Source organism: Mesorhizobium sp. Z1-4 (assembly GCF_004000235.1).
GTDB lineage: Bacteria > Pseudomonadota > Alphaproteobacteria > Rhizobiales > Rhizobiaceae > RCIO01.
On the sequence record NZ_RCIO01000004.1, the window covers coordinates 168,200 to 224,710 of the forward strand.

General features: G+C 62.1%; 58 protein-coding genes, 2 tRNA genes and 1 pseudogene (2 of these 61 only partly in view). 30 read left to right on the plus strand and 31 right to left on the minus strand.

Annotated elements, in window-relative coordinates; translation table 11 throughout:
• The 12 genes from EP165_RS15325 to EP165_RS15380 all read left to right on the plus strand — a co-directional run.
• Positions 1–1,007 carry the 3' portion of an ABC transporter substrate-binding protein gene (locus EP165_RS15325; protein ID WP_206075925.1) on the plus strand. 586 nt of this gene lie to the left of the window's left edge, so only the last 1,007 of its 1,593 coding nucleotides appear in the window; its start codon lies beyond the left edge, outside the window; its stop codon occupies positions 1,005–1,007.
• 61 nt (positions 1,008–1,068) lie between these two features.
• The gene (locus EP165_RS15330; protein WP_245440174.1) at positions 1,069–2,097 is read left to right on the plus strand and encodes an ABC transporter permease; all 1,029 of its coding nucleotides are present in this window, start codon (positions 1,069–1,071) and stop codon (positions 2,095–2,097) included.
• Positions 2,094–2,927 (plus strand): ABC transporter permease, encoded by an 834-nt coding sequence (locus EP165_RS15335; protein WP_127523707.1) that lies wholly within the window; start codon positions 2,094–2,096, stop codon positions 2,925–2,927. The genes EP165_RS15330 and EP165_RS15335 overlap by 4 nt, the downstream gene beginning before the upstream one ends.
• On the plus strand, positions 2,924–3,805 hold the full coding sequence (locus EP165_RS15340; RefSeq protein ID WP_127523708.1) for an ABC transporter ATP-binding protein: 882 nt from the start codon (positions 2,924–2,926) through the stop codon (positions 3,803–3,805). Before EP165_RS15335 ends, EP165_RS15340 begins: the two co-directional genes overlap by 4 nt.
• Positions 3,802–4,611: an ABC transporter ATP-binding protein gene (locus tag EP165_RS15345; protein WP_127523709.1), complete on the plus strand. Its 810-nt coding sequence runs from the start codon at positions 3,802–3,804 to the stop codon at positions 4,609–4,611. Before EP165_RS15340 ends, EP165_RS15345 begins: the two co-directional genes overlap by 4 nt.
• Positions 4,608–5,105, plus strand: a complete 498-nt coding sequence (locus tag EP165_RS15350) for a GAF domain-containing protein (protein ID WP_127523710.1) — start codon at positions 4,608–4,610, stop codon at positions 5,103–5,105. Before EP165_RS15345 ends, EP165_RS15350 begins: the two co-directional genes overlap by 4 nt.
• Positions 5,106–5,108: 3 nt before the next feature.
• A complete protein-coding gene (locus tag EP165_RS15355; RefSeq protein ID WP_127523711.1) occupies positions 5,109–7,184 on the plus strand; it encodes a hydantoinase/oxoprolinase family protein in 2,076 nt (691 codons plus the stop codon).
• An 11-nt stretch (positions 7,185–7,195) separates the two neighbouring features.
• Positions 7,196–8,857, plus strand: coding sequence for a hydantoinase B/oxoprolinase family protein (locus EP165_RS15360; RefSeq protein ID WP_127523712.1), 1,662 nt, complete (start codon positions 7,196–7,198; stop codon positions 8,855–8,857).
• Positions 8,858–8,885: 28 nt separating this feature from the next.
• Positions 8,886–9,713: an aspartate/glutamate racemase family protein gene (locus tag EP165_RS15365; RefSeq protein ID WP_127523713.1), complete on the plus strand. Its 828-nt coding sequence runs from the start codon at positions 8,886–8,888 to the stop codon at positions 9,711–9,713.
• 22 nt (positions 9,714–9,735) lie between these two features.
• The gene (locus EP165_RS15370; protein WP_206075926.1) at positions 9,736–10,836 is read left to right on the plus strand and encodes a M24 family metallopeptidase; all 1,101 of its coding nucleotides are present in this window, start codon (positions 9,736–9,738) and stop codon (positions 10,834–10,836) included.
• Positions 10,837–10,888: 52 nt separating this feature from the next.
• Positions 10,889–11,887, plus strand: coding sequence for a zinc-binding dehydrogenase (locus EP165_RS15375; protein ID WP_164743061.1), 999 nt, complete (start codon positions 10,889–10,891; stop codon positions 11,885–11,887).
• A 43-nt stretch (positions 11,888–11,930) separates the two neighbouring features.
• Positions 11,931–13,496 (plus strand): hydantoinase B/oxoprolinase family protein, encoded by a 1,566-nt coding sequence (locus tag EP165_RS15380; protein ID WP_127523715.1) that lies wholly within the window; start codon positions 11,931–11,933, stop codon positions 13,494–13,496.
• A 3-nt stretch (positions 13,497–13,499) separates the two neighbouring features.
• Here the strand turns inward: EP165_RS15380 and EP165_RS15385 are convergent, their stop codons facing one another.
• The 4 genes from EP165_RS15385 to EP165_RS15400 form a co-directional block, all read right to left on the minus strand.
• Entirely contained in the window at positions 13,500–14,663 is a 1,164-nt protein-coding gene (locus tag EP165_RS15385) for an MFS transporter (RefSeq protein WP_127523716.1), read from the minus strand.
• Positions 14,664–15,518 carry a metallophosphoesterase gene (locus tag EP165_RS15390; protein ID WP_127523717.1) on the minus strand — a complete coding sequence of 285 codons (855 nt, stop codon included), beginning with the start codon at positions 15,516–15,518 and terminating at the stop codon, positions 14,664–14,666.
• Positions 15,515–16,147 carry a C40 family peptidase gene (locus EP165_RS15395; protein WP_127523718.1) on the minus strand — a complete coding sequence of 211 codons (633 nt, stop codon included), beginning with the start codon at positions 16,145–16,147 and terminating at the stop codon, positions 15,515–15,517. The genes EP165_RS15390 and EP165_RS15395 overlap by 4 nt, the downstream gene beginning before the upstream one ends.
• A 311-nt stretch (positions 16,148–16,458) precedes the next feature.
• A complete protein-coding gene (locus EP165_RS15400) occupies positions 16,459–17,076 on the minus strand; it encodes a LuxR C-terminal-related transcriptional regulator (protein ID WP_164743062.1) in 618 nt (205 codons plus the stop codon).
• 21 nt (positions 17,077–17,097) lie between these two features.
• Between EP165_RS15400 and EP165_RS15405 the strand changes: the two genes are divergently transcribed.
• Positions 17,098–19,092: a sensor histidine kinase gene (locus EP165_RS15405; protein WP_164743063.1), complete on the plus strand. Its 1,995-nt coding sequence runs from the start codon at positions 17,098–17,100 to the stop codon at positions 19,090–19,092.
• A gap of 51 nt (positions 19,093–19,143) precedes the next feature.
• Here EP165_RS15405 and EP165_RS15410 read toward each other — a convergent pair.
• Positions 19,144–19,233: transfer RNA gene (locus EP165_RS15410), tRNA-Ser, on the minus strand.
• Positions 19,234–19,360: 127 nt separating this feature from the next.
• Here EP165_RS15410 and EP165_RS15415 point away from each other — a divergent pair.
• The 11 genes from EP165_RS15415 to EP165_RS15465 all read left to right on the plus strand — a co-directional run bounded on the left by EP165_RS15415 (position 19,361) and on the right by EP165_RS15465 (position 29,780).
• On the plus strand, positions 19,361–20,518 hold the full coding sequence (locus EP165_RS15415; RefSeq protein ID WP_127523721.1) for a CaiB/BaiF CoA transferase family protein: 1,158 nt from the start codon (positions 19,361–19,363) through the stop codon (positions 20,516–20,518).
• 205 nt (positions 20,519–20,723) lie between these two features.
• Positions 20,724–22,058 carry a septal ring lytic transglycosylase RlpA family protein gene (locus EP165_RS15420; RefSeq protein WP_127523722.1) on the plus strand — a complete coding sequence of 445 codons (1,335 nt, stop codon included), beginning with the start codon at positions 20,724–20,726 and terminating at the stop codon, positions 22,056–22,058.
• 97 nt (positions 22,059–22,155) lie between these two features.
• Entirely contained in the window at positions 22,156–23,307 is a 1,152-nt protein-coding gene (locus EP165_RS15425) for a D-alanyl-D-alanine carboxypeptidase family protein (protein WP_127523723.1), read from the plus strand.
• A gap of 101 nt (positions 23,308–23,408) precedes the next feature.
• Entirely contained in the window at positions 23,409–24,083 is a 675-nt protein-coding gene (gene tmk / locus EP165_RS15430) for a dTMP kinase (RefSeq protein WP_127523724.1), read from the plus strand.
• Positions 24,080–25,132, plus strand: a complete 1,053-nt coding sequence (locus EP165_RS15435) for a DNA polymerase III subunit delta' (protein ID WP_127523725.1) — start codon at positions 24,080–24,082, stop codon at positions 25,130–25,132. Before tmk ends, EP165_RS15435 begins: the two co-directional genes overlap by 4 nt.
• Positions 25,133–25,226: 94 nt before the next feature.
• Entirely contained in the window at positions 25,227–25,583 is a 357-nt protein-coding gene (locus EP165_RS15440) for a nuclear transport factor 2 family protein (RefSeq protein ID WP_164743064.1), read from the plus strand.
• A gap of 9 nt (positions 25,584–25,592) precedes the next feature.
• Positions 25,593–26,033 (plus strand): hypothetical protein, encoded by a 441-nt coding sequence (locus tag EP165_RS15445; protein ID WP_127523727.1) that lies wholly within the window; start codon positions 25,593–25,595, stop codon positions 26,031–26,033.
• Positions 26,034–26,144: 111 nt separating this feature from the next.
• The gene (metG, locus tag EP165_RS15450; RefSeq protein WP_127523808.1) at positions 26,145–27,692 is read left to right on the plus strand and encodes a methionine--tRNA ligase; all 1,548 of its coding nucleotides are present in this window, start codon (positions 26,145–26,147) and stop codon (positions 27,690–27,692) included.
• A complete protein-coding gene (locus EP165_RS15455; RefSeq protein ID WP_127523728.1) occupies positions 27,689–28,486 on the plus strand; it encodes a TatD family hydrolase in 798 nt (265 codons plus the stop codon). The genes metG and EP165_RS15455 overlap by 4 nt, the downstream gene beginning before the upstream one ends.
• Before the next feature lie 5 nt (positions 28,487–28,491).
• Positions 28,492–29,310: an MBL fold metallo-hydrolase gene (locus EP165_RS15460; protein ID WP_127523729.1), complete on the plus strand. Its 819-nt coding sequence runs from the start codon at positions 28,492–28,494 to the stop codon at positions 29,308–29,310.
• Positions 29,310–29,780 (plus strand): YbaK/EbsC family protein, encoded by a 471-nt coding sequence (locus EP165_RS15465; RefSeq protein ID WP_127523730.1) that lies wholly within the window; start codon positions 29,310–29,312, stop codon positions 29,778–29,780. Before EP165_RS15460 ends, EP165_RS15465 begins: the two co-directional genes overlap by 1 nt.
• 276 nt (positions 29,781–30,056) lie before the next feature.
• Here EP165_RS15465 and EP165_RS15470 read toward each other — a convergent pair whose 3' ends face one another.
• From EP165_RS15470 to EP165_RS15500, 7 genes and pseudogenes are all read right to left on the minus strand, one after another.
• On the minus strand, positions 30,057–30,464 hold the full coding sequence (locus EP165_RS15470; RefSeq protein ID WP_127523731.1) for a GFA family protein: 408 nt from the start codon (positions 30,462–30,464) through the stop codon (positions 30,057–30,059).
• 68 nt (positions 30,465–30,532) lie between these two features.
• Positions 30,533–30,652 (minus strand): annotated as a pseudogene (locus EP165_RS15475) (endonuclease/exonuclease/phosphatase family protein); the annotation flags it as partial.
• A gap of 15 nt (positions 30,653–30,667) precedes the next feature.
• Positions 30,668–31,018 carry a Spx/MgsR family RNA polymerase-binding regulatory protein gene (locus EP165_RS15480; RefSeq protein ID WP_127523732.1) on the minus strand — a complete coding sequence of 117 codons (351 nt, stop codon included), beginning with the start codon at positions 31,016–31,018 and terminating at the stop codon, positions 30,668–30,670.
• 78 nt (positions 31,019–31,096) lie between these two features.
• Positions 31,097–32,524, minus strand: coding sequence for a trigger factor (tig, locus tag EP165_RS15485; protein ID WP_127523809.1), 1,428 nt, complete (start codon positions 32,522–32,524; stop codon positions 31,097–31,099).
• Between the two features lie 73 nt (positions 32,525–32,597).
• Positions 32,598–32,682, minus strand: a tRNA-Leu gene (locus EP165_RS15490).
• Between the two features lie 135 nt (positions 32,683–32,817).
• Positions 32,818–33,402, minus strand: a complete 585-nt coding sequence (locus EP165_RS15495) for a GDYXXLXY domain-containing protein (RefSeq protein ID WP_127523733.1) — start codon at positions 33,400–33,402, stop codon at positions 32,818–32,820.
• Positions 33,399–34,514, minus strand: coding sequence for a DUF2157 domain-containing protein (locus tag EP165_RS15500; RefSeq protein ID WP_127523734.1), 1,116 nt, complete (start codon positions 34,512–34,514; stop codon positions 33,399–33,401). Before EP165_RS15500 ends, EP165_RS15495 begins: the two co-directional genes overlap by 4 nt.
• A 208-nt stretch (positions 34,515–34,722) precedes the next feature.
• On the opposite strand from EP165_RS15500, the gene EP165_RS15505 reads away from it, so the two are divergent.
• A complete protein-coding gene (locus tag EP165_RS15505) occupies positions 34,723–34,863 on the plus strand; it encodes a DUF1127 domain-containing protein (RefSeq protein WP_127523735.1) in 141 nt (46 codons plus the stop codon).
• A 161-nt stretch (positions 34,864–35,024) separates the two neighbouring features.
• Here EP165_RS15505 and EP165_RS15510 read toward each other — a convergent pair whose 3' ends face one another.
• A complete protein-coding gene (locus EP165_RS15510) occupies positions 35,025–35,624 on the minus strand; it encodes a hypothetical protein (protein ID WP_127523736.1) in 600 nt (199 codons plus the stop codon).
• A 122-nt stretch (positions 35,625–35,746) separates the two neighbouring features.
• Here EP165_RS15510 and trmFO point away from each other — a divergent pair, with 122 nt between their 5' ends.
• The 3 genes from trmFO (at position 35,747) to EP165_RS15525 (ending at position 38,710) form a co-directional block, all read left to right on the plus strand.
• Positions 35,747–37,168 carry a methylenetetrahydrofolate--tRNA-(uracil(54)-C(5))-methyltransferase (FADH(2)-oxidizing) TrmFO gene (trmFO, locus tag EP165_RS15515; protein ID WP_245440175.1) on the plus strand — a complete coding sequence of 474 codons (1,422 nt, stop codon included), beginning with the start codon at positions 35,747–35,749 and terminating at the stop codon, positions 37,166–37,168.
• Positions 37,169–37,250: 82 nt separating this feature from the next.
• Complete coding sequence (locus EP165_RS15520; RefSeq protein WP_127523738.1) at positions 37,251–37,862, plus strand: hypothetical protein; 612 nt, start codon at positions 37,251–37,253, stop codon at positions 37,860–37,862.
• A gap of 11 nt (positions 37,863–37,873) precedes the next feature.
• A complete protein-coding gene (locus EP165_RS15525) occupies positions 37,874–38,710 on the plus strand; it encodes a crotonase/enoyl-CoA hydratase family protein (RefSeq protein WP_127523739.1) in 837 nt (278 codons plus the stop codon).
• Here EP165_RS15525 and EP165_RS15530 read toward each other — a convergent pair whose 3' ends face one another.
• The 6 genes from EP165_RS15530 to yajC form a co-directional block, all read right to left on the minus strand.
• Positions 38,711–39,670, minus strand: a complete 960-nt coding sequence (locus EP165_RS15530) for a sterol desaturase family protein (RefSeq protein ID WP_127523740.1) — start codon at positions 39,668–39,670, stop codon at positions 38,711–38,713.
• Positions 39,663–40,103 (minus strand): hypothetical protein, encoded by a 441-nt coding sequence (locus EP165_RS15535; protein ID WP_206075927.1) that lies wholly within the window; start codon positions 40,101–40,103, stop codon positions 39,663–39,665. The genes EP165_RS15530 and EP165_RS15535 overlap by 8 nt, the downstream gene beginning before the upstream one ends.
• A gap of 71 nt (positions 40,104–40,174) precedes the next feature.
• Positions 40,175–41,008, minus strand: a complete 834-nt coding sequence (locus EP165_RS15540; RefSeq protein ID WP_127523741.1) for a phytoene/squalene synthase family protein — start codon at positions 41,006–41,008, stop codon at positions 40,175–40,177.
• A gap of 1 nt (position 41,009) precedes the next feature.
• A complete protein-coding gene (locus EP165_RS15545) occupies positions 41,010–41,399 on the minus strand; it encodes an Mth938-like domain-containing protein (protein WP_127523742.1) in 390 nt (129 codons plus the stop codon).
• A gap of 9 nt (positions 41,400–41,408) precedes the next feature.
• Positions 41,409–43,964 (minus strand): protein translocase subunit SecDF, encoded by a 2,556-nt coding sequence (secDF, locus tag EP165_RS15550; protein WP_127523743.1) that lies wholly within the window; start codon positions 43,962–43,964, stop codon positions 41,409–41,411.
• 45 nt (positions 43,965–44,009) lie between these two features.
• Positions 44,010–44,357: a preprotein translocase subunit YajC gene (gene yajC, locus EP165_RS15555; protein WP_127523744.1), complete on the minus strand. Its 348-nt coding sequence runs from the start codon at positions 44,355–44,357 to the stop codon at positions 44,010–44,012.
• A 174-nt stretch (positions 44,358–44,531) separates the two neighbouring features.
• On the opposite strand from yajC, the gene EP165_RS15560 reads away from it, so the two are divergent.
• Both EP165_RS15560 and EP165_RS15565 read left to right on the plus strand, forming a co-directional pair.
• Positions 44,532–45,416 carry an ATP-binding protein gene (locus EP165_RS15560; RefSeq protein ID WP_127523745.1) on the plus strand — a complete coding sequence of 295 codons (885 nt, stop codon included), beginning with the start codon at positions 44,532–44,534 and terminating at the stop codon, positions 45,414–45,416.
• 93 nt (positions 45,417–45,509) lie between these two features.
• A complete protein-coding gene (locus EP165_RS15565) occupies positions 45,510–45,980 on the plus strand; it encodes a DinB family protein (RefSeq protein ID WP_348629564.1) in 471 nt (156 codons plus the stop codon).
• A gap of 96 nt (positions 45,981–46,076) precedes the next feature.
• Here EP165_RS15565 and EP165_RS15570 read toward each other — a convergent pair whose 3' ends face one another.
• The 12 genes from EP165_RS15570 to EP165_RS15625 all read right to left on the minus strand — a co-directional run.
• Positions 46,077–47,456, minus strand: a complete 1,380-nt coding sequence (locus EP165_RS15570) for a peptidoglycan DD-metalloendopeptidase family protein (RefSeq protein ID WP_127523747.1) — start codon at positions 47,454–47,456, stop codon at positions 46,077–46,079.
• A 109-nt stretch (positions 47,457–47,565) separates the two neighbouring features.
• Positions 47,566–48,219, minus strand: coding sequence for a protein-L-isoaspartate(D-aspartate) O-methyltransferase (locus EP165_RS15575; RefSeq protein ID WP_127523748.1), 654 nt, complete (start codon positions 48,217–48,219; stop codon positions 47,566–47,568).
• Positions 48,216–48,974, minus strand: coding sequence for a 5'/3'-nucleotidase SurE (gene surE / locus EP165_RS15580; protein ID WP_127523749.1), 759 nt, complete (start codon positions 48,972–48,974; stop codon positions 48,216–48,218). Before surE ends, EP165_RS15575 begins: the two co-directional genes overlap by 4 nt.
• Before the next feature lie 4 nt (positions 48,975–48,978).
• The gene (gene serS / locus EP165_RS15585) at positions 48,979–50,268 is read right to left on the minus strand and encodes a serine--tRNA ligase (protein WP_127523750.1); all 1,290 of its coding nucleotides are present in this window, start codon (positions 50,266–50,268) and stop codon (positions 48,979–48,981) included.
• A gap of 74 nt (positions 50,269–50,342) precedes the next feature.
• Positions 50,343–51,185 carry a twin-arginine translocase subunit TatC gene (gene tatC, locus EP165_RS15590; RefSeq protein ID WP_127523751.1) on the minus strand — a complete coding sequence of 281 codons (843 nt, stop codon included), beginning with the start codon at positions 51,183–51,185 and terminating at the stop codon, positions 50,343–50,345.
• Positions 51,182–51,763, minus strand: a complete 582-nt coding sequence (gene tatB / locus EP165_RS15595; RefSeq protein ID WP_127523752.1) for a Sec-independent protein translocase protein TatB — start codon at positions 51,761–51,763, stop codon at positions 51,182–51,184. The genes tatC and tatB overlap by 4 nt, the downstream gene beginning before the upstream one ends.
• 47 nt (positions 51,764–51,810) lie before the next feature.
• On the minus strand, positions 51,811–52,041 hold the full coding sequence (locus EP165_RS15600) for a twin-arginine translocase TatA/TatE family subunit (RefSeq protein WP_127523753.1): 231 nt from the start codon (positions 52,039–52,041) through the stop codon (positions 51,811–51,813).
• A 38-nt stretch (positions 52,042–52,079) separates the two neighbouring features.
• Positions 52,080–53,180 carry an ABC transporter ATP-binding protein gene (locus EP165_RS15605; protein ID WP_127523754.1) on the minus strand — a complete coding sequence of 367 codons (1,101 nt, stop codon included), beginning with the start codon at positions 53,178–53,180 and terminating at the stop codon, positions 52,080–52,082.
• 42 nt (positions 53,181–53,222) lie between these two features.
• Entirely contained in the window at positions 53,223–53,963 is a 741-nt protein-coding gene (gene scpB, locus EP165_RS15610; protein WP_127523755.1) for an SMC-Scp complex subunit ScpB, read from the minus strand.
• A complete protein-coding gene (locus EP165_RS15615; RefSeq protein WP_127523810.1) occupies positions 53,960–54,757 on the minus strand; it encodes a segregation and condensation protein A in 798 nt (265 codons plus the stop codon). Before EP165_RS15615 ends, scpB begins: the two co-directional genes overlap by 4 nt.
• Positions 54,758–54,809: 52 nt before the next feature.
• The gene (nagZ, locus tag EP165_RS15620) at positions 54,810–55,838 is read right to left on the minus strand and encodes a beta-N-acetylhexosaminidase (protein ID WP_127523756.1); all 1,029 of its coding nucleotides are present in this window, start codon (positions 55,836–55,838) and stop codon (positions 54,810–54,812) included.
• A gap of 72 nt (positions 55,839–55,910) precedes the next feature.
• Positions 55,911–56,511, minus strand: the 3' portion of a protein-coding gene (locus EP165_RS15625) for an ATP12 family chaperone protein (RefSeq protein WP_127523757.1). It continues 191 nt past the right edge of the window; only the last 601 of its 792 coding nucleotides appear in the window; the start codon falls outside the window, past its right edge — the gene reads right to left on this strand; the stop codon is at positions 55,911–55,913.

The window sequence follows — 56,511 nt, forward strand, 5'->3', positions numbered from 1 at the left end:
TTGTCTCGCACAATCCTCAGGAAGAAACCGTCATGGAAAAGAATGGCGGCTACTTCATGAATGTCGCCGAGGCTGCCCCGGACCAGGTGCGACTGCGTTACGGCCTCGAGGCCGCGACGGTGCGCACGCTGATCAGCCAGGGCGAGCACGACATCGCTTCGCAGTGGCTGCCGCCGGAGGTCATCAAGGCGCTCGCCAATGATGGCGCGCAGCTTTTGACCGAAAGCGGGACCGGCGCCTTCTACGTGAAGATGAACACGACCAAGGCACCGCTCGACGATGCAGAGTGCCGCCTCGCTCTGGCCAATGCGTTCGACTACAACGCCGCGATCAAGATGATCGCCGTGACCGACGACGTTTCGCAGGGTTCGGCCGCCACCGGCGCTATTCCGGTCGGCATGTTCGGTGCAAACCCGGCCGGCGACGGCCTGTCACGCGACTTGGATGCGGCAAAAGCACATCTGGCCAACTGCAAATACAGCCCCGAGGACATCAATCTCGAATTGTCCTGGATCGCCGAGGTCCCCGTTGAGGAGCGTTTCGCGCTTCTGATGCAGGCCAACTTCGCCGAACTCGGCATCAAATCCGAGATCAGGAAGCTGCCCTGGGCTTTGTTTGCCGAGCAGGTGTCGAAGCCGGAAAACACCCCGCATATCTCGCAGCTCTTCGTCAATGCCGTAACCGGCGATCCCGATACGCTGCTTTACGGCATGTACTACTCGACGGCTGCGGGAACCTGGCAGTCACCGGAATATCTCAACGACGCCAATGTGGACGAACTGCTCGACGCCGGACGGACAGGTGCCGACGATGCCGCTCGCGAAGCCGCCTATTCGGAACTGAACGATCGCCTGATGGAGATTGCTCCGTCGATCTACGGCTACGACCGGCAATCGGTATTCGCAGCCAGCACGCGTGTGAAAGCGCCGGCGCTCAGCGATCCTGAAAAGGCCTTCGGGCTGGACGGAATGGGCTTCACCTTCCGTCTGATGGAAGTCGCCGACTAACAGGTGCCGGCTGGCAGCCGGGCGGACCAAGCAACGCCCGGCTGCGCCACTTGGAACCAGAATGATGATGCCGATTGCCCGCCTGCTTTCGAAGCGGCTGGGAACCTCGTTGCTCGTGCTTTTCGGGGTCTCCATGCTGATCTTCGCCATCGCCCGGATCATCCCCGGCGACCCCGCCCGCATCGCGCTGGGCCCCAACGCCACGACCGAACAGGTTGCGGCGCTGCGCGCAGCGCTCCACCTCGATGATCCGGTGTGGATCCAGTACGGATATTTTCTGGCCGATCTGGTGCGCGGCGATCTTGGTGTGTCGTTATACACAAACCGGCCCGTGACCACCGACATCGCGCAATTCCTGCCGGCGACGCTCGAGCTGGTTTTTGTCGCCGGCTTCATGATGGTGGCGATCGGCCTGCCGCTCGGAATTCTGTCGGCGCGATATCGCGGCGGCATCGCCGACAACATCGTGCGCATCGTATCGCTGCTCGGCGTCTCGGCACCCAGCTTCGTCTGGGCCGTGATCCTGATGCTGATCTTCGCCTTCTACCTGCCGCTGTTCCCCGTCGCGGGGCGCATATCGGACAGTTATTCCATTCAGGCCGTCACCGGCTTTCTGCTGCTCGACACATTGATTGCCGGCAACTTTCGCGCCTTCGGCAACGCGGCCTGGCATATCGTGCTGCCGGCCTTCGCGCTCGCTCTTTCGGGCATCGGACAGGCCACGCGGCTGACCCGCGCCAATATGGTCGAGACCTATGAGCGGCCATATATCGAGATGGCCCGCTCATACGGCTTTCCTGCCAGACGCATCGCAAATCGCTACGCATTCAAGCCCTCGCTCATTCCCTCGCTGACGATCATTGGCCTGGATTTCGCGGCGATGCTGGGCAACGCCTTTCTGGTCGAAGCGATCTTCGCCTGGCCGGGCCTCTCGCGCTACGGCGTTGCGGTAATCCTGCGCAAGGACCTGAACGCGATCGTCGGCACGGTGCTGATCATCTCGGCGACCTTCCTGATCGTGAACATCATCGTCGATCTGCTGATCGCTTTCATCAATCCGCGCATCCGGCTGTCGCAGAGGTCGTCATGAAACGCACGATCTCCATATTGATTGCCAATCCGCTGTCGCTCCTGGGCGTGGTGCTGGTCGCCACGGTCGTGCTGTCGGCCTTGTTCGCCGACTTCATCGCGCCATTCCCCGAGCATCGCGGCGCAGTGGTCGACTTCGCCAATTTCAACAAGGCGCCGGAATGGCCCTATATCATGGGCACCGATCTGGTCGGCCGCGATATTTTCTCGCGCATTCTCTACGCCTTTCGCATCTCGCTCATTCTCGGCGTGGTCGTGCTGGCGATTGCTGTGCCGATCGGGGTCACCGTCGGGCTGGTTGCCGGCTATTTCGGCGGCTGGACCGAATACATCCTCATGCGCATCACAGACATCTTCCTGTCGATCCCGCCGCTGGTGCTGGCAATGTCGATCATGGGCGTGCTGGAGCCAACGCTCGCCAACGGCATGCTGGCCGTCACGGTGATGTGGTGGCCCTGGTATACGCGGCTTGTCTACAACATCACCCGCTCCGAGCGCGAAGAGGGTTATGTGCTCGCAGCCGAGGTGATCGGCGCTTCGCCGCTGCATGTCATCTTCCGCGAAATCCTGCCCAACTGCGTGCCGGCCGTCGTCACCAAAATGACGCTCGACCTCGGTTTCGTGATCCTGATCGCATCCTCCCTGTCATTCCTTGGCCTTGGCGTACAGCCGCCGACGCCCGATCTCGGATCCATGGTCGCCGACGGCGCAAAATATCTGCCGGACAGCTGGTGGCTGACAGTGTTCCCCGGTCTCGCAATCCTGGTCGCGGTGTTCGGCTTCAACCTGATCGGCGACGCCTTGCGTGACATTCTGGGGGCGGATCAATGAGCCGGCCGCTGCTCGATATCCGCAACCTCACTCTGGGCTTCAAGGGCTGGACGGGTGTCACCGAAGTGCTGCACGGCATATCGCTGAACATCCAGCCGGGCGAGCGTGTGGCGCTGGTGGGCGAGTCGGGCTCCGGCAAGTCCGTCACCGCTCGCATCGTGCTCGGCATGCTGCAATCGCTGCGTTCGGCCCGTATCGGCGGCACCGTCGAATTCGACGGCCGCAATCTGGCGCAGATGTCGCGCACCGAGCGCCAGCAACTGCGCGGAACGCGCATCTCGATGATCTTCCAGGACCCGACATCGTCGCTGAACCCGGTCTACCGGATCGGCACGCAATTTCATGAGGTGCTGAAGCGTGAGGCGCCGGGCGTCTCCTATCGGGAGGCGATGAAGCGCGCCGCCGAGATTTTGCACGAGGTCTCGATCGGCGATGCCGAACGCGTACTCAATTCCTACCCGTTCCAGCTGTCGGGAGGCATGAACCAGCGCGTGATGATCGCGATGGCGCTGGCAAACGAGCCCGACCTGCTTCTGGCCGACGAACCGGGCACCGCGCTCGACGTCACGGTGCAGACGCAGACACTCGACCTGATGCGCGGGCTGGTGGAGCAGCACAACACGGCCGTGCTCTTCATTTCGCACAATCTCGGCGTGGTGCGCGAATTCGCCGACCGGGTGTATGTGATCTACAAGGGACGCATCGTCGAGCACGGCCCGACGACTGCGCTCTTTGATGACCCGCGCCACCCTTACACACGCGCATTGATGATGGCCGTGCCGCGCCTGACCGGCGGCGGCGTACCCGACATCGACGACGATGCCAGCGCGTTTTCCGCACCTCTGGTCGATCACCTTTCGGGGGAGGGACGGCCATGAGCGATGCCCTGATCTCCATTCGCAACGTGTCCAAGACATTCGATGCCGGCGGCCAAGCCGTGAAGGCGCTGGACGACGTTTCGCTCGACGTCGAGCGCGGTTCATGCATGGCGATTGTCGGGGAATCCGGGTCCGGCAAAAGTACGCTCGCCAATATTGTGCTCGGCATCTACCCGCCGACCTCAGGCGAGGTTCTCTTCGACGGCCAGCCCCTGCCGGCACGACGCACAAAGCTGAACCGCCGGCAGATCCAGCTTGTCCAGCAAAACCCGCTTTCCTCGCTCAATCCGAAACGCACCATCGGTGCCTCGCTCAGGCTGGCGCTCGACGTTCACGGAATCGGCGAGCGCGCGCAGCGCAAGGATATGGTGCGGGCGCTTCTGGAAGAGGTTCACCTGCCGCATGAATTCGCCGACCGCGCGCCCGCAGCGCTTTCGGGCGGTCAGCGCCAGCGTGTGGCGATCGCCCGCGCTCTCGCCTGCCAGTCGGAGCTGGTTGTGCTCGACGAACCGACCTCCGCACTCGACGTGCTGGTGCAGGCGCGTGTGCTGAAGCTTCTCGGCGAGCTGCAGCCGAAGCGCAAACTCACCTATATCTTCATCACCCACGATCTCGCGGTGGTGCGCAATATCGCCGACCGGGTCGCAGTTTTCGAGAAGGGCCGCATCGTCGAGACGGGCCCGACGCGCAATCTCTTCGAAAAACCCGAACACCCCTATACGCGCGCGCTCATTGGAGCCGTGCCGGTCATCACGCGCGACGAGCTGGCGCTCCGCGCAACCCTTTCCACGGAGACAGATACATGAATACGGAGGCCGCTTTCGGCGCTGCCCTTGGCGCAACCGGCAGCCAGCCGACAACCGTGTTCGACGCGCTCAACGCGTTGACCGAGGCACTTGTCGGCGTACGCCTGTTCACCCTGATGACGTTTGACGCCGCCACGGGCGAGGCGCGCCGCATCTATTCCAACATGCCCGATGCCTATCCGGTCCTGGGAACCAAACCCGTAAACGAGACACACTGGACCGGGGTCGTGCTCGACCGCCACGAGACGTTTGTCGCCAACGACATCGATGAAATCGCGCGGGTTTTCGACGATTTCGAGCTGATCCGTTCGCTTGGCTGCGAATCCGCCATCAACGTGCCCATCGTGGTCGACGGTTCCGTGATCGGCACCATCAACTGCCTGCACGAAGCCGGCTTTTACACAGCAGAGCGCGTCGAAGCATCCAACAGGCTGAAGCTGCCCGGAGCAGCCGCCTTTCTCCTCGATCGACTGATTTCCGCCAAGGGAGCCTGAACAATGGCGAACAAGACCATCCGCGTTGCGACCGATGTCGGAGGCACATTCACAGACCTTGTGTGCTTCGAAACAGACCGGGAAACCGGCCAGTCGCGCATCATCACCGCCAAATCCGACACCACACCGCCCAATTTCGAACAGGGCGTGCTGAACGTGCTTGCCAAGGGCGAGGTCGATCCGAAGTCGATCGACTTTCTGGCGCATGGCACCACGGTCGTCATCAACGCTCTGACAGAGCGCAAGGGCGTGAAGGTTGGCTTGATTACGACGGAAGGTTTTCGCGACACGCTGGAGATCGCGCGCGGCAACCGGCCGGACTTCTTCAACCTGCACTACAAGAAGCCCGAACCGTTCGTGCCGCGTTATCTGCGCCGCGAACTGCCCGGACGGATGACCTACCGCGGCGACGAGATTGCCGCGCTCGACCTGTCGCCACTGGCCGGCATTGTCGAGGACTTCAAGGCAGACGGCGTCGAGGCCGTTGCGATCTGCTTCCTGCATTCCTACGCCAATCCCGCCCATGAACAGGCGGCGATGGCCGAGGTCGAAAAACTGTGGCCCGGCGCCTCGGTCGTATCCTCTCATCAGATAACCCGTGAATGGCGCGAATATGAGCGCTCGAACACCGCCGTGCTCTCGGCCTATGTGCAGCCGGTCGCGCAGCGATATCTGAAGCGGCTCGAAGACGGCGTGAAGGGCGATGGCTTCGGCGGATCGCTCTATGTCATGCAGTCGAACTGCGGCGTCGACTCGCTGGAGGCCGTCTCGCGCATTCCGATTACGATGGTTGAATCCGGGCCCGCATCGGGTTTCTGGGGCGCGGCGGAACTCGGAAAGCTGATCGGCGAACCGAACGTGCTTGCGCTCGATATCGGCGGCACGACCGCCAAGTGCTCTTTGATCGAGAACGGTCAGGTCAAGATCATGACCGACTACTGGATCGAGCGCGACCGCACATCGGCCGGATACCCGATCATGGTGCCGGTGGTCGATCTGGTCGAGATCGGCAATGGTGGCGGCTCGATCGCCTGGGTCGACGATTTCGGCAAGCTGCATGTCGGCCCGCAATCGGCCGGAGCGCTGCCTGGTCCGGCAGCCTACGGGAAGGGCGGCACCAACGCCACGACAACCGACGCCAACCTCTGGCTCGGCCGCATCAACAGGGACTATTTCTGCGGCGGCGAGATCGACGCCGACATGGACGCAGCCGGCAAGGCGATCGCGGCCGTGGGCAAGAAGCTCGGTGTTGACGCCAGCGAGGCCGCGCGCGGCATCGTGCGCATCGCCAACAACAACATGGTCAATGCACTCAAACTGGTTTCGCTGAACCGCGGCCACGACCCGCGCGATTTCACGCTGGTCGCCTTTGGCGGCGGCGGTGCGATGCATGCGGTGGCGCTGGCGCAGGAACTCGGAGTGAAGAAGGTCGTCATCCCGGCGGGCGCCTCGGTGTTCTCCGCCTGGGGCATGATGATGTCCGACCTCAGGCGCGATTATTTCGTCACCAACCTGGCCGATCTTTCCGGCGATTCCGCCACCGCGATCGAAGCACTTTTCGCAGAGACCGAGGATCGTGCCCGCGAGCAATATGCGGCCGAGGGCATTGACCGCGCCAAGGTGAAATTCCTCCGCTTCGCCAAGTTCCGCTACCAGAACCAGGAGCACACCACCGAGGTGCTGCTGGAAGAAGGGCCGGTCACGGCAGAGCGTATCGACGCCATCGAGGTGAGTTTCCACGAAACCTACGAGCGCGAATACACCTATCGCCTCGACGCGCCAGTGGAGCTTGTCGGCATTCACCTCGTCGCCTCCGCCGAGGTCGGCAAGCTGACGATGACGAGCGAAGAGCCCACCGGCAATCCGGCTGCGAACGCGCTCAAGGGCAAGCGCGATGTCGATTACGCGCTGGAAGGCGTGCACGAAGCCGAAATCTACGACGGCACCAAGCTGGAACCCGGCATGATTTTCACCGGCCCGGCCGTGGTCGAAGACCCCGGCACGACCATCGTCATTCACCCCGGCAACCAGGTCGCGGTGGACGGCTTCCGCAATATCCGCATCACGATCGAGAAATGAGGAGCAGTGACATGACAACGCCTGCCAACGATCCGATCACGCTGGAAATCATTCAGAATTCGCTTCAGTCGACCGCCGACGAAATGTTCGCGGCGATGAAGAAAACCGCCATGAGCTCCATCATCTACGAGGTGCTCGACATGGGCACCGGCATCATGGACGCACGCGGCGAACTGGCCTCGTCCGGTGCCGGCATTCCTGCCTTCATCGGCGTACTCGACAAGGCGGTGAAGGTTCTCATCGCCAAGTTCGACAAACCCGGCGACATCGAGCCCGGCGACGTGTTTGCGACCAACGACCCCTATTATGGCGGCGTCACGCATCTCAACGACATTATCGTCGCGATGCCGGTTTTCGCCGACGGCCGCATCATCGCCTGGACGGCCAACATCGCCCACAATTCCGATGTGGGCGGCATGGCGCCGGGGTCGCTGACCGGCGAAGCGACCGAAATTTTCCAGGAAGGCCTGCGGCTGCCGGCAATCAAGATCATCTCCAAGGGCAAGCCGATTGGGCCTGTCATGGATGTGATCAAAGTGAATTCGCGCATGCCCGACGTGCTGGAAGGCGACGTCTGGGCGGCAATCGCCTCGGTGCGCGTCGGCGACCGGCGGCTCAAGGAACTGGCCGCGAAATACGGCGTCTCGACATTCGAGAACGCGATGGACTCCTTCATGGACTATGGCGAGAAAACCTCGCTCAAGGCGCTGAAAGACTTGCCGCACGGTACGTTCGAACTCTCCGAAGAGCAGGACGACGGGCGAACCTTCAACGTCAAGATCACGATCTCGGACGACGAGTTCACTGTCGACTTGCGCGATAATCCCGACCAGGTTGCCAACCCGGTCAATACCAGCCGCGACGGCGTGATGGTGGCGGCCCAGATGATCTTCAAGTCGCTGACCGACGCCTATTCGCCGGCCAATGGCGGCTCGTTCCGTCCGATCAGGCTTTTGACGCGCGAAGGCTCCGTGTTCCACGCCAAGGCGCCGGCGCCGATCGGTTTCTATTACGAGATCGAGTTGCGGGTGTACGACATCATGTGGCGCTGCCTCGCGCCCCATATGCCGGACCGCCTTGCAGCGGGCCACTTCGCCTCGGTTTGCGGCACCTTCATCGGCGGCACGCATCCCGATACCGGCCGTCAATACACGATCATCGAACCGCAACTCGGCGGCTGGGGCGCAAGCCGGAAAGGCGACGGCAATTCGGCCATGTTCTGCGGCTTCCACGGCGAGACGTTCAACTGCCCCGCGGAGATCAACGAGGCCCGCAACGGTCTCTATGTCGACCGCATGGAACTCAACACCGCACCGGGCGGCGAGGGCAAATACACAGGCGGCCGCGGCATCGTGATGGACTATCGCGTGCGCAACGACAACGGCTTCCTCACCGCGGGCTACACACGCTCGAAATTCCCGGCCTGGGGCGTGGATGGCGGCCACGATGGTTCGCCCAACTATGTCGAGTTCCGGCCCAAGGGCGGGGAGCCGCAGCAGTTTGCTTTCGTTTCCGGACAGGTGACCAACACCGACGATGTGATCCGAGTCGTGACCGGCAATGGCGGCGGGCTCGGCGATCCGAAGGAACGCGACCGTGACCTGGTGCGCCGCGACATCAAAAACGGCCTCATCAGCAAGGAACAGGCAGAGGAAATCTACGGGCCGGTGTGAAGCAGGTCACGAAGGGAGGTATGCGATTATGAATACGCCTTTGAAAGTCATGTATCACAATCCTGTCGGCAGCTCCGGCTACGATCAGGTGTTCGCCGACATGGTGGCCGCGCACAAGCTGCCCAACACCGAGGTGCACATCACCTCGCAGCCGGCAGACCAGGGTGCGTTCAACCACATCGAGTTTCGTGCCTATGAGGGCATTGTCACCCGCGGCATCATTCGCGCTGCGAGGGCGGCGGCTCGGGAAGGCTTCGACGCCTTCGCAATCGGCTGCTTCTACGACACCGGCCTGCATGATGCGCGCGAAGTCTCCGGCGAGATGGTCGTCACCGCGCCTTGCATGGCCTCGGTCGAGATCGCAACCAGCCTTGCCAACCGCTTCGGCGTCATTGTGGGGCGGCGCAAATGGGTCGACCAGATGAGCCGCACCGTGGCCGATCTCGGCCAGGAGAGCCGGCTGAGCGGCTTCTACCATGTCGAGCTGGGCGTGAACGACTTCCAGACCGACCACGACCGTACCAACGATCTCCTGACGGCTGCCGGGCGCCGAGCGGTCGAGCAGGAATATGCCGAGGCGATCATTCTGGGCTGCACGCTCGAGATCGGCTTCTACAAGGAGCTGGAAAAGGACCTCGGGGTGCCGGTGATCGATCCGTCTATCGCTGCGTTCAAGCGGGCCGAATACAGCGCGCTTCTGAAGCGGCAATGCGGCTGGGTGCCAAGCCGCAAATGGTCATGCGAAGCGCCGCCGGAAGAAGAAATCGCCCGCTTCGGCGGGTTCGATGACGGCGAAATTTTCGGCAACCGAATCGTTGTCGAGGCCGACCCGCGCGCAACGCCGCTGGCGGCCTGAACTCGATGAAATGGAGGAGAACATGAACATGGAAGTCGCTGGCCGCCTGACGGCGCTCCGGAGGAAGATGGCAGAAACCGGCGCCGATCTCGTGGCCATCGGCCCGGGTGCGCATATGCAATGGCTGCTGGGTTTTCACCCGCACGCCGACGAGCGACCCTGCATGCTTTTTGTCGGCGCCGAGCGCGAGGCCTTTCTGATGCCGGCCCTCAACGTCGAGGGCACGCGCGAAAACACCGATATCGCATTCCACGCCTGGTCCGACGATGAGGGGCCTGCTGCCGCGCTCGCGGACGCGCTCGCCGACGTTGACGCGGCCAAGGCACGCCGCATCGCGCTCGACGAAACCATGCGCGCGGATTTCGCCCTGCTGATGGTCGATGCACTGCCCGCGGCCGCGCGCTCCTTCACCGCCGATACGATCGGCGCCCTGCGCATGCGCAAGGACGCGGGCGAATACCGGCTGATCAAGGAAAACGCACAGATCAACGACCGCGCCATGCTGGCGGCCTTCGCGGCCGTCCGGCCGGGCGTGACCGAACTCGAGATCGCGGAAGTGGTGCGCAACCATTATCCGACCGAAGGCGCAAAGGCGGTTTTCACGATCATCGGCTCCGGCCCGAACGGCGCCTATCCGCACCACGCCACCGGCTCGCGCAAGCTCAGGGATGGCGACGCCATCGTCATCGACATCGGCGGCACGAAGGACGGCTTTTTCTCGGATATGACCCGCATGGCCGCCGTCGGCCGGCCGCCGGACGGATATGAGGAAGTTCATGCCATCGTCGATGCGGCAGTTGAGGCAGCACTCAAGGCGGCGCGCCCCGGCGTACAGGCCAAGGCTGTCGATGCGGCGGCCCGAGGTGTCATCACCGATGCGGGATATGGCGACTATTTCGTACACCGCACAGGTCACGGCCTCGGCATCGAGGTGCACGAACCGCCATATCTGACGTCGGTTTCGGACACCGTGCTGGAAACAGGCATGGTGTTTTCCATCGAACCCGGCATCTACATCCCCGGCCGTTTCGGCATCCGGCTGGAAGAGATCGTCATCCTGCGCGAGGACGGGCCGGAGATCTTCTCCGAACTGCCGCGCAGCGTTCACCTGGCAGGCCGATAGTGGAGCGGTGCTCCGCTTCGAACCAAGACAACAAATCAACGAGGATATGTCCGTGCCAAGAGAATGGGTAATCGACGCCTATGACGGGTTCGAAGGGCTGCGTCTCGCGGAATGCGAAAAATGCGAGCCTGGCCCGACCGAAATCCGGATGCATATCGAGGCATTCGCCCTCAACTGGGGCGACATGAACCTGATGAAGGATCAATATTCTTTCAGCTTCGATCGCTTTCCGGCACGGGTCGGAATGGAAGCCGCCGGAATGGTCGAGGCGGTCGGCGCGGATGTAACCGGCATCGCCGTCGGCGAGCGCTACTGCACACTGCCGCACTTCTACTACAACCGCGGCGCCAGCGCCGACACGCTGGTGATCGACCGCAAATACGTTACCCCGGCGCCCGAGGGCCTGAGTGCTGTCGAGGCCGCCTCGGTCTGGATGCAGTTCATGACCGCCTATTACCCGGTGGTCGAACTCGCTTGCGCCGGTTCAGGCGTCAACATTCTCGTTCCCGCCGGCACGAGTACCGCGGGTACAGCCGCGCTGCAGATAGGCCGCCTGCGCGGCGCGACGATGATCGCGACAACACGTTCGGAGAAAAACCGCGGCTATCTTCTGGATTCGGGGGCCGACCATGTCTTTGTCGACAACGGCGGCGATCTTGCCGGATTCCTGCTGGATGCGACCGGGGGTGTCGGCATTCATGGCTCGTTCGATCCGATCGGCGCCGACTTCGTGCTACGCTACGGTCCAGCGATGGCGCGTGATGCCAAGCTGATGCTCTACGGGTTGCTGACCGAGGAACTGCCCCGCGTTCCTTATGTGGACATGTGGCAGAAAAACGCCTGGCTGCACATGTACTCGCTGTTCAACTATGTCGAGGATCAGGACACCCAGGATCGCGGAACCGCATTCGTCTACAACGCGCTGTCCGAAGGCAGTTTGAAACCTAACGTAGATCGCGTGTTCCCGATGGAGGGTTATGTCGACGCCTGGCGTTACCTGTCCGGACCGCGCGAGCACCACGGCAAAGTGGTCATCGATACCGGCAGGTGAACAAGGTCCGGTCGTGGGACGCGACGAACAAGAGGTGAATGTCATGGCCGCAGCATCGGATCCGTTCACGCAATCGGTCATCCAGGCAGGTCTGGTCGCCGCGGCCGACGAAATGTTTGCGGTGCTGCGCAAGACCGCGATGAGCCCCATCATCTACGAGGTGCTCGATGTCGGCACCGGGGTAACCGACGCCGGCGGCAAGCTGGTGAGCTCCGGCGCCGGCATTCCGACCTTTGTCGGCGTGCTCGACAAGGCGGTGCAGCGCATCCTCGAAATTCACCCGCGCGACGCGATCGTCGACGGCGACATCTTCATCACCAACGACCCGTATTATGGCGGCGTCACGCATCTGAGCGACGTCGTGGTGGCGATGCCGGTCTTTGCCGAAGGCCGGCTGGTCGCGTGGTCGGCTTCGATAGCGCACTGGAACGACATTGGCGGCATGGTTGCCGGTTCGATGTCGGTATCGGCCAGCGAGATTTTCCAGGAAGGCCTGCGCCTGCCGGCGGTGCGGCTGTTCGAGGCGGGCAGGGCGGTCGATTCCCTGTTCGACATCATCTCAGCCAATTCGCGCCTGCCGGATTTTGCCCGCGGCGACCTGTGGGCGCAGGTGGCGGCGAGCCGCAAGGCGGCCTCGCGCATCGCGCAGCTTGCCTCGGCCCACGGTGTGGAGACCTTCCTTGCCGCAATCGACGCGCTTTTCGACGAGGGCGAACGGCGAAGCCGCGCAGGGCTTTCGGCCCTTCCCAAGGGAACATTCGAAATCAGCGAGGAGCAGGATGACGGCGCCATCTGGAAAGCCGAAATCCGCATATCGGACGACCGTTTCACCGTCGACCTCAGAAACAACCCCAAGCAGCGCACCGCGCCTTACAACACCAGCCGCGACGGCGCGACGATCTCGGCACAGATGATTTTCAAGGCGCTGAGCGACCCCGAGCTTTTCGCCAATGCCGGCTCGTTCGCGCCGCTTGAGGTGCTGACCGAACCCGGTACCATCTTCCACGCGATCGAACCGGCACCGCACGGCTACTATTTCGAAACCCGCATCAGGCTCTACGACATGCTGTGGCGCTGTATGGCGCAGGCCATTCCGCAGCGGCTTCCTGCCGGGCATTTCGCCTCGATCTGCGGCACGGTGATTGCCGGCGCGCACCCCGACACGGGCCGCCGCTTCACCATGGTCGAGCCGCAGATGGGTGGCTGGGGCGCCACCGCCGACCGCGACGGGCTCGACGCCATGTATTCGGCAAGCCACGGCGAAACCTTCAACTGCCCGGTCGAGATATGCGAGGCGCGCTACGGCATCGATGTCGGCTGGAAACGCATGAACGAAACCGGGGAGGGCGCCGGCCTTCATAGGGGCGGTCGAGGCCTGGAGGTCTGTTACCAGTTGCGCGGCGAAGCCGTGCTTTCGGCCGGTTACAGCCGCAACCGTGTGCCGGTCTGGGGCTCGAATGGCGGCGCCGACGGCGGAACCAACAGCATCGCCGTTCTGCGACGGGACGGTGAACGCAAGAGCTATTCCTTCGCCTCCGGCCTCAATCTCGCCGCCGGCGACCGCGTACTTGTTTCAACCGCAAATGGCGGCGGCTGGGGCAAAGGCTGATAGCTACCGCCGCTTTATCTGCAACAGCAGGGCGGCTCCCAAAGTCTGTACCGCCGCGCAGAGCAGAATGACCGGCATATAACCTCCCGCATCTGCCAGGATCGCCGCGACGAACGGTGCCGCGGCAAAAGCGAGAAACGCGGGTCCCATCACCGCGCCTTGCAGGGATCCGAAGTTTCGCGCCCCCAAAATTTCGCGGATTATCAGCGGTCTGAGGATGCTGCTCAACCCGTATGAGAAGCCATGCAGCACGGCAAAGGCAAATGCGAACGCCGGTGAGACCCACGCAAACAGAAGGGCCGCCGCTGCGACGGCCATGCCAGCAAGTCCCAGTGCCGCAACGCCGGTGACCCTGGCATCACGGGTACCCAGTGTCATTAAGAGCCTGCCGGCCACCTGAGCTGCCCCCACCAGCGATGCAGCCAGTACCGCTGTGCTGGATGTGACACCAAGCGACGCGAGGAGTGGAAGGAGGTGGCTAACGACGATGCCAATTCCCAGCGCGGAGAGACTGAACGCCGACGTAAGCAGCCAAAATCGCGCGCGGCCGCGGGGATCTGCAGCCTGTACCGGTTCGGTCGGAAACGCCTTGCGATCGCCTTCAAGGCGAGTTGTGGCGTAGCTGACGAGGGGCACATTCACCATCACAAGCAGCCCGACCATCAGCCAAACTGCCCCACGCCAGCCCAGAACGTCTGAGATCGAAGCGGTCAAAAGGAAGGCCAGGCTTGAGGCAAAGCCTGAAACCAGCGTGATCAGGCTGATGCAGCCGCGCGCGGTCTTATCCCTGGTTCGAATGACAAGCGCGAACACGGACTCATACAAGGTGAGTCCCATGGCGAGGCCCATGACGCACCAAATTGCGTAGAACTGCCAGATTGCGTGGACCTGCGTGATCATCGCCAGGCAGGCTGCTCCGAGAACGGCCCCAAACGACATGGAAACAGTCGCAAATCCGCGATCGATCAGGCGCCCGGAATATTTCGCGACAACGCCCTGGACCACAAGGGCAAGCGAAAAGGCGCCCATAAGCTGACCAAAACTCCACCCGAATTCCGCGCGCCACAGCAGTACCATTGCCGGAAAAAGGTAGTAGAGGGCGGCCGAAACGACGATCTGGCTCGCCGTAAGCGCCAGAATCGGCACATCTGTAAGCGCTGTCCGCACTCAGTTGCCCAGTGCTTGCGCGGGTGCCGCCGACCTGCGGTCTGCCGCGCAGGAAGGATGCAATGTCACGATGGCAAATTCGCTTACTTTCCCGATCCGGACCGGAACCCCGCCATACCCGACACCTGCCGTGACGACTAGGTTTCGTCCACCATCCCGTTTCAGGCCGTAATCCAATCGCGTGCCATATCGCGACGGCCTTGTCGCCCATATCCCCAGTGCGCCGACCTGACCGCCATGAGTGTGTCCGCTCACCTGCAAGGCAACCGGCCGACACTGGTCCAGGAAGAAGTCGGGTTCATGCGCCATCAGGATCGTCGACGCGCCTTCCGGCACGCCCTTGAACGCCGTTTGCGGGTCGTGACGTGCGTCTGGACGCAGCGTCGTGCCGGCGCCAATCGCGCTGTCGAGGCCCACGAGGTAGGCGTTGCGCCGCAAGGCGGTGTTGCGGTTGCTGAGTACCGGGATGCCGACGCTTTCGAGTGCACCGGCGACACTTGAGTGTGTATAGCCGTTGCGGCACGCCTGCGGGCAGTCAGACCAGTCGTGATTGCCAAGCGTGGCGAAAACACCCAACGGTGCCCAAAGCTCCTTCAGAACTTCGGCAACGGCGGCGGCCGGGACCGGGCGTTTGCCGAACAGATGCCCGACGAGAAAATCGCCAGGCATCAGGATCAAGTCCGGGCGCTCGGAATTGACCTGTGCGACCAGCCTGGCCAGGCGCGGAAGCGGCATCCATCGCGAGCAGGCATGCAGGTCCGACAGAATGGCAAGCCGTATCGAGGTTTCGAACCAAAGGTCTGACGCGACCTGATAGCGCGCAACGTGAAACGGCTTCGAGAAGGAAGACGTCATACTGCTCCAGCCCTGGCGCAGTGCTGGCGCAATTCACCTCGGGGAGTGCGTCCTTCAATGTGCCCGATGACATTCCCGAACTTTTCATCCGTCAGAAAATCGGCCGGCGAATGGCCGCCGAGCCGGTAGGAGCGGCGTTCGGAACGGTCGATCAGTCCCATCGCGTAAAACGAGTCGACGATGAAGGACGTACAGAAATACCGACCGCAATTGACGGGTTCGCTGCAGCCTTTCGGCGTCAAGTCGCGAGGATCACCGGAGAGTTTATGCAACAGGCGGCGGCTGTAGTAGGTATAGGGAAACGCGAAATCGAACCGCGCCTCCCGTTTCAGCGCGCCCTCGACGAAAGCCTGCAAACTCTCAACTTGAGCAGCCGTCAGTTCAAAGCTCCGTCTGAGTACACACAGCGCTTTTTCTCTCCTGATCGGCCTGGATACGCTGCATGTCCGGACCCTGGGAAGCCGGGCCTCGGCGATTGTGTCGTTCCCGATAAAAATGGAGGCGTGCGTGTAGGGACTGCCGGTGCACCAGGCTATCCCCCTCTCGTACCACCGGGGGTCTGCCGGCTGGTGGAGCAGTATGTCACCCGGCACTAGATCGCCGGACGTCAATCGCTTCATCGTCGTCATCGGGGCATGTCACCCACGAACGGTGCCGGCAGATGCAGCCTCTGCAGGCGGTGTCGCGGACAGGCACGTTCCATGAATCTACCTCAGGTCTCATTTGCCTTGAGGCGGGACCGTGGCCATGATCCCGCCGGCAACCGGGAGTTCGGTTGCGCGCGGGTGACAGTGCCGGATTAACGTGCGCGGAAAATAAGGTGATCACCCCAATTACTATTGGGGGGCGGATGCCACATAGTGATTTGGCGATTTGCGAGAAGTGACTTGAGAAGGATATCAGGTTGCCCGGTCAAGCATGTCCAGGCGGGCATTCAGTTCTATACGTCTATCAGACCATCACGCATTGCGCGGACCAAGAGGGTCGCGGTCGAATGCACCTTGAGCTTGCGCATGAGGTTCGTTCGATGACGGTCAACGGTCTTGGGGCTGATGCCGAGGCGGTCGGCGATTCCGGAATTGGAAAGTCCCCGCGCGATGGACTGCAGGACCTCGATCTCGCGCCGCGAAAGGCCGCTGCCGGCATCGGATCTGGCGAGAATGACACTGGCGCCACGCGCAATGACCCGCCGTCCGGCGACGACCTCGGACAACCCCTGACACAGTTCCTCGATAGGTGCGGATTTGAGGAAAATGCCATCCACACCATTGTCGACGAGTTGCCTGAAAACAGCCGCAGACGGACTGCCCGTAATAACGACCATGCGGGTTTGCGGGCTCCAGCGGCGGGCCTCGATCAGCACTTCCAGACCCGATGCACCGGGCATGACCAGATCGAGTACTGCACAATCAGGCTTGTGCCTCTTGATCGCGGCGATGGCCTCGATGCCGTTGGCGACACTTTCGACAACCTCAAAACCGAACATGGCATCGACCGCTGCACGCGTTCCGAGCCCGGTCAGGGCGTGATCCTCGGCAATCAATACGGAAACGGGCATCGCATCCGACCTGCCGAGATAGTGAAGAGATGCATCACGCTTCCCGGCCGGCTTCTGGCTCTCTTGCTGGCCATCATGGTCCATGCGGTTGCTGCCCAGGCCGACGAACGCATTCTGGATCTCCAGGGCCCGGTCTCCCCGGACCGGGTTGGCGATTTCATGGACTTCTTCATCGATGAAGGTCGCGACCTGGAATTGGCCAATATCATCGCACTCAATGAGAATTCATTCGAGCCGATCAAAACACAAGTGCCGGACTTTGGCTACACGGACGCAACGATCTGGCTGCGGCTGCGGGTCCAGAATCGGACCGATGAAACATCCGATTGGCGACTCTACTTCCAGGAAAATTTCAAACAGATATTCCACGTCTTCGTGGTTCGCCCGGATGCTTCGGTCGAGCATCCGCTGGCGCAGTCGATCGACTCTCCCTTTACGACGCGGCCGATCGCCGACCCGGAAGTCGTCGTTCCGCTGACGCTCGCACCGCAGCAGCGGGCGACGATCCTCGTCCAATACTGGACGGAGGGGTCGACGAACCTGCCCTTGAGCATCGAAACGGCGGAGACCTATGCGGGGATAGCGGCGAAGAAGGCAGCCAAGAACTTCGTTTTCTACGGCATGATGTTGATCATGATCACGATCGCGCTTCTGGCGTTGTTCGTTTTTCGCCAGGCGATTTTTGCGGCCTACACCGCATATGCCGGCTGCACGCTTTTGTACCTGATGCATTCGGACGGCGTGGCATTCCAGTATCTGTGGCCGGCCTTCCCGCTCTTCAACAGCTTCGCATCGGTTGTGACCGGCGCGGGTTACATCATATTCGGAGCGATTTTCGCGCGCATGTTCCTGAACACGGCCAGGGAGAACCCCGTCATCGATCGGGTGCTCCTTGCCCTCATCGGGGTCGCAGCGCTTATGGTTCTGTCGACCGTCGTCATACCGACCACCATCATCAAGAAATACCTGATTCTTGTCGCACTGATCTCGGTGCTGACATACGCTGTTGCCGGTTTGGTGGTTGCCAGGCGCCGTTTCCGGCAGGTGCGCTTCTATGTAGTCGCATGGCTCGGCGCTGCGCTTTCTGCCGGATTGATGGCAGTCCGCCACTGGCTGGGTGTCGAGGTCTCGCAGGAATTCCAGTACGACAGCATGCGGGTCGTCATGGTTTTCGACGCCCTGATGATGGGCATGGCCATTTTCGATCGCTACAGCCAACTGCGCATCGAACACCAGAAGGCGCTTCAGGCAAGCCTTGACGTTGCACAGCGCAATCTGGCCATGTCGAAGAGGCTCCGGGACCTGGAGACGCGTTATCAATTGGCGGTGCGGACATCGGCCCGCCGCGACCGCATGATCGAGAACACGATCCACGATCTGAGGCAGCCCCTGCACGCATTAAGGCTTGCCGTGCACGACATTGCGAGAAGCGGATCCGGGTCCAGCAAGAACCACGCGTCAATCGGCCAGAGTTTCGATTATCTGGAAAAACTGGTTTCGGATCATCTCGAAAATACCGGCGCCTCGGCAGACGACCCGGAGAGCTGCACCGGCGCTCAGGATACCACCGACATGTCACTGGATGAGGTGCTGGCCAGTATCAGGGAGATGTTTCTGCCGGACGCCAGGGAAAAGGGGCTGTCGCTTACCTATGTGCCGACATCGCAGCGTGGGCCCGTCAAGCCGCTGGTGATCATGCGCATCGTCACCAACCTCGTGGCCAACGCGATCAAATATACCCAAAGCGGCAAGGTTTTGATGGGTGTGCGCTGTCGTGGCGACAAGCTCGGCATAGAAGTCCACGATACCGGGGCCGGTCTGACCTCCACGGATTTCGAAGATGCCTGCAGACGCGCCGTGCGGTTGGAACAGGCAGACCGTGAAGCAGTTGGAAACGGCTTCGGGCTGGCAATCGTGATCGAACTGGCGGAACGGCATGGGTATCGCGTCTACCATGTCGAGGGGCGCAACAATGGAACCGGTATCGGCGTTGAAGTTCCATTGATGGGCACGTGAGACGGGCTCCGCGCGGGCCTGGGACGCACCGAAACTGCCCTGAGCAAAGTATGGCGGAGAGGGTGGGATTCGAACCCACGGTGACATCGCTGCCACGCCGGTTTTCAAGACCGGTGCCTTAAACCGCTCGGCCACCTCTCCGTCGAGGCTTGATATGGTGCCTGCGGCGCAACTCCTCTAGTGCGCCGTGCGAAGCGATGTCAACAAACGAACGCTTGCGAAGGCGGCCGGGCCTGTGCCCCAATGTGCAAGGCGGGGAGGAGTGCCGATGCGGCCGCTTGATGAAATTCTGGTCATTTCGCTGGAGCAGGCGATTGCCGCACCTTATTGCACGCGGCTAATGGCCGATCAGGGTGCCCGCGTGATCAAGGTCGAGCGCCCGGATGGCGGCGACTTCGCCCGCGGCTACGACACGCGGGCGAGGGGCCTTTCCAGCCATTTCGTGTGGACGAACCGCTCGAAGGAGAGCCTGACGCTTGATCTGAAAGACGAAGACGGGCTCGCGGCGCTGCGCACAATCCTGAAGTCGGCGGATGTGTTCGTGCAGAACCTGGCACCCGGCGCTGCACGGCGGCTGGGTCTTGGCGGCGATGAACTGCGCGCGGCAAACCCGAAACTTATCACCTGTTCCATCTCGGGTTACGGGTCCGGCGGCCCCGACGAAGCGCGCAAGGCATACGACCTTCTCGTCCAGGCAGAGGCCGGCCTCCTGTCGGTCACCGGCAACAATGACGAGATGGCGAAATCCGGCATCTCGGTGGTCGATATCGCCGCCGGCGTCAGCGCATACCAGGCCATCCTCAATGCAATTTTGATGCGCCACAAGACCGACAGGGGCGACGACATCGAAATCTCCATGCTGGAGGCGATGGCGGAGTGGATGGGCTTTCCGCTCAATTATGCGATTGACGGGCAGTCTCCTCCGGAGCGCAGCGGCGCAAGCCACGCAACGATCTACCCGTACGGGCCTTACCGCACCTCCGATGGCATGATTTTTCTTGCCATCCAGAACGAACGCGAATGGCGCGTGTTTGCCAAGGATGTGGTGGGTGATGCCGGCCTCGCCGGCGACCCGCGCTTCGACAGCAACGAAAAACGCTCGAAAAACCGCGCCGCGCTCGAGCCGATCATCGCCGCGGCACTGGCAAAGCTGTCCGGCAAAGAAACGCTCGCACTGCTTGACGGCGCAGGCATCGGTACGGCCCGGGTCAACGACATGGCGGGGCTCTGGAACCACCCGCAGCTCGCCGCGCGCAAGCGCTGGGCGGAATTCGGGTCGCCCATTGGCGCCTTGCCGGGCCTGTTGCCGGTTACCGGCGCGTCCTGGCAGCCGCGCCTCGACCCCGTGCCGGCACTTGGCGAACACACGGAGGCGATACTTGCCGAATTCGGCATCCCGCCGAGGGCGGAAAAGAGAGATGCCTGAGCGGCGCGTCCGCCCAACCGGGACGCCGTGCAACCGGCCGAAAATGACGCCGCGCCACATTGCTGCCCGTTTCGCGCCGCAATCGGTTAACACGGTGATAAGATACTGATGACAAAGAGTCGGTCAGGAAGGTCTTGTTGACATTCCGCCTTCGCCCGGTTGGACGGAAGGTTTGGCCGCAAATGTTGTTTGTAGCGGTGGACGCATGAGGGGAATTGGGGACAGGACGACCGGCACCGCGCGCGTGCGCCGCGGTTTGTCCAGAAGCTCCGCGATCGCGATTGTCGTGACAGCCGCAGCAATGCTGGCTGGCTGTACCAGCACGCCATCCGTGAAGAAACTCGTCCGCGATCCCAATTCCAAAGAGTATTTCGCGGAGTCCGAATATGGCGTGAAGGCGAGCCCCCGCGTTACCATGGCGGCGGCCAATCTACGCCGTGGCGGTGGCCGCGACATGGTCGGCAAGCCCTATAAGATCAAGGGCAAGTGGTACAAACCCAAGGAAGAGCCCAATTACGCCAAGGTCGGCGCGGCTTCCTGGTATGGCGACGCCTTTCACGGAAGGCTGACCGCCAACGGCGAAATCTACGACATGACGCATCTGACGGCCGCGCACCCGACGATGCCGCTGCCGAGCTATGCCCGGGTGACGAACCAGAAGAATGGTTCGTCGATCGTGGTGCGCGTCAACGATCGCGGTCCATTCGCGCACAACCGCATCATCGATCTTTCCAAACGTGCGGCCGAAATGCTCGACTACAAGCATTCCGGTGTCGCCAAGGTGAAGGTTGAGTATCTCGGACGCGCACCGCTGCATGGCCGCGACGACCAATACCTGCTGGCATCATACCGGCCAGGCGATGGCGCCGCGCCGCGCGGCCGCGAAGAGCTGCCGGGCATCAATGATGGCCTGCCCAGCGGCGTGATGATCGCCATGGCCGGCAATACGCCGACCAGCAGCGGCATGAACCTGCGACGCCGCAGCCTGTTCGAGGCGCTGCCGGGCGGACGCAACGCACGGCCTGTCACGCGGTCCGCTGCGCAGCCGGTTCAACTGACATCAAACACACAGCAACGCACCTCGCGGCTCGAAAGCGTCGTCCTGCCGGACGATCCGCTGCTTCCCGATGCCGGCCCCTTTGTTCCGGAGCGCCCCGCTGGCACCGTTGCCTCCGACGCGGACCGCCTGGCGCTGCCGCTGCTTTCATATGCCGACAGGCGCGTGCGGGATGCCGCAACGCCGTTTGACAGCATAACGGCAACGAACCTGAGCGCCGATGACGTTCTGGCGTCGTGGAAACGCAGCGCTCAGCAGAGCCAGGCACCGGACGGTTCCTACCTGATGGCAGGCTCGTTCGGCTCGATGCGCGCCGCACGCGACAGGGCCGACATGCTTGCCCGGCTGGGCACACCCGAGATCCTGCGCGATGGCGACAGCTTTACTGTCGTGATGGTGACGGACGATGGCGCGCTGGACCGCCTGGCGCAGCAGGCATGGCAAGCCGGAGCAAGCGACGCGTTTATCGTTCGCGCCGATTAGCCAAACACCTCTCAACGCGTTGATTTCGGCACCGCCGGGCTGCTAACCTTGCGGCATGTTCCGTTTCGGTAAGTGTTCCCGCATGTGTCGTAAATAGATGAAATCCATTGCGTTATTCCTGATTGGTGCAGTCGTCGCGCTGACATCGCCGGCGGCCGCAGCCCAACTCTTCGACACGCGGGCGGGGCAGGCGTTCATGGTCGACGCCGATACCGGCACGATCCTCTACGAAAAAGATCCGGACATTCTCATTCCGCCGGCCTCGCTCGCCAAGCTGATGACGATGGAGGTCGTCTTCCACGCCATCAAGTCCGGCCGGCTGACGATGCGGGACACCTTTCTGGTGAGTGAGAACGCGTGGCGGACGGGAGGGGCTTCTTCAGGCGGCTCGACCATGTTCGCCGAACTCGGTTCCTCGATATCGCTCGAAGACCTCATTCAGGGCGTCATCGTTCAGTCCGCCAATGACGGCTGCATCATCATTGCCGAGGGAATGGCGGGCTCGGAGGAGCGTTTTGCGGAGCAGATGACGCAGCGCGCACGCGAGATCGGCCTCGAAAAATCAGTATTCAAGAACTCCACCGGCCTGCCGGCCGAAGGCCAGGTCGTCACCGTGCGCGAACTGGTGAAACTCGCCCGCCACATCTGGAAAGAATATCCGCAATTCTACGAGTTCTACGGGCAGCGCGAATTCACCTGGAACGGCATTCGCCAGTTCAACCGCAACCCGCTGCTCAGGATGGATATCGGCGCCGACGGCCTGAAGACCGGCTACACGGAAGCATCGGGCTACGCGATCGTCGGTTCGGTAATGCGCGGCGGCAGGCGGCTTTTTGTCGGCATGAGCGACATGGCGAGCGAAAATGAGCGCGCGGAAGAAAGCCGTCGCCTACTCGACTGGGGCATACGTGCCTTCGAGAAGACCGAGCTTTTTGCTGAAAACGAAATCGTCGGCGAGGCCAAGACATATGGGGCGGAAAAATCCCATGTCGGTCTGCGCGCCGGCGGGCCGCTGGCGATATTTGTGCCGATCACCAATCGCGACCGGCTGATCGCACGCATCGTCTACAAAGGCCCGGTGGTGGCACCTGTCGAAGAAGGCACTGAGCTCGGCACGCTCAAGGTCTGGATCGGCGACACGCTGAGCCAGGAAACGCCGCTCTATGCCGCCGAGAGCGTCGGACCGGGCAGCCTCTACTCCCGCGCGCTCGACGCCGTCGAAGAACTGGCGATCGGCTGGCTGCGCTGAGGCGCGGGCTTGCAATTGCCGCCATGCCGACCCATTCAGAAGCGGCACGTGGCGCGGCACGAATCTCGGTCAAATTAGCCCGCCCGTTGGGACACTCGATTTTGGCGCGTGGATTTTTCATCAGTTTTGAAGGCGGGGAAGGGGTCGGCAAGACGACCCAGATCAAACGCCTTGCCGATTTTCTGCGCGATGCCGGCCACGACGTCGTCGAAACACGCGAGCCGGGCGGTTCCCCCGGAGCGGAAGCCGTGCGCCATGTGCTTTTGTCCGGTGCGGCCGAGGCACTGGGCGCGAAGCTCGAGGCGATCCTCTTCGCCGCCGCCCGTTCCGACCATGTGGAAACGGTGATCAGGCCGGCGGTGGAAGCCGGCAAGATCGTGCTGACCGACCGCTTCATGGATTCCTCGCGCGTCTACCAAGGCGTAACGGGAGGTCTCGCACCCGATTTCATGACCGCCCTGGAGCGCACGACCGTCAATGGCATGGTGCCCGACCTCACATTCATGCTCGACATCGAGCCGGAAGAGGGGTTGCGGCGGGCTGCAGCGCGGCGCGCAGAAGGTGAAGCGGCAGACCGTTTCGAAAAGGAGCAGGTCGCGATTCACCGCAAGCGGCGCGAGGCGTTTCTGGAAATCGCAAGAAATGAACCCGACCGCTGTATTGTCGTCGATGCATCGGCCGACGCCGAAGCCATTGCCGCTGAAATTCGCAGCCGGGTGATGGACGCATTACCAGGGGGCGCGAAGACAACGCCCAGGAAAGCGCCAGCCAAATGAGCGCCGCCGAACTCGCACCGCGCCGCCACGATTCCATCGACGGCGTGCTCGAACCCGCCGAAAACCCGCTGCTGGTCGGGCATCGCAACGTACGGCACAACCTTGCCAAGGCCTTCAGGGAAGGGCGCCTGCATCACGCGCTGTTGCTTGCCGGGCCGTCAGGCATCGGCAAGGCAACGCTCGCCTTCCACCTGGCCCGGCATGTGCTGACTGGGGCCGAACAGGTACCCGCCGACGATCTGCAGCCTTCGGACGAGGGTTCGCAGCTCTTCAGAACCGTGGCTCAGGGGTCGCACGCCGCCGTACTTCACCTGACCCGTCCGGCAAACGAGCGCACAAAGGGTTTCAAGACCGTGGTGACGGTCGACGAGATCCGGCGCGTTGGCAAGCTGCTGTCGTTGTCGGCGCATGATGGCGGCTACCGCGTCGTCATTGTCGATCCGGCGGATGATCTCAATGCAAGTGCAGCAAACGCTCTGCTGAAAAACCTGGAAGAACCGCCTGCTCGAACGCTGTTCGTGCTGATTACACATGTACCGGGGCGCCTGATGCCGACGATCCGCTCGCGCTGCCAGTTCATCCGTCTTAATCCGCTGGCCGATGCCGAGGTGGCCGAGGCGATGACCGGCCTCGGATTGGCGCTGCCGGACAGTGCTCGGGATCGCGAGGCACTTCTGCAGCGCGCCGGCGGCAGCGTGCGTGACGCGATCCTGTTGACCGAATATGGCGGTCTCGAAATCGCCAACACCATCGACACGATCCTGCAGGGCAAGGCGTTCGATCTGGCGCTGGCGTCACGGCTGGCGGATGCGGTGACGGCGCGGGATGCCACCATTCAGTTCGACATGTTTAATGAACATCTCCTCGGTGCCGTTTCCGCGGCTGCCGCACGGGCTGCGGCCGACAGCGACACGGCCAATGCAGCCGGCCGCGCCGGGATGTGGGGCCAGTTGCGCGACGATATCGCTGCAACCGAGACCTACAATCTCGACAAGCGGCATCACGTGATGACGACGCTGCGCAAATCATACGACAGCCTGCACAAATAGGTTCCCGGACAATGGACGCACCGCAACTGGCGCTACATGGCGGCGGTCGTACCGCCTAGTGATGCGTCCTAAATCAGAGGCGGGGACCGGCGCATTGAACGACATCGGGAAACTGCTCGGCGATTTCGCCGACGCGTGGGGACGGCGCGACGTCAGCGCGGTCGTGGAGCTGTTCGCGGACGATGCCGTCTATTTCGCATCGGTGGGGCCCGGGCCTGGCCGCAAGGCGACGGGCAAGGCGGCGATACGCGAACTGATCGAAACGATGTTCGCCGTCGACCAAGGCGCTACGTCTGAAACTTCCGAACCGGTGATCTTCGACGGCGGGGCGTTCTGGAGCTGGCGCTATACGCTGCCGGACGGCTCTATCGAACTCGGTTGCGATCTCCTGCGCATCGCCGACGGCAAGATCACGCTGAAAGATGCCTACCGCAAAGTCCGGGCCGGCTGAGGGACGCAGATGGGTAAATATGCGCCACGCCTCTTCGAACCGCGCGAACGGTTCAGCCACGCCGGCATGCGTTTCAAATTCTGTACGATCGCAGCCGCGGAGCGCGAAGACATCGCAACAGGCCCGATCGTGGACGCGGTGAAAAGCGCGATCGACGCTTCGAGCGTTCAAGCGCTGCACCATCGCGGCCTCGGTTATGTCGTCTACCACGCCGGCGAACAGGCAAACTGGCTGTTGACGCGTGTCTGGCTCGACGGCGACATCGTTTCGGGCCTGCTCGGCCGTGTGATGGACGACGCGTATGAGGACGTGACCGAGCCGATGGTCGAATGCGTGTGGGAAGAAATCGCTGTTCACCACGAGCGTGAGGCCTGGGTGCGGCACATGATGTCTGGCCCCGAAAACCCCGATGCCTATCTGGCAGACGTTATTACGGGCGGCATGCGCTGAACATCGCCCGCGCCGGGTATCGGATCGAAGCATCGCGGGATGGTCTTCACCGCGCCGATGCGCTATCTGACCGCTTCCCGACCACCTGAATTCGAAAGCATTCACGCCGCCATGGCCCGCGAAAAATACTACATCACGACCGCGATTTCCTATCCGAACGGCAAGCCGCATATCGGCCACGCCTATGAACTGATCGCGACCGACGCCATGGCACGTTTCCAGCGGCTCGACGGCAGGGATGTGTTCTTTCTGACAGGCACGGACGAACACGGCATCAAGATGCTGCAGACGGCGCGCAAGGAAGGCATTTCGCCGCGCGAACTGGCCGACAGGAACACCGCCGAATTCATGCGGATGGCCGAAGCGCTGAACGCCTCGAATGACGACTTCGTGCGCACCACCGAAGAGCGCCATTACGCTGCCTCGCAGGCGATCTGGCGGGCGATGGAAAAGAACGGCGACATCTACAAGGGTGGTTACGCCGGCTGGTACGCAGTGCGCGACGAGGCCTATTACGACGAAAGCGAAACCGAGCTGCGCGAAGACGGCGTACGTTACGGCCCGCAGGGCACGCCGGTCGAGTGGGTGGAGGAAGAAAGCTACTTCTTCCGGCTCTCCAACTACCAGGACAGGCTGCTCAAGCTCTATGAGGACCGGCCGGATTTCATCGGCCCGGCCGAGCGCCGCAACGAGGTTGTCAGCTTCGTAAAATCCGGCCTGAAGGATTTGTCGATCTCGCGCACCACCTTCGATTGGGGCGTGCCGGTTCCAGGCGACGAAAAGCATGTGATGTATGTTTGGGTCGATGCGCTGACCAACTACATCACCGCAGCCGGCTACCCCGACGAGACGGCCGAGCGCTGGGGCTACTGGCCGGCCAATGCTCACATTATCGGCAAGGACATCGTGCGCTTTCACGCCGTCTACTGGCCGGCATTCCTGATGTCGGCGGGCATCGAGCTGCCGAAAAGCGTGTTCGCGCATGGTTTCCTGTTCAATCGCGGAGAGAAGATGTCGAAGTCGGTCGGCAACGTCGTCGATCCGTTCGCGCTGGCCGAACATTACGGGCTCGACCAGGTACGCTATTTCCTGCTGCGCGAAGTGCCGTTCGGGCAGGACGGCAATTACAGCCACGACGCGATCGTGAACCGCACCAATGCCGACCTCGCCAACGATCTGGGCAATCTGGCGCAGCGCTCGCTGTCGATGATCGCCAAGAACTGCGACGGCAAGGTGCCCGAATGCGGCGCGCTGTCGGACGAGGACAACGCGATCCTGAAGGCAGCCTACGGCATCTATGACGAGGTGGCGCCGGCCATGAACGCCTTCCAGATCCACAAGGCGCTGGCCGCGATCTGGACCGTGGTGGCGGATGCCAACCGATACTTCGCCGCGCAGGAACCCTGGGCGCTGAAAAAGACTGATCCGGAACGCATGGCGACCGTGCTCTACGTCACCGCCGAAATCATTCGCGTCGTCGGCGTTTCGATCCAGCCCTTCATGCCGCAAAGCGCGGGAAAACTGCTCGACCTGGTCGCAGCGCCTGCCGACAAGCGCCATTTCCGTATTGCGGATGCGGCGCTGGTGCCCGGAACCGAACTGCCGAAGCCGCAGGGTATTTTCCCGCGCTATGTGGAGCCGGAAGCGCAGGCGACATGAAGCTGATCGACAGCCACTGCCATCTCGACTTTCCCGACCTGGAAGCCGAACGCGACGAGGTGATTGCAAGAGCCGGCAAAGCGGGTGTCGCGCTGATGGTGACGATTTCGACGCGCGTCCGGCGTTTCGACAGCATCCGCGCGATCGCCGAAGCCTATCCGAACGTTTTCTGCTCGGTCGGCACGCATCCCCACAATGCGGGCGAAGAAGAAGGCATCCCGGCGGCAGAGATCATCAGCCTAGCGGAACACCCCAAGGTTGTCGCCATCGGCGAGGCGGGGCTCGATTATTTCTACGACAAGGCGCCGCGCGATGCGCAGGCCGCGGGTTTCCGCACTCACATCGCGGCGGCGCGCGAGACCGGACTGCCGCTGGTCATCCACGCGCGCGATGCCGATGACGACGTGGCAGCGATCCTGCGCGACGAAACAGGGAAGGGGGCCTTCCCCTTCATTCTGCATTGTTTTTCGTCCGGCCGCGCGCTTGCCGAAACCGGCATCGAACTCGGCGGCTATGTGTCGTTTTCCGGCATTCTGACGTTCAAGAAGTCGGAAGAGCTGCGCGCCATCGCCCGCGATCTGCCGCGCGACAGGCTTCTGGTTGAAACCGACGCGCCATATCTCGCGCCGACACCGCATCGCGGCAAACGCAACGAGCCGGCCTATGTGGCGCACACGGCAACTGTGCTGGCCGAGACACTGGCTGTCGGTAACGACGAAATCGCTGAAATCACGACGGAGAACGCGATGCGCATCTTCTCCCGAATTCCGCGCTCTGCTCTCAACGGCGCCTGAGAACGATGACCGACCGCATCAGGCTGACGATAACCGGCTGCGGATCTTCGCCTGGTGTGCCGCGCATAAATGGCGACTGGGGAGCCTGTGACCCGGCAAACCCGCGCAACCGAAGATTGCGTGCGGCTGCGATCTTCCAGCGCATCACGGACCATGGAGCGACCACCGTCGCCATCGACACCGGGCCTGATTTTCGCGAGCAGATGATTTCTGCCGGCGTCACGCGGCTCGACGGCGTGATCTACACGCACGCCCACGCCGACCACATTCACGGCATCGACGATCTGCGCGGCTATTTCCTGTCGCAGCGCGAGCGCATCGACATCTTCGCCGACCAGCCGACTATGGCGCGGTTGCGCGAAGGCTTCGGCTATTGTTTCGAAACCCCGGCCGGTTCGGCATATCCGCCGGTCGTGGAACCGCACATCATCAGTCACGACGAACCGGTGACGATAACAGGAGAGGGGGGTCCCCTATCCTTCCAGCCGCTGCCGCAAGAGCATGGCGATATCGTTTCGCTCGGCTTCCGCGTCGGCGCGGTAGCTTACTGTTCCGATGTCAGTGGCTTTCCGGACGCGACGGCAGATTTGCTGACGGGCCTCGAACTGCTTGTCATCGACGCACTGCAATACCGGCCGCACCCGTCGCATTTTTCGCTCGGCGAAGCGCTTGAATGGATTGAGCGGCTGGTTCCTCGAAAGGCACTGCTGACCCATATGCACATTCCGCTCGACTATGAGACGGTGCGCCGCGAAACGCCGGACCATGTGGAGCCGGCCTATGACGGCCAGACATTCGAAATCGACGTGACGGAGCACGGCTAATGAGCGGCAGCATCGAACGCGTGAAACAAGCCGCCGCAAGCGCCGGGCTCGATGTTGAAATCCGTCGCATGGGCGCTTCGACGCGCACGGCCGAAGAAGCCGCGCAGCAATGCGGCTGTACGGTCGACCAGATCGTCAAATCGCTGATCTTCGAAGGCAAGAACGACGGCACGTTGTATCTGTTTCTGCTGTCCGGCGCGTCGCGGCTCGATCTGGCGAAAGCGGCCAAGGCTGCCGGTCAGGAACTGAAACGCGCCGACCCGCGCGACGTGCGTGACCGCACGGGCTTTGCCATCGGCGGCGTGGCACCGATCGGATATGACAACGCTCTGCCGGTGTATGCGGACAGGAAACTCGCAATGTTTGACGTTGTCTGGGCGGCAGCCGGCGCGCACGATGCTGTGTTTTCATCCGAGCCCAACGCGCTGATCAAAGCTGCGGGTGCCGAGATTTCCGATTTGGCGGAATAGCTGCACCTGAGCGCCACAAGATATTGAAATAACTGGATTTTATCTAATCCAGGCCTCACTTTCGTCAGTCAGATAAGTTCCATAATATATCTTATGCGACTTTCTATATAGGCCGCGCCAATGTCTGCCATGCGGACAAAGCGGACCTCGACTTCCAGCTAGTGGATGTCCGTTCCAAGACCTAGTCAGGCCAGCTGGGCCGCTTGAGACCTCTGGCAAAACTCAAGTGGTCGCGTACCCATCGCCTGACCTCACGAACCGCACCACCCTGCAAATCTACAGGTGCTCAGTTTCCTGCGGTGGGCTGAACCAATTGTCGTGCAAACCATCCATCCAGGTAATCGGCGCGGAATTCAGTTCCTCAACACTTGCATCGTCGAGTGCCGCGATTGCCACAGTGACATAAGCGCCTCCTACTTCAGGGATATTGCCATCACTAAAGAGCCACACGCCGCATATGGAACAAAAACAGTGAGAATTGCTTCCCTGATCAGTGGCATCATACTTCCCGACGAGATTATCGCCTCGTGTGATCCGAAACCGCTCCGGAGTTGTTGCCGCAGTCCAGTTGCGTGTTTTCCGGCAGAAGGTGCAGTTGTAGCGGCTCGTCCCTTCGGAAAAATCAATGGCAGCCTCGAACGCGATACCGCCACAATGGCAACTTCCAGAATAAACCTTGAGCAAATTCAACATCCTATACCGCCAGTCCACGGACGAAACTATGGTGTCGGCTGTGTCAGCTCTACTTCGGTCGAGCCTGGCGTGTTCACCACCTCCTGCAGGCACAGAACATCCGCATCGAGAGCCGCAAGATAATCGAGCAGCGGCGCGTAAAGCTTCCCGCCCCAGGCATTCAGCGACAGAATGCGCATGGCCGCCCTGCCCGGCTATCGCCCGGTTGCGGCTGCGTAAGCATCGGCCTTGAAGCCGAACAGCAGATCATCGCCAGTGTCGAGCACCGGCCGCTTGATGAAGTTGGTGTCGGCAAGGATCAGGTCGCGCGCCTTCGCAGCGTCGATATTCGACTGCTCGGCCTCCGGCAGAGCACGGAATGAACGCGAGCCGCGGTTGAAGGCGGCTTCCCAGCCGGCACGGGCTATCCAGTCATCGACGGTGGCGGCTTCAAGCGGCTCCTTGCGATAGTCGAAGAAGCTGTGATCGACGCCATTGGCTTCCAGCCATTTGAGCGCCTTCTTCACCGTATCGCAGTTCTTGAAACCGTAAATCGTCGCCGCCATCGTTTATCTCCATAAGAAAAGGCCGCCTGACGCGGAGTGCGCCGGCGACCCTTTGATAACGCCCTGGTCGGGAAAGGACTATTCCTCGGCCTCGGCCTTTTTCTTCGGCGCGGCCTTCTTCTTGGCCGGTGCCTTCTTCTTCGCCGGCGCGGCTTCCGCGACATCCTCGTCGTCTTCGGCGATCAGCTCTTCGCGCGAGACCTTCTTGTCGGTCACATTGACCTCGGCCATCAGGTGATCGACGACCTTCTCCTCGAACAGCGGCGCGCGGACGCCTGAAAGCGCCTGCGGGTTTTCGCGGTAATATTCGTAAACCTGCTGCTGCTGGTTGGCCGGGTAACGCCGGATCGATTCAAAGAGTGCACGCTGCAGCTCGTCGTCGGAGACGGTTACGCCGGCCTTTTCGCCGATCTCGGCCAGCACCAGGCCAAGACGCACCCGGCGCTCGGCGAGGCGGCGATATTCTTCGCGTGCCTCTTCCTCGGTGGTGTCCTCATCGGCGAAAGTGCGCCCTGCCCGGTCCAGATCCTGCATGACCTGGCTCCAGATGTTGCCGAACTCGGCCTCGACCAGCTTTTCAGGCGTATCGAACTTGTAGGCCTCGTCCAGCGCGTCGAGCAGCTGGCGCTTCGCCTTCTGCCGCGTCAGCGTGCCGTACTGGCTTTCGATCTGGCCGCGAACGGCCTCACGCAGTTTGTTCGCCGATTCCAGTCCGAGCGATTTGGCCAGCTCGTCATTGATCTCGAGTTTGCCCGGCTTCGACACTTCCTTGACCTTGAGATCGAAGGTTGCCTTGCGGCCGGCAAGATGTTCGGCCGCATATTGCTCGGGGAACGTCACCTCGATGGTGGTTTCGTCGTCGGCCTTGACGCCGACAAGCTGGTCTTCGAAGCCCGGAATGAACTGGTTGGAACCAATGACGATTTCGGCGTCTTCTGCGGCACCGCCGTCAAACGCCTCGCCATCGATCTTGCCGAGATAATCGAGCTTCACCTTGTCGCCGGCCTCGGCCTTGCCCTTCTTCGGCTCGTACGAGCGCGCGGAATCGGCGACCACTTCAACCTGCTTCTCCACCTCGTCGTCCGGCACGTCGTAGACCAGGCGCGTCAGCTTGATCGACGAGAAATCCTTGAGTTCGATCGGCGGCAGGACTTCGTAGGCAAGCGAAAACTCGAAATCGGCGTTGCCCTCGAGCACCTTCTCGGCCTCTTTCTCGTCCTCGGTCATCGCGATCTCGGGCTGCATGGCAGCTTTCTCGCCGCGGTCGGAAAGAATTTCGCGCGCGGAGTCGGAGAGGATCTCGTTCACCACCTCGGCCATGAAGGAGCGTCCGTAGACCTTGCGCAGGTGCTGCACCGGCACCTTTCCGGGACGGAACCCGTTGATGCGCACCTTGTCCTTCGCGTCCGTCAAACGCTTGACCAGCTTGGCTTCCATGTCCTTGGCAGGCACGGTCACCTTGATTTCGCGCTTCAGCCCCGAATTGAGCGTTTCGGTTACCTGCATTGTCATACCTTTGTTGTTCTCGCCGCCATATGCATGGCGGATACATGCGTTCGTTCTGCCGGAATGGAAGGCCTGGTGCGGGTGAAGGGACTTGAACCCCCACGGCTTGCGCCACAGGAACCTAAATCCTGCGTGTCTACCAATTCCACCACACCCGCCCGGCAAGGCCTGCCGACCTGCCGAAGCGCGGCGTTCTATAACACCATGATTCCGGCGATCAAAGGGTATTTAGCCCTGAATCTTACCTTTTCGCGGCCGATCTCTATTTTGATGGCCACTTGCGGCCGCGCGGGTCAGTAGATCGGCTCGCTATAGATCAGATTGTCGCCGTCATAGAAGGCCTTGATCTGCGCCGTCCCGCTCGCGTCGACGGCAACGGCCATCCTGAAAGGGCGCTCGCGCATATCTGTCTCGATCGGCTTGCCCTCGCCCTCCGGCAGATAGAAACGTTCGATCCCATAGGCCACGCGAACCGATGGCACATCGACGAGGCGGGACTGGAGCGTCGTCCCGCGAATATCGACCTGGTTTTCGCCCGGATCGCCGGGAGGTGGCGCGCCGATGCGTGCAGCAACCGGTTTCCAGATACCATCGTCGCCGGCTTCAAGCCGCACATAAAGCGGCGCGTTGATGATCTGGCCGGTCTCCTCAGTCACCTCCTTAACCAACTCCACCGGCACGGAGGAGATGTTGTAGTCGACGCGCACATAATCGCCGCGCAGCAGATCCCGCGGATCGACCGGCCGCACTTCAAGCAGAATTTCTCGCCCGTCGCGCAGGATGGCGGCACGGCCCATGATCATAGAGGCGAGAAACGCGATCTGCAGAACGGCGACAGCGACGGCGATGCCTGTAAGGTAGCGGGAATGCTGTTTCATGCGCCCTCTCCCGCGCCGATTGCGTTTTCCCGTTCGGAAAGGCGCTTTTCGATACGGCTGATGAACCAGGCCAGTATGGCGAGCGATATGCCGGCAGCGAAAAAGAAACCGGCGGTATCAAGCATCGTGTCAAACAACGTAAGATAGACGAAGCCGAGTTCGAGGATGAAGCCGGCATAAGCCAGCCAGCGCAAGGCGCGGCTGTCGCGTCCGGCCATCAAAAGCGCTGCCACCACACCGGCGAACATGACGGCCGCCAGCAGCAGAAAATACGGCCCGTCGCTTAGTTCCGCCTGTAGGATCCAGACGCCGACGATGAAACCCAGCAGGCTCTCGACCGCAAGCCCGCTGCCAAGACCCGTCAACCGGTCGGCGAGCTGCGGCCGAAGCCATGCGAACACAAACGCTGCCGCCGAGGCGGCCACGAGCAGCACGGGAGCCACGAGCACTTCATCTTCGAGATAAAGCAGCGACGTGAATAGCATCAGCGAAAGCAGGATGAGGTGGCGCGCCGAAACGCTCGCAGTCCACAGCGACAATGCCCAGAGAACCGCGGCATAGAGTGGGTATTCGCGCGGAACGTAGGTTCCCAGCCCGCCCTCAACCGCAATGTAGACCATCCAGGTGCCGGCCAGCAGGACCGCTCCTGCCGTCAGCGGGCCCGATCGAAGTGCCGCGGCGGCCAGGGCCGTGCCGAGAGCCCAGACAAACAGCGCATCGGCTTCATCGCCGCTCAGGTGATACATCTGGCCAATGAGCGCGATACCGCCACCGAACGCGACGGCCGCGACGATCCACAGACCCTCTGCAAGCGCCGCATGGTCCCGGCCCTTCAGGATAGCGCCTCCGATGTAGCTGGCCAGAATGACGGCGAAGATGCCGGCAACGCGCACCAGCCTCGGGATGGCCTCCCAATTTGCTGCCACCAGCAATAACAGCGCCGCACCAAACAGCGCGGCGGCCAGGATCGCCAGAACACTGCCGAAACTGAAGCCGCGGCGGTGATGTTGCGCCGCATCGGCGACAAGCGCCGACGCGGTCGCTTCGTCGATAAGCCCGGCAGACCGCCATCGCGCGATGTCCCGGCCTACCCTTTCGAGATATCCTGCCAAACCGCCTCCGACCAATCAGCGACAAGCGCCGAATCACTAACTAGCTGCAATGGCAGCACAATTCCGCCATATTGCATTGCACAAAACGCAATGCTGCCATGCAACATATGCGCTTCTCAAACCGCCCCGCACTCACTATCTCATGGTCGTAACGAGATACACAGATTTCAGAGCCCGGCAGACGCGGCTCCATCGAAGGAAAACGACCATGAACCTGATCCGCAACTACCGCAACTGGCGCCGTTACCGCGACACCGTCAACGAGCTGAACCGCCTGTCGAGCCGTGAGCTTAACGACCTGGGCATCAACCGTGGCGACATTCCGTTCGTCGCACGCCGCTCGGTCTAAATAATTCCAGAGTTTCGCGGGTTTCGACCTCCTCCCCGAAACCCGTGGACTTGATCGGCAATTATCCTCCTCCCAATTGCCGATCTTAGAAACGACACCCGCCGGATCTCCTCCCCCGGCGGGTGTTGTTTTATGTGCGATCCTGAAAAAGGAAGAGGCGGCTAGCGCTCGCCCATGACGCCGCGGGTGCGCCAATAGTCGAGCGGGTCGACATCCGGCAGTCCGCCGCCGGGCTCAAACCAGCTGTCCACCGCCCATTTCTTGCCGCTGGTATCCTTGATCACGGCGGTCCAGTGCGGATATCGCCCGTCGATCAACACGCCGCGCGACGTATTGGGCTGTACGGAATGATACGCCAGAAGCTGCCGCGCCTGCAGATAAAGCAGCACGTGCTTGGTGTTGGTGGATTCGTCGATGCAGTCCATCTGCCCCGGCTTGCCGGATGCCGCCACCGGCGATTTGGGGTCGTCCCTCGTGCCAATGCGCGTTGCCGACAGATCTTCATAATAGGCCACCGCCTTGCGGATTGCCTGCCGCTCACCTTCCGCCGAGCCCTGGCCTTCCGACATGATCGCGGCGAAGCGGTCATTCACCTGTTGCGTGATCGGGAACGTCACCCGCTTGCGGCAGCCGTAACTGTAACAGGCCACAAATTTGTGCGGCACCACGGCCTTAGCCTGCTGCTCCTTGAAATCGGGCGCGCAGCCGGAAGCCAGAGCCGTGGCGGAAAGAAGGGCGAGACCTGAAAGCAGCTTTTTCATGCGCCGAAACCTAGCCGCTGGGTCCCATTGAAACAATGGCATTTTGGCCACACCTTGGATGCCAGTCACTGCCGGGGTTCCGGTTGCATTTCGGCTGCCGCACGCCTAATGCGATGGCCGTTATGGCAAATCCTGTTCACGTTATCGGCGGCGGCCTCGCAGGTTCGGAAGCCGCATGGCAGATCGCATCGGCGGGCGTGCCCGTCGTCCTGCATGAAATGCGGCCCGTGCGCGGCACCGAGGCGCACAAGACGGACGGGCTCGCCGAACTCGTCTGTTCCAACTCCTTCCGTTCCGACGACGCCCAGAATAATGCCGTCGGCCTGCTGCATGCTGAGATGCGCCTGGCGAATTCGCTGATCATGGCAAGCGGCGATGCCAACCAGGTACCTGCCGGCGGCGCGCTCGCCGTGGATAGGGACGGCTTTTCCGAAGCCGTAACCGCGAAGCTCGAAGCACATCCGCTGATCACCATCGCACGCGAGGAGGTGGCCGGCCTGCCGCCCGCCGAATGGGACCAAGCGATCATTGCCACCGGGCCGCTCACGGCACCCTCGCTTGCCGAGGCGATTGCCGCCGAGACGGGCGAGACCGCCCTCGCCTTCTTCGACGCTATCGCGCCGATCATCCATTTCGACACTGTCGACCTCGACACCGCGTGGTTCCAGTCGCGCTACGACAAGGTCGGTCCCGGCGGCACCGGCAAGGACTACATCAACTGCCCCCTGAACAAGGAGCAGTATGAAGCGTTCGTTCAGGCGCTGGTCGACGGCGAAAAGACCGAATTCCGCGAATGGGAAGGAACGCCCTATTTCGACGGCTGTTTGCCGATCGAGGTGATGGCGGAACGCGGGCCGGAGACACTGCGTCACGGACCGATGAAGCCGATGGGACTGACCAACAGGCACAAGCCGGACGAAAAGGCCTACGCGGTGGTGCAGCTGCGCCAGGACAATGCGCTCGGCACGCTCTACAACATGGTCGGCTTCCAGACGAAGCTGAAATATGCCGAGCAGGTGCGCATTTTCCGCACCATCCCGGGCCTTGAGAACGCCGAGTTCGCGCGGCTGGGCGGCCTCCACCGCAACACCTACATCAATTCTCCGGTCCTGCTCGACACCTCGCTGCAATTGAAGTCGCGGCCCGGCCTGCGTTTTGCCGGGCAGATCACGGGCTGCGAAGGTTATGTCGAAAGCGCGGCCATGGGGTTGCTCGCGGGCCGCTTCGCTGCCGCCGAGCGTCTTGGCAAGCCGCTCCCGGTGCCGCCAGTCGTGACGGCCTTCGGCGCGCTGCTCAACCATATTACCGGCGGACATCTGCTCTCCGACGAAGAGCCGGGCAAACGCTCCTTCCAGCCGATGAACGTGAATTTCGGCCTGTTCCCGCCGCTTGAGCCGGGCACCAAGTTGAAGCCTGACGGTTTCGAAGGCCGCTTCCGCGGCAAGGACAAGTCGATAGCAAAGAAGCGTGCAACCACCCGGCGCGCACTCGACGCCTGCCACGAGTGGCTGGGCCTGCCCGTGCCGGCCCAGGCGGCTGAATAATAGGTGGCGGCTTGACCTCGAGGGCGCGCGCCTGAACACTGGCAGGCCCGCAAGTGAAGAGGTTCCCATCATGAATGTGCGTATGTTTCGCCTGTGTGCAGTCGGTTCCGGCTGGCTGGCGCTGGCCGTTTCTTCAGCAATTGCCGATCAGGCCGAATGCGAAGCAACGGTTCGCGCAATCATGGCTCCTTTTGGAGACAACGCACCGGAGCAGCAGCTTAACCGGTTTGGAACTTCGGTCACCAAGTTCGGCGAAAACGAGATGCGCGGGTATTCGCTGCAGACGGCTGAGGGCTCGCTTTATTACGATGCCGACAAGAACCCCGCCAGCCTGTCGTTCGTAAACGGCGACGTCTACACGAGCATGGACAAGGGTAAGACCTGGACGCTGGCCAACTCCACACCCAAAGAGGTGATGGACACGGCGATTGCCGGCATTTTCAGCCAGGCGGAGAAGGCGACCAACATCACCTGTGAATACGGCGTCGATCTCGACGGCAAGACGGTCAACCACTATGCGGTCGACTACCAAACCTACAACACCGGAACACCGACCCGCAGCGAATACTGGGTCGATCCGGAAACCGGCTTCGTGTGGCGCGACACGATGCATTCGAAGGGCGATCCGGAAATGTTCATCACTGTCGATGCCGAGCCGGCACCCGACATGACCCTTCCGGACCCGAAGGGCTGACAGTGACACCGATGCCGAAATTGCAAAGCAGCTTCTTCAGGATCGACCAGCGCGGAGCGGTGGTTCAACTGGCGATGAACCGGCCTGACCGCTCCAACGCGATGTCGCCGGATTTCTGGACCGATCTGCCACGTCTGATACGCGAACTGGCGACGGACAGTGCCGTGCGCTGCGTCGTCATTTCCGGCGAGGGCCGAAATTTCTCCGGCGGCATGGACCTTCAGGCATTTGCCGGCATCAGCAAGCTGTTCGACAGCGAACCCGGCCGCGCCGCTCATGCGATGCGCCAGACGATCCTCGATCTGCAGGATGCCTTCAACGCCATCGAACAGGCGCCCTTCCCGGTCATCTGCGCGATACATGGCGCCTGCATTGGCGCCGGTGTCGACTTGATGACGGCATGCGACCTGCGGCTTGCCTCCAAGGATGCCTTCTTTGCGGTCGAGGAAATCCACATCGGCATGGCTGCAGATGTCGGAACGCTGCAAAGGCTGCCCAAGCTGATCGCGCCGGCGGTGGCCGCCGAACTCGCATTCACCGGCCGCCGCTTTTCAGCCGAGGAAGCGCACGGCTTCGGGCTGGTTTCCGCCGTCTACGAAACGCCAGAGGCGGTACTTGCCGCAGCTTTCGAGCTCGCCGAAGCGATCGCGAAGAAATCCCCGCTGGCAATCGCCGGCATCAAGCGCAACTTGCATTATGCGCGCGACCACTCGGTGGCCGACGGCCTCGACTACATCGCGACCTGGAATGGCGGCATGCTTCGCCCTGCCGATCTAATGTCGGCTGTTCAAGCCAAGATGGCCAAGCAGGAAGCCGAATTCGCAGACCTACTGAAGCCGGCGGGCTAGCTACTCCGCCGGCGTCATGCCGGCCGTTCCGGTATCCGGAAGCCCCGGCTTTCCGGCTTCTTGCGGATTGCGGCGCACATAAGCCGCCTTGAGGCTTTCGGACGTTTCGCGCGAACCGTCATGGCTCCAGCCGGGCGGCGCGAAGAGATAGGCAAGCCGCTGCCGCAATGTCAGGCCGGGGGTAAAGACATCCCTGGCGATGCCGACATATTCGTGAAACGCCACCTTCACCGGGTTGAAGGTGCCGATGTTCTTCACGATGCCGTAGCGCGGCTGGTCTTCCTCCAGTTCCTCAACGAACGTGCCGAACATACGATCCCAGATGATCAGCGTGCCGGCATAGTTGGCGTCGAGATAGCGCGGGTTGGTCGCATGATGGACGCGGTGGTGCGACGGCGTGTTGAAGATCGCCTCGATCGGCCGCCACATCTTGCCGATCGTCTCGGTGTGGATCCAGAACTGCCAGACGAGGTTGAAACCGAACACGAAGGCAATCACCGCCGGGTGAAGCCCAAGCAGCACCAGCGGCGCCTGCAGCACGAACATGCCGGTGAAAAGCCCGGTCCAGCTTTGGCGCAGCGCGGTGGAGAGATTGTAGTGCTGGCTGGAGTGATGGTTCACATGCTCCGCCCAAACCCAGCGCACGCGGTGGGCGATGCGGTGATACCAGTAATAGCGCAGATCATCGAGCAGGAAGGCGGCGATGAACACCCACACGCTCAAACCGAGGTCGAAGAAGCGAAACTGCCACAGCCACAGAAGCGCCGAGTAGGAGACGATGCCAAGCAGGATGCCGGCAACGACATTACCCGTGCCCATCATCAGGCTTGTCAGCGTGTCGCGGGTCTCGAACTCGCCCCTGGCCCGGCCTGTGCGCACCAGCCACAGCTCCAGCAGGATCGCGATGACGAAGAACGGAATGGCGAGTTGCGTGACCGCCGGAAATTCATAGCTATCCATGCGTTTTCGCTCCTTCTGGCGTGTCCGCCTCAGCGCCAAGCCGTCGCGCAATCGCCAGGGCATCCGCTTCGCTGGCAAATGTGAACGGCCCGCCATGCCAGGTAAAGTCGTCCATCCGGATCCGTACCGTGCGCCCGTCGCACTCGACCCTCATCGCGGGATCGCCGGCAGAGGCGATGCGGGTCAGAAACCGGTCGCCAAACGCGCAGACAATTCCGGTGCGGCCATCCTCAAGCGCCAGGAATGCCGCGTCGCGCTGCTCAGTCAGCCAGGTCTCGGTGACTTCCATATCCGCGAAGTCGCTGGCGAAACGTTGCCTTGCCGCCTCGGTGCCATCAAGGGCAGCCGTCACCGTGCCGCCAGTCATGTGGACGGCGGCGACTACGGCCGCGATACCCACGACCACCATGACGACGAGAAGCGTTAGGCTCATTCCTCCCGACCGATGTTCAGCCCATCAATCGCAACCGGATTATTCGTTTTTGACGTTTACGTCAAAGACGATCAGCCCCAGCCGCGAGCGGCCCTGTGCATGATCGCAAGCTGGGAACGGATACCGGAAGCACTGCGGGATTGGCCCGCAGCCGCCGCCGGGCGGGCCTGAACCGCTTTCAGATGTGCACCGACCGGCGCGACCGGCAAAAATGCAGGCCGGAGTACCGGCGGCAGGTCCTTCGCATAGCTGGCGAATTTCACCAGATGTTCGCGGGAAAGAGACCCCATGGCCGAAACCGCCCTGCCCGCAGCTTCGCGGTCGTTACCGGCAATAAAGGCCTCGGATGTCGTGCCCACCGAGCCGAGCACATCCTGCGGAACAAAGCACTGCCCGCGCGAACGGTGGATCGGGAGCAGCCTCAGCATGCCGGCAATCGCCATCGCACAGCCGGCATGGCCGGCCGCATCCGCCCAGTTCTGAGCCGTCTTGCTATCGAGGATCATTGCCGCAAGCTGAATGAGCGTGGACGCTGTTTCCCCGCAATAGCCCTCCAGTGTCGCGCAATCAGGCATCGGGTCGTCGTAGAGATCGAATATTCGTGCTTCGAGCATCCGCTCGAAGGCTGGTTGCGGCAGCCGGTGTTCCCTTATGGTGGCGATCAGGGTATCCGCGACCGGGTTGCCGGTCTCCGCGCCCGCCGCGAGCGCATCGCGCCACCATTGCAATCTGATCTCACCGGCCATCGGTTCCCTGACCTTGTCGCGGATGGCAGCGATTTCAGCATTGAAGACGTAAAGCGCGTTCAGCGCGGCGCGTTTGCCGGTCGGTGCGTAGAGCGTCGTCAGGTAGCGTTCGCGGTCGAGGTCACGCAGCGATTGGCCGAGTTGTAAGGCGCCAGCCATATCATTCAACGGCGATTAGTGCGGCGGCGACCGCCCGGTCTTCCGCCAAGAGCACATTATAGGTGCGCACCGCCGCCCCGGTGGACATGGTGTCCGCTGCAATGCCGGCTTCAGACAGCAATTCACGAAGCGGTTTTGGCAGGCGCATGATGTCAGAGCCAGCGCCGACAAGCAGGATGCCGATATCCGCAGCTTCGGCCACCACTTTGGCAAAATGCGCCGGTGTCAGTTGAGAGGCCGACGCTACATCCCAGCCGTGAATGCCCGAGGGCAGGCACAAAAGCGAGCCGCGATGCGACATGTCGGCAAAGCGGAAGCCGCCATTGCCATATGCGTCGATCGGCGCGCGTCCGGGAAAATGCGCCTCGCGTATCTGAATGCCGGCGCCCATCGCGCGCCGTCAGGCCCCTGTGGCCCCGGACGGTGCTTCCGGCTTGTGCTCCACGCTTGCCTGGAAGGTCTCCGGCCGCAGCTTGAACAGGATGAGCAGCGGACCGGCAATGAAGATCGACGAGTATGTGCCGATCACCACGCCGACAATCATGGCAAGCGTAAAGGACGCGATCACTTCGCCTCCAAGCAGCCACAGCGCGGTGAGTGCGACCAGAGTCGTCGCGGCCGTCAGCGTGGTGCGCGAGAGCGTCTGGTTGACGGTAAGGTCGATCAGCTCCGGCAGCGGCATCTTCTTGAACTTGCGCAGATTTTCGCGAATGCGGTCATAGACCACAACCGTATCGTTGATCGAATAGCCGACCACGGTCAGCACAGCCGCGATACTGCTCAGATTGAACTCGAGTCCGGTGACCACATAGAAGCCTATCACCAACACAACGTCGTGCAGTGTCGCCACAATCGCGCCGACCGCGAACTGCCACTCGAACCGGAGCCAGATATAAACGAGCATGGCGAACAGCGCCGCAATGACGGCGATGGTGCCGGCCTGCGCAAGTTCGGCCGAAATCGTCGGCCCGACCACTTCGACGCGGCGGAACTCGTAATCGGCCTCAAGTTCGTTTTGCACCAGGAGAAGCGCCGATTGCTCGGCGCTGTCGCCGCCATCCTGCGCACCGATACGGATCAGCAGATCCTTGGGACTGCCGAACTCCTGAACCTGCACTTCGCCGAGATTGAGCCCTTCCAGCCTGGAGCGCACATCGCCGATTTCGGCTGCCTCCTGCTTGGCCTGCACCTCGATCAGCGAACCGCCGCGGAAATCGATGCCCATATTCATCTGCACGGTGAAGAACAGCGCCGCAGACAGGATGGCGATCGCCGAGGACACCGTGAATGCGACGTTGCGCAGGCGCATGAACCTGATCTTGGTGTTGTCCGGCACGAATTTGATCACGCCGCGCGGCAGCTCGGTCGGTTTGGTGCGGCGCAGCCACTGCGCAATCAGCCAGCGGGTGAGCAGGAATGCGGTGAAGACGGTGGTGACGATGCCGATGGCCAGCGTCACCGCAAAACCGCGGATCGGCCCCGAACCCAGATAGAACATGATCACAGCTGCAATCAGCGTGGTCACATTGGCGTCGATGATGGTCGACATCGCGTTGCGGAAGCCGGCATCCAGCGATTGAACCAGCGAGCGCCCGTTCGCCCGCTCCTCGCGCACGCGTTCGAATATGATGACGTTGGAATCCACCGCCATACCGATGGTGAGAACGATACCGGCGATGCCGGGCAGCGTCAGCGTTGCGCCGAGACCGGACAACACGCCGAGAATCAGCGCGACGTTGGCGACGAGCGCGATATTGGCGATGATGCCCAGCGTGCCATAAGCAAGCACCATGAAGACGACAACGCCGATGGACGCGACGATGCCGGCGATTTCACCTGCCGCGATGGAATCCGCGCCAAGGCTCGGACCGACCGTCCGTTCCTCGACGATCGTAAGGTCGGCCGGAAGCGCACCGGCGCGCAGCAGAACCGCGAGGTCGTTCGCGCTCTGAACGGTGAAGTTGCCGGAAATCTGCCCGGTGCCGCCGAGGATGGGCTCCCGGATCTGCGGCGCCGAAATGACTTCTTCGTCGAGCACAATTGCGAAGAGGCGGCCAACATTCTGCTGTGTCGCCTGCCCGAACCGCGTTGCACCCTGATTGTCGAACCTGAACGACACAACCGGTTCGTTGGTTCGCGAATCGAACGTCGCCTGCGCATCGACAAGGTTTTCGCCCGAGACGATGACACGGGTCTCGATCAGGTACGGCACCGGCGGATCATCAGGCGAATAGAGAATTTCCGTGCCCGCCGGCGGCCTGCCCTGCAGGGCATCTTCGGCCGACATGGTCTGATCGACAAAACGGAAGGTGAGCTTTGCGGTCTGGCCGAGAATGTCCTTAAGGCGCTGCGGATCGTCGAGGCCGGGCACCTGGACGAGAATCCGGTCGTCGCCCTGCCGCTGAATGATCGGCTCGGTCGTACCGAGTTCGTTGACGCGGCGGCTGACGACCTCGATCGACTGGCTGACCGCCGAAACGACGCGGTAGCTGATCCCCTCATCGGTCAGCGTGTAACGGAACAGGCCGGGTTCGGGCTCGCTGAACTCCAGTTCGGTGATCACGCCGGCGCCGAAGACACCGGTCGAGATCGGCTCGATCATTCCGGCAAGGGCTTCCTTGGCCGCATCGATGTCGCCCGCGTCGCGGATGCGCACCTGGACCGACGTTCCGCTCGCGGACAGGCCAGTATATCCGATGCGCTCGTCGCGCAGCAGTGTGCGGACATCGTCGCGCACCGTTTCGAGCCGGTCTGTCAGCAGGCTGTCTCGGTCCACCTGAAGCAGGATGTGCGAGCCGCCTCTGAGGTCGAGGCCAAGTGTCAGCGGTTGCTTGGGCGCCCAGTCAGGCAGCGCGTCGCGCGTCGACTGCGGCAACAGGTTTGGCACCGCATAGGCGATACCGACAAGCACAACGAGCCAGATAGCGATCGACTGCCAGCGCGAGAAATAGAGCATAGGGTTCGTCCGTAGCGGTTGTCCGCCGGTCAGCCGGAAATCGGATTATTTCTTGGCGGTCTTCGCGTTCTGGTTGGCGACCGGTTCGCCCTTGATACGCACTTCGGCGATGGTGGAGCGCAACGCCGTCACCTTCAGCCCGCCGCCGAGATCGACTTCGAGTTCGTTGTCGTCGATGACCTTGGACACTTTGCCGACCAATCCGCCGCCCGTAACCACTGCATCCCCGCGCCGGATCGCCGACAGCATCTCGCCGCGCTTTTTCATCTGCTGCCGCTGCGGGCGGATGATCAGCATGTACATGATGACGAAAATGAGGATGAAGGGCAAAATGCTGACGAGAATGTCGGGCCCGCCGGCGCCAGTCTGCGCGTATGCCGGTGTCACAAACATGAAAAGCTCCTGAAAAATCTGACGGCTGGCCGGTAAGGCGGCTGTGCCGAATTCGGCGCGAATATAGTTGCTCGCGCCGCCTTTGCAACCGACGAACGGTGCCGGTGTGCGGCTTTTCGCAACAACGGTCGCATGCTAGAGGCCACCCAACGGCTGAGGCTTTGTGACGGTCCGATGAACGATTCTGCAAATGACGCACTGGCACGGAAACTCGATCGCGTGATCGCAGCGCTTGAGCGCATGGCCCCGGCCGCCCCGAATGCGCCCGACTTTGCCGCGGCGGACTGTTTCGTCTGGAACGCCGAAGCGGTTCGCCTGGACCCGGTGAACCGGGTGAACCGGGTCGATTTGTCGCTTATCCGCGGCGTCGACCGCGTGCGCGACATTCTGGTCGACAATACGGAACGGTTTGCCCTCGGACTGCCGGCCAACAATGTGCTTTTGTGGGGCGCGCGCGGCATGGGCAAGTCGTCTCTCGTAAAGGCCGCGCATGCGACGGTGAACTCTGGCCGCGCAGCCGCCGAGCCGCTCAAGCTGATTGAAATCCACCGCGAGGACATTTCCGGCCTGCCGCGCCTGCTGGCATTGCTGAAAGATGCATCGCACCGCTTCATCCTTTTTTGCGACGACCTTTCGTTCGACAATGACGACACATCCTACAAATCGCTGAAGGCAGCCCTTGAGGGCGGCGTCGAAGGCCGGCCCGACAATGTCGTCTTCTACGCAACGTCGAACCGCCGCCACCTCTTGCCGCGCGATATGATCGAGAACGAACGATCGACAGCGATCAACCCCTCGGAAGCGGTGGAGGAAAAGGTCTCGCTTTCCGACCGCTTCGGCCTGTGGCTCGGTTTCCACAAATGCTCACAGGATGACTATCTGGAAATGATAAACGCCTATGTTGCGCATTACGGTCTGAAGATCGACCCGGAGCAATTGCGGGCGCAAGCGCTGGAATGGGCAACGACGCGCGGCAGCCGCTCCGGCCGCGTCGCGTGGCAGTTTGTCCAGGACCTGGCCGGCCGGCTGGGCACGAGGCTGAACGAAAACGCCCGCTGACGTAAAATACGCGCAGTCCGTTCTAGCCAATATCCGAAAACTCAATACGTCCGAGAGGCAGATGCGATGATATCGGCCGAATATTGCCAATTGATGGCCCGCTATAACCGCTGGCAGAATGGCTCGCTGATCCGGGCCGCCGACAGCTTGACAGATGACGACCGCTGGAAGGACCGCTGCGCATTCTTCAAGTCGATCGCGGCCACTTTTAACCACCTCTACTGGGCGGATGCGTTGCAGCTGGAGCGCATCAAGGGCAACGAACGTCCGCACGAGACAGTCATACATTCGCTTACCGAGCCCGCCGTCTGGACTTATTTCAAGGCAAGGCGTGCGGAACGGGACGATGAGATCGCCACCTGGGCGACCGGTTTGCGCCACGCCGACCTCGCAGGCGACACGAGCTGGTATCCGCCCGGCGGTTCGATACGGATCGTGAAACCGACCGCGCTCTGTGCGGTGCAGATGTTCAATCACCAGACCCATCACCGGGGCCAAATCCACGCAATGCTGACTGCAGCTGGTACGAAGCCGGAGGCGACAGACCTTCCGGCGATGCCATGAGGCCCAAAAAGAAATCCCCGCCCGGGCGGGGGCGGGGAAGTCAGCGGTCCGGACTGGAGGTCAGGCGGACCGCGCCGTTATTCTAGGTTCTTTTGGCTACTCGAGATAAGTTGCCGGATCGACCGGCGCGGAGTCCTTGCGGACTTCGAAATGCAGTTTCGGCGCATCGGCATTGCCGGAAAGGCCCGAACGGGCGATTTCCTGTCCGCGACGCACGGTCGTACCCCGCGAAACCGTAATCTTGCTGTTGTGGCCGTACACGGTGACCAGCCCGTTTTCATGCCTGACCAGAACCGTGTTGCCGAAATCCTTGAGCCCGTCGCCGGCATAGATCACGACGCCGTTTTCGGCTGCCTTGACTGGCGTGCCTTCCGGAACCGCTATGTCGATACCGTCATTGTGTTTGCCGCCCGACTGGCTGCCGAACGCCGCAATCACCCGGCCGTTCACGGGCCAGCGCAGCCGCCCTACCCCGGTCGAATCGGGCGCGGCAGCCGCGCGCTCGACCATTGTCTCGATCTCGGCCCGTTTTTCCTGCTTCGGCGCGACATAGCCGGTAGCCGGCTTGGTTACGCCTCCCGTGACGATGGGATCAACACCGGCAGGGACGGATGAGGCAACATTGGCCCGCACCGTTGTGCCGGGGATGACCAGCTTCTGGCCGACCCGGATCAGTGCGCTGTCGAGCTTGTTCGCATGTTTGATGGCATCGGCCGTCGTGCCGGTCTTGCGGGCGATTGCCGAAAGCGTATCGCCGGCTACGACACTGTACACCGAACCGGTGGTCACGGGCCGAGCGGCTTTCTGCGTATTGACCTGCGGCACGGGAACGGACGCTGGTTTGGGCAGAACAGCCACGGGCTTTTCGGGCGCCTTTGTGGGCAGCGGCAATTCGACGGGCAGCTTCGCCGCAGCTACCGGCACCGGCTGAGCCGGAACGGCGGGAACGGTCGCCACAGGCTGCTGGATCGACCCGGTTGTGGTGCGGTCGAGATTGGCCGAGGCCGGAGCCGCAAGCGGCTGCCGCGACACACCCGGCGTCACCGGCGCGGGAAGCTGCTGGGTGCTTGCGGAGCGCACAGGAGCGGGCTGTTGCGGATACGGCTGCCGCGGCGCGGCGGCGTTTGCGCCGATATCGACTGAAGGCACCGGCCCCCGCCTGTCGGCCCGGACCGCCGAACGAAGCAGCCCCTGGCGCTGCGCCGGAGCACGATTGATGGACGCCGTGGTGGTCTGGTCGAGATACTCAGGCTGAGCGGACGCATAGTCGCCCGGATAAGCCTGCTGCTCCTGGTAGACCGCTGCAGGCTGCTGCTGGGCGTAAGCCGGCTGCTGATAGGAATTATTGTTCGACGACAGCCCGTGATCGAAGCGCATGAGGTCGGAACTGCAGCCCGCCGACATGCCCGCGAAAAGCAGGATTGCCGCGCCTTGCGCGAGACGGCGGCGATTTCGTGTCAGGATGGTACTCTGCATAACACTACCCACACCCGGTACAAATCAGTGCAGGCATTAAACCGCGTTAATGTTACTCGACAGTTAAGCTGTGTTGGCCGAAGCAATAACGGCCGTTTGCCGACCGAGGCTAAAGGACGGCAGCCACGCCTTCGCCCAGCGGCTGGAACCTCACCATGCGCAGGTCCTGGCGCTCGAAGCGGCTGCCCAGCTTCGTGAGCTTCGTGAGCGGCTGCTCGCCTTCCCCGTCACCGATTGCCGCGACCATGACGCCGCCGGTGGCAAGCTGATCGACGAAACCGCGCGGCAGCGATTCGAATGCCGCCCACACGACGATGCGGTCAAACGGCCCCTCGCTAGCGGCTCCGTTTGAAGCATCTCCCTGACGGGCGATCACATTGTTCAGGCCCAGCGCCTGAAAACGCTGCTGCGCTTCATCGCGCAGGCGTTTGAAACGATCATAGGTCAGAACGCGGCCGGCAATCCGCGACATCACAGCCGCCGTAAACCCCGAACCCGTACCGATTTCGAGCACACGATGACCGTCATCGATGTCGAGCGCCGCCAGCACCTGCGCTTGCAGGTCGATGCCTTCGATCACCTCGCCGCAGGCGATGGGCAGCACTCTGTCCTGCCAGATCGCGTCATGCCACGGGCCGGAAACGAAATCCGCGCGCGGGGTAGCTTCAATGGCGCCAAGCAGCTTCTTGTTGTCGAGGCCCAGCGCCCGCATGCGCATCAGAAATGCGACAAAGCCTTCCTTGCCGGCCTGCGCACCGTTCATGCGAGCGCCTTTTTCAACCGGTCCTTCACTTCGTTCGCGGTGAGATCGAGGTGCAGCGGGGTCACCGAGATGCGGTCATCTCGGATCGCCGCAATGTCGGTGCCAGGCACGGTTTCGGTCTGCTCGCGGCCGAACATCAGCCAGTAATAGGGAAAGCCGCGGCCGTCGCGCCGTTCCTCGATTGAAAGGTTGTGGACGAGCTTGCCCTGATTGGCGACAGACACACCCTTGACCTCTTCCGGCAGACAGCGCGGAAAGTTGACATTGAGGAGCACGCCGGGTGGCAGGCTGGTTTCGATCAGTTTGCGCAACAGCTTTGGCGCATGTGCCTCGACCGTCTCCCAGGGCGTAAACCGGCCCTCGCCGGTCATGTTGTAAGCCTGGCTGAGCGCAATCGAGCGCACGCCGAGCAACGTGCCCTCCATGGCTCCGGCAACTGTACCCGAATAGGTAACGTCGTCGGCTATGTTGGCACCCGCATTGACCCCCGACAGCACAAGGTCGGGCGGTTCCGGCATAAGCCGGCGCACACCCATGATCACACAATCGGTCGGCGTGCCGCGCAAGGCAAAGTGGCGGTCATCTATTTTGCGCAGGCGAAGCGGCTCCGACAGCGTCAGCGAATGGGCGAGACCCGACTGATCGGCCTCGGGTGCGACGACCCAGATATCGTCCGAAAGCTGGCGTGCGATGCGTTCAAGCACCGCCAGCCCTTCGGCGTGAATACCGTCGTCATTGGTAAGGAGAATACGCAAGATTTCAGGCCCCGATTTTTTCCAGCCCGCCCATATAGGGGCGCAGCGCTTGCGGAACTGTGACAGTACCGTCCGGGTTTTGATAGTTTTCCATGACCGCTATCAGGGCCCGGCCCACCGCCACGCCCGAACCGTTGAGCGTGTGCACGAATTTCGTCTGCTTCTCGCCTTCCGCGCGGTAACGCGCATCCATGCGCCGGGCCTGGAAATCGCCGCAGACCGAGCATGAGGAGATTTCACGATAGGCGTTCTGCCCGGGCAGCCAGACTTCGATATCGTAGGTCTTGCGCGCCCCGAAGCCCATGTCGCCGGTGCACAACACCATGGTGCGGAAAGGCAACTCGAGACGCTTCAGCACTTCCTCGGCGCATTGTGTCATGCGCTCGTGCTCGGCGACCGAGCTTTCCTGATCGGTGACCGACACCAGCTCCACCTTGTAGAACTGATGCTGGCGCAGCATGCCGCGCGTGTCCTTGCCGGCGGAACCGGCTTCCGAGCGGAAACAGGCGGTGAGTGCCGTCATTCGAAGCGGCAGCTTGTCCTGATCGGTGATGTCTTTCGCCACCGTATAGGTGAGCGGCACCTCCGCCGTCGGGATCAGCCAGCGGCCATCGGTGGTGCGAAACAGATCGTCCCCGAATTTCGGCAGCTTGTCCGTGCCATAGGCCGCATCGTCATTGACCAAAAGCGGCGGCTGAACCTCGGTGTAGCCATGCTCCGTGGTATGCAGGTCGAGCATGAACTGGCCGAGGGCGCGCTCAAGCCGCGCAAGCTGCCCCTTGAGGATCGTGAAACGCGAACCGGAAAGCTTGGCCGCCGTCTCGAAATCCATCCCGCCCAGCGCTTCGCCGATTTCGTAATGCTCTTTCGACGAGTTCTCGCGTTTCGGCTCGCCGTGGCGGCGCACCTCGACATTGCCGTGCTCGTCCGCACCGACGGGAACATCGTCGAGCGGCACGTTCGGCACTACGTCGAGTGCGTCTTTGAGCGCCTTGTCGAGTTCGCGCTCTTTCGCCTCGCCGTCCTGAAGGTCGGATTTCAGGGCGGCCACTTCCGCCTTGAGCTTTTCGGCGAGATCCTTGTCGCCCGTGCCCATTGCCTTGCCGATTTCCTTCGACGCGGCGTTACGCCGTTCCTGCTTCTGCTGCAGCCCGGTCAGATGGGTCCGCCGTGCTTCGTCGAGGCCCACAATTTCGGCCACGGTGGACTGCGCCGCATCCCCGTCCGAGCCACGCTTTACCAGCGCATCGGCAAGAGCTTCGGGGTTTTCGCGAATCCATTTGATGTCGAGCATGGCGTGCACTCAATGCGTTTGGTCAGCAATATCCGGCCACCCGGGCGGGCTGGTGCGAGGCTACACGAGGACGCTTATTCCGCCGCCGCCGCCGATTCTTCATCGCCCGAAGGTTCGGCGTCCTTGGCTGCTTCTGCTTCCTGACGCTTGCGCTCCGTCCGGCGAGCAAGCCAGATCGAGACCTCGTAGAGAAGGATCGTCGGGACCGCAAGGCCGATCTGGCTAACCGGGTCCGGCGGGGTCAGGATGGCTGCCGTTACAAAGGCGAACACGATCGCATATTTGCGCTTGTCGGCAAGGCCGTCGGCGGTGACCAGACCGACACGCGCCATCAGCGTCGTAACGACCGGCAGCTGGAAGACGAGACCGAACGAGAAGATCAGGGTCATGATCAGACCGAGATATTCCGACACTTTCGGCAGCAGCGATATCTGGATTTCCTGATCCGGCCCGATCTGCTGCATGGACAGGAAGAACCACATCACCATCGGGGTGAAGAAGAAGTAGACCAGCGAAGCGCCCAGCAGAAACAGGACGGGCGTTGCGATCAGAAACGGGCGGAAGGCCGCGCGCTCATTGCGGTAGAGCCCGGGCGCCACGAATTTGTAGATCTGCGCCGCGATCAGCGGGAACGCGATCACAAGGCCGCCAAACATGCCGAGCTTGATCTGGGTGAAGAAGAACTCCTGCGGCGCGGTGTAGATGAGTTCGACCTGGCTGGGGTCGAGACCCGCCCACTGCGTCGCCCACTGGAACGGAATCACCAAGAGGTTGAAGAGCTGCTTGGCAAAAAAGAAGCAGACAAGAAACGCAATGAAGAACCCGCCGATCGACCACATCAGCCGGCGGCGCAGCTCGATCAGGTGCTCCATCAGCGGAGCGGATGATTTCTCGATGTCTTCGTCTTCGTTGCTCATGACGACGCCCCGCCCTTGCCGGCAACGGTCGCCTTCGCCGATTTGCCCGGTTTGGCCCCGGTCGAGGTCTTGGGCTTCGCTGCGCTCTTGGCTGGTGTTGCATTGGCCGCAGGCTTTGCCGCTGCGGGTTTGCGCGCCGGTGCCTTTTTCCCGGCCGGCTTCACAGCCGCCTTAGCTGCGGGCTTGGCGGCCGCCGCAGGCTTGGCGGCGCTCCCTGCCGGAGAGGATGCAGGGGCAGTTGCACCGGCCGGCGGTGTCTGCGGTTTTGGCTGCGGACGCATTGCGGCATCAAGGCCCGATCGCACATCCTCCGCCGCCTTCTGCATCGGATTAAGTGCCTTTTTGATGTCGGATGCCGGGTTGAGCTTGCGAACGTCGTCAACGAGATTTTTGACGTCGTCCAGCTCGGCTTCCTTCAGCGCATCGTCGAACTGCTTGCGGAAATCGGCCGCCATCGACCGCAATTTGGACGTGGTTCGCCCGAAATTGCGCAGCATCCCGGGCAAATCCTTTGGCCCCACGATCACGATCAGGACGACCGCGATCACGAGCATCTCTGGCCAACCGATGTCAAACATCACTCAGGCTTTCAGCGTGGCGGTTGTTATGCTCCCGCCGAAAGTGATCAGGACGACTTGCCGGCCTTCTGCTTGGCAGAGCGCACCGGCTCGTCGGCCTTGTGCTCGACGGTTTTGGCATCGTCTTCCGGCGACTGTTCGTCGTCCGCCATGCCTTTGCGGAAGTTCCTGATGCCCTTGGCCATATCACCCATCAGCTCGGGAATCTTGCCCCGGCCGAAAAGAAGCAAAACGACGACCAGCACAATCAGCCAGTGCCAGATGGAAAAGCTACCCATGATGAATTCTCTCTGGTTTTCGGTTCCCTGAACCTGATCTATGCGTTTTCATTGTCTCTTTCAAACACTAGTACGTCGCGAGGGCGCACCGTGATCCATATGTCGCGGCTGCGGGCCGGCAATTCGCCGATACGAACCCGCGCCCTGACCGGGGTATCGACGCCCGGAACGGCAAGCTCCAGCAATTCGACCACCCCCAGGAAACGGCGCGAACGCACACGCGCCTGCAAGGCGCCGCCGCTTTCGCTAACGTCGAAACCCGACAGGCGAATTGCAACGTTGACCGCACCATCTTCCTGGCCGGGCGCGGCAAACGTGCCGAGCGGCGTCTCGACCGATCCCGCCTTTGCGCGCGCCGGCAAGACGTTGAGTTCGGAGAAAAACCCTGCCGCAAACAGGTCAAGCGGCTTTTCGTAGAGCTCCTCCGCCGTACCCGCCTGCACAAGCCGACCACCCTTGAGCAGGGCGATTCGATCGCCCAGCCGCATTGCCTCTTCAGCGTCATGCGTGACCACGATCGCCGTGGCGCGGCTTTGCCTGAGAATCGCCAGCGTTTCGGCCCGCACACTGTCTTTCAGACGCGAATCGAGGCCGGAGAACGGCTCATCCATCAGCAGCACCGAAGGCCGCGGCGCCATGGCGCGCGCCAGCGCGACACGCTGCTGCTCGCCGCCCGACAGCACATGCGGAAAACTGTCCGCATAACCGGCAAGACCGACACGTTCGAGCGCGATCAGTGCCTCCCTGCGGCTTTCCGTCTTCGAGAGCGCGGTCAGGCCGAAGCGCACATTGTCGACGATGGAAAGATGCGGAAACAGCGCGAAGTCCTGAAATACCAGGCCGATGGACCGTTTTTCAGGCGGAAGGAACGCATCCGGGCCGGCAATTTCGCGGTCATTGAGCAGCACCCGGCCGGACGTCTGCGCCTCGATACCGGCGGCTATCCTCAGCAGGGTCGTTTTACCGGAGCCCGACGGCCCGAGTAGACACAACACTTCGCCTGGCTCAGCCGAAAGCGTGATGCCGCGCAGCGTTACAGCGTCGGGCCCGTAGCTGTGATGAATATCCTCGAACGAAAGCCGCGCAGCGAAGGTGACGCCGGCGGTAACGCGCTGGGCCAGGTGTGTTTCGCCTTGCATCGACCTCTTCCGTCCGCCCCTCAGTGCGGGGCGCGGGACGGGTCAATCATCCTCCACGCGGGGAGTCAACAGGCCGAGCTCTTCCAGGTCGATATCAGTCAGCTCATCCTCGTCATCGGCGAGACCGTCCGTATTGGCCGGAGGCTGCGGCACGCTGAAATTGGATGGCATGCGCGACGAGAGGAGCCCTGCCCCCTTGAGTTCATCGATGCCCGGCAAGTCGCGCAGCTCCGGCAACCCGAAATGATCGAGAAAATGCTCCGTTGTCCCGTAGGTGACCGGGCGGCCCGGCGTGCGGCGGCGGCCGCGCATACGGACCCACTCGGTTTCGAGCAGCGTATCGAGCGTACCCTTGGACGTCTCGACACCGCGGATTTCCTCGATTTCGGCGCGCGTAACCGGCTGGTGGTAGGCGATGATCGCCATCACTTCGAGTGCCGCCCGCGACAGCCGCCTCTGCTGCACCGCCTCGCGGTTCATCAGGAAGGCCAGATCTCCTGCAGTGCGGAATGCCCAGCTGTCACCGACCTTCACCAGATTGACGCCGCGCTTGGCGTAGATTTCGGTGAGTTCGTCCATCACTGCCGGCACGGCGATGCCATCCGGCAGCCGCGAGACAAGGGTCTTTTCGCTGACCGGCTCCGCCGAGGCGAAGACGATAGCCTCGGCCATGCGCACCGCTTCGGCCATATGCAGACGCAACGCAGGATTGTCTGCGTGTTGGCCGGCAGCGTTGTTGTCCTGCTCGAATTCCACGACTTCCGCGGTTTCGCCTTCACTCATGTTTCCACTCCGGCCATTGCTGCCTTGTCGGCCTTGTTGCGCATGAAAAGAGGTGCAAATGCATCCTGTTGTTTGATTTCCAGCGTACCCTCGCGCACCATCTCCAGCGTAGCGGCGAACGAGCTGGCGAGTACGGTGGCGCGCTCGCCGGGCAGGCTGAGATATTCGAGCAGGAAGCTGTCGAGCGCCGTCCAGTCGCGCAGTGTGCCGATCATGCGTGACAGAACCTGGCGGGCATCCTTGAGAGACCAGACACCGCGCTTTTCGATGCGAACATTGGTTACAGCCTGCCGCTGACGCAACGAGGCGTATGCCGTCAGCAGGTCGTAGAGCGTGCCCGAATATTCGTTGCGACGGTCGACAATCACATGTTCCGGATCGCCGCGCCCGAAAAAATCCCGGCCAAGCCGGTTGCGGTTGACCAGCCTGGACGCCGCCTCGCGCATGGCCTCGAGGCGTTTCAGGCGGAACTGCAGCAACGCCGCCATCTCTTCGCCGCTCTCGCCGTCGTTGCTGGCCTGTTCGGGAATGAGCAGCCGCGATTTGAGGTAGGCGAGCCACGCCGCCATAACCAGATAGTCGGCTGCCAGTTCGAGCCGGAGCTCGCGCGCACGCTCGATGAAAGAAATGTACTGCTCGGCCAGCGCCAGAACCGAAATGCGCGCCAGATCTACCTTCTGGTTGCGCGCCAGATGCAGGAGGAGATCGAGCGGCCCTTCAAAACCTTCGACATCGACATGAAGCAGCGGATCACTGGCGGTCCGCTCCTCTTCATTGGTCCAGATCGCCTCCATCGGCGCCTTGGACCCGCCTGTCTTTGTCGCCGGGGCGCTCACAGCCGCAGCCTCAAGCCGCCTCGACCGAAATGCCGGTCAGCGCCGAAAACTCTTCACGCGCGGCGGTTTCTTCCACCGTATCCGGCAATTCGCGCCGCAGCAGCGCCCGATTGGCCCGGGTTTCGGCCTTGTCTTTCAGAGCCGGGGTCATCGCCGCCACTTGCTGCATTTCCTCCATCACGCCGTTGCAATGCAGAATGACATCGCATCCGGCGGCGAAGATTGCATCCGTGCGATCCCTGAAATCCCCAGAAAGCGCCTGCATCGAAACATCATCGCTCATAAGAAGGCCATCGAACCCGATATGGCCACGAATGACATCTTCGACAATGACGCGGGACGTTGTGGCCGGCATCATTCCGTCGATCGCCGAGTAAACGACATGTGCCGTCATCGCGAATGGCAGGTCGGCAAGCGCCCTGAACGGTGCGAAATCACGCGTTTCGAGCTCTTCCAGTGAAGCATCGACGCGGGGCAGTTCGTGGTGCGTGTCGGCCCCTGCCCGACCGTGACCCGGAATGTGCTTCATGACCGGCAATACACCGCCGGCGAGCAAACCGTCCGCCATGGCTCTTCCAAGAGCAGTTACCGATTCCGGCGTGCGCCCATAGGCGCGGTTCCCGATCACGTCATGCGCGCCCTCCGTCGGTACGTCGAGCACCGGAAGGCAGTCCGCCGTGATGCCCAGCCGCAATAGGTCAAACGCATGCAGACGCGCCATTAGCCATGCGGAGCGCAAACCGGCCTCCGGATCACGCGCATAAAGCGCACCGAGCTCGGCCGCGGGCGGGTAGTTCGGCGCCAGAGGCGGCCGCAGCCGCTGCACGCGCCCACCCTCCTGGTCGATGAAAACCGGCGCATCGGCCCGCCCGACCGCGGTGCGCATTTCCGCGACCAGGGAGCGGACTTGATCTGCCGTCTCAATATTGCGCGCGAAGAGAATGAATCCCCACGGTTTTTCGCCATGGTAGAATGCGATTTCTTCGGTTGACAGACGCTTGCCCGCAGCGCCCAGGATCATTGCTTTTGATTCGCTCATGCAAGGAGCCTAAGGGGTTTCACCGACGGATGAAATGCCGGGCGGGCAAAGCTCACAAGGGTTTGCGCCGGATTACGACGCGTCGAGCGTCGCCACAAGCGCACCTGCGGCCCGCATTTCCAGAAGACGCTGCGCACGGCGCGAAGCCGCTTCGGTGTCTTCGCCCCACTGTTCTGTATTCCAGTCCTCATCGATATGGGCTGCCGTCCAGGCGCGCTCGACGTCGAGCTCCCCGGCATCAACGGCGAGCGCAAGCAGCGCCGAACCCATCAGCGATGTCATGACATGCAGTGCCGCAATCCTGAACGGCTCCCGCCTTTGGGCGAGATAGGCACCCAGAACGGCTATGGTCTCGCGCGGCTGCTCAACCGGCATCACCCCTTCCGCCAGGATGAAACGTGCACCGAGCAGGCCTTGCAACCAGTCGAGCACGGGGTCCCACGCATCCCCCTGACGTTGGACCAGTTCCTGAGGTGTGTCGGCCCGATAACAGATGAGATCGGAAGATGCGTAGCGCAAGATGTCCTCAAGCACCGCCTGCACGTCGTTAGCAACGCCGTCAATCGCGGTATTGACCAGCCGCGTGGCCGGCATGGTCATCGGATCGATTTTCTCGCCTTGGGCGTCAAACTCACCGGCAACCAGTCTCGCAGCGCCAGCCGTCGGCAAAATG

Bases quoted from the DNA above. Each gene is read 5' to 3' on its own strand.
- EP165_RS15370 (WP_206075926.1), top strand. From the start codon at position 9,736: ATGAACATGGAAGTCGCTGGCCGCCTGACGGCGCTCCGGAGGAAGATG.
- EP165_RS15455 (WP_127523728.1), top strand. From the start codon at position 27,689: ATGAAGCTGATCGACAGCCACTGCCATCTCGACTTTCCCGACCTGGAA.
- EP165_RS15600 (WP_127523753.1), bottom strand. From the start codon at position 52,041: ATGGGTAGCTTTTCCATCTGGCACTGGCTGATTGTGCTGGTCGTCGTT.
- EP165_RS15425 (WP_127523723.1), top strand. From the start codon at position 22,156: ATGAAATCCATTGCGTTATTCCTGATTGGTGCAGTCGTCGCGCTGACA.
- EP165_RS15520 (WP_127523738.1), top strand. From the start codon at position 37,251: ATGTTTCGCCTGTGTGCAGTCGGTTCCGGCTGGCTGGCGCTGGCCGTT.
- EP165_RS15365 (WP_127523713.1), top strand. From the start codon at position 8,886: ATGAATACGCCTTTGAAAGTCATGTATCACAATCCTGTCGGCAGCTCC.
- tig (WP_127523809.1), bottom strand. From the start codon at position 32,524: ATGCAGGTAACCGAAACGCTCAATTCGGGGCTGAAGCGCGAAATCAAG.
- secDF (WP_127523743.1), bottom strand. From the start codon at position 43,964: ATGCTCTATTTCTCGCGCTGGCAGTCGATCGCTATCTGGCTCGTTGTG.
- EP165_RS15465 (WP_127523730.1), top strand. From the start codon at position 29,310: ATGAGCGGCAGCATCGAACGCGTGAAACAAGCCGCCGCAAGCGCCGGG.
- EP165_RS15570 (WP_127523747.1), bottom strand. From the start codon at position 47,456: ATGCAGAGTACCATCCTGACACGAAATCGCCGCCGTCTCGCGCAAGGC.
- EP165_RS15615 (WP_127523810.1), bottom strand. From the start codon at position 54,757: ATGGAGGCGATCTGGACCAATGAAGAGGAGCGGACCGCCAGTGATCCG.
- tatC (WP_127523751.1), bottom strand. From the start codon at position 51,185: ATGAGCAACGAAGACGAAGACATCGAGAAATCATCCGCTCCGCTGATG.
- trmFO (WP_245440175.1), top strand. From the start codon at position 35,747: ATGGCAAATCCTGTTCACGTTATCGGCGGCGGCCTCGCAGGTTCGGAA.
- EP165_RS15525 (WP_127523739.1), top strand. From the start codon at position 37,874: ATGCCGAAATTGCAAAGCAGCTTCTTCAGGATCGACCAGCGCGGAGCG.
- EP165_RS15540 (WP_127523741.1), bottom strand. From the start codon at position 41,008: ATGGCTGGCGCCTTACAACTCGGCCAATCGCTGCGTGACCTCGACCGC.
- nagZ (WP_127523756.1), bottom strand. From the start codon at position 55,838: ATGAGCGAATCAAAAGCAATGATCCTGGGCGCTGCGGGCAAGCGTCTG.
- EP165_RS15505 (WP_127523735.1), top strand. From the start codon at position 34,723: ATGAACCTGATCCGCAACTACCGCAACTGGCGCCGTTACCGCGACACC.
- EP165_RS15565 (WP_348629564.1), top strand. From the start codon at position 45,510: ATGGCCCGCTATAACCGCTGGCAGAATGGCTCGCTGATCCGGGCCGCC.
- EP165_RS15530 (WP_127523740.1), bottom strand. From the start codon at position 39,670: ATGGATAGCTATGAATTTCCGGCGGTCACGCAACTCGCCATTCCGTTC.
- EP165_RS15415 (WP_127523721.1), top strand. From the start codon at position 19,361: ATGCGGCCGCTTGATGAAATTCTGGTCATTTCGCTGGAGCAGGCGATT.
- EP165_RS15330 (WP_245440174.1), top strand. From the start codon at position 1,069: ATGATGATGCCGATTGCCCGCCTGCTTTCGAAGCGGCTGGGAACCTCG.
- EP165_RS15495 (WP_127523733.1), bottom strand. From the start codon at position 33,402: ATGAAACAGCATTCCCGCTACCTTACAGGCATCGCCGTCGCTGTCGCC.
- yajC (WP_127523744.1), bottom strand. From the start codon at position 44,357: ATGTTTGTGACACCGGCATACGCGCAGACTGGCGCCGGCGGGCCCGAC.
- EP165_RS15460 (WP_127523729.1), top strand. From the start codon at position 28,492: ATGACCGACCGCATCAGGCTGACGATAACCGGCTGCGGATCTTCGCCT.
- EP165_RS15395 (WP_127523718.1), bottom strand. From the start codon at position 16,147: ATGACGACGATGAAGCGATTGACGTCCGGCGATCTAGTGCCGGGTGAC.
- EP165_RS15510 (WP_127523736.1), bottom strand. From the start codon at position 35,624: ATGAAAAAGCTGCTTTCAGGTCTCGCCCTTCTTTCCGCCACGGCTCTG.
- EP165_RS15605 (WP_127523754.1), bottom strand. From the start codon at position 53,180: ATGCAAGGCGAAACACACCTGGCCCAGCGCGTTACCGCCGGCGTCACC.
- EP165_RS15380 (WP_127523715.1), top strand. From the start codon at position 11,931: ATGGCCGCAGCATCGGATCCGTTCACGCAATCGGTCATCCAGGCAGGT.
- EP165_RS15360 (WP_127523712.1), top strand. From the start codon at position 7,196: ATGACAACGCCTGCCAACGATCCGATCACGCTGGAAATCATTCAGAAT.
- serS (WP_127523750.1), bottom strand. From the start codon at position 50,268: ATGCTCGACATCAAATGGATTCGCGAAAACCCCGAAGCTCTTGCCGAT.
- EP165_RS15350 (WP_127523710.1), top strand. From the start codon at position 4,608: ATGAATACGGAGGCCGCTTTCGGCGCTGCCCTTGGCGCAACCGGCAGC.
- EP165_RS15435 (WP_127523725.1), top strand. From the start codon at position 24,080: ATGAGCGCCGCCGAACTCGCACCGCGCCGCCACGATTCCATCGACGGC.
- metG (WP_127523808.1), top strand. From the start codon at position 26,145: ATGGCCCGCGAAAAATACTACATCACGACCGCGATTTCCTATCCGAAC.
- EP165_RS15355 (WP_127523711.1), top strand. From the start codon at position 5,109: ATGGCGAACAAGACCATCCGCGTTGCGACCGATGTCGGAGGCACATTC.
- EP165_RS15560 (WP_127523745.1), top strand. From the start codon at position 44,532: ATGAACGATTCTGCAAATGACGCACTGGCACGGAAACTCGATCGCGTG.
- EP165_RS15400 (WP_164743062.1), bottom strand. From the start codon at position 17,076: ATGCCCGTTTCCGTATTGATTGCCGAGGATCACGCCCTGACCGGGCTC.
- EP165_RS15545 (WP_127523742.1), bottom strand. From the start codon at position 41,399: ATGGGCGCCGGCATTCAGATACGCGAGGCGCATTTTCCCGGACGCGCG.
- tatB (WP_127523752.1), bottom strand. From the start codon at position 51,763: ATGTTTGACATCGGTTGGCCAGAGATGCTCGTGATCGCGGTCGTCCTG.
- EP165_RS15445 (WP_127523727.1), top strand. From the start codon at position 25,593: ATGGGTAAATATGCGCCACGCCTCTTCGAACCGCGCGAACGGTTCAGC.
- EP165_RS15335 (WP_127523707.1), top strand. From the start codon at position 2,094: ATGAAACGCACGATCTCCATATTGATTGCCAATCCGCTGTCGCTCCTG.
- EP165_RS15575 (WP_127523748.1), bottom strand. From the start codon at position 48,219: ATGAACGGTGCGCAGGCCGGCAAGGAAGGCTTTGTCGCATTTCTGATG.
- EP165_RS15480 (WP_127523732.1), bottom strand. From the start codon at position 31,018: ATGGCGGCGACGATTTACGGTTTCAAGAACTGCGATACGGTGAAGAAG.
- EP165_RS15340 (WP_127523708.1), top strand. From the start codon at position 2,924: ATGAGCCGGCCGCTGCTCGATATCCGCAACCTCACTCTGGGCTTCAAG.
- EP165_RS15420 (WP_127523722.1), top strand. From the start codon at position 20,724: ATGAGGGGAATTGGGGACAGGACGACCGGCACCGCGCGCGTGCGCCGC.
- EP165_RS15345 (WP_127523709.1), top strand. From the start codon at position 3,802: ATGAGCGATGCCCTGATCTCCATTCGCAACGTGTCCAAGACATTCGAT.
- EP165_RS15535 (WP_206075927.1), bottom strand. From the start codon at position 40,103: ATGAGCCTAACGCTTCTCGTCGTCATGGTGGTCGTGGGTATCGCGGCC.
- EP165_RS15390 (WP_127523717.1), bottom strand. From the start codon at position 15,518: ATGACGTCTTCCTTCTCGAAGCCGTTTCACGTTGCGCGCTATCAGGTC.
- scpB (WP_127523755.1), bottom strand. From the start codon at position 53,963: ATGAGTGAAGGCGAAACCGCGGAAGTCGTGGAATTCGAGCAGGACAAC.